Source organism: Mycobacterium sp. IDUB_9 (assembly GCF_055419505.1).
On the sequence record NZ_JBVAXU010000005.1, the window covers coordinates 282,349 to 340,019 of the forward strand.

Annotated in this window: 48 protein-coding genes, 1 tRNA gene and 1 pseudogene (2 of these 50 only partly in view); 31 read left to right on the forward strand and 19 right to left on the reverse strand. The window is 66.7% G+C overall.

Annotated features, from left to right (window positions below):
* A protein-coding gene (cobG, locus tag ACZY08_RS22560; RefSeq protein WP_463746839.1) for a precorrin-3B synthase crosses the window boundary here: on the reverse strand, positions 1-666 show its 5' portion. 453 nt of this gene lie to the left of the window's left edge; only the first 666 of its 1,119 coding nucleotides appear in the window; it begins with the start codon at positions 664-666; its stop codon lies off the left edge, out of view.
* Positions 667-1,019: 353 nt separating this feature from the next.
* Here cobG and cobN point away from each other — a divergent pair, with 353 nt between their 5' ends.
* The 5 genes and pseudogenes from cobN to lnt form a co-directional block, all read left to right on the forward strand.
* Positions 1,020-4,682, forward strand: coding sequence for a cobaltochelatase subunit CobN (cobN, locus tag ACZY08_RS22565; protein WP_463746840.1), 3,663 nt, complete (start codon positions 1,020-1,022; stop codon positions 4,680-4,682).
* A gap of 37 nt (positions 4,683-4,719) precedes the next feature.
* Positions 4,720-5,103: a PPOX class F420-dependent oxidoreductase gene (locus ACZY08_RS22570; protein WP_463746841.1), complete on the forward strand. Its 384-nt coding sequence runs from the start codon at positions 4,720-4,722 to the stop codon at positions 5,101-5,103.
* Positions 5,104-5,151: 48 nt separating this feature from the next.
* Positions 5,152-5,658, forward strand: a complete 507-nt coding sequence (locus ACZY08_RS22575; protein WP_463746842.1) for an FxsA family protein — start codon at positions 5,152-5,154, stop codon at positions 5,656-5,658.
* 16 nt (positions 5,659-5,674) lie between these two features.
* Positions 5,675-7,270, forward strand: coding sequence for an amidohydrolase (locus tag ACZY08_RS22580; protein WP_463746843.1), 1,596 nt, complete (start codon positions 5,675-5,677; stop codon positions 7,268-7,270).
* Positions 7,271-7,628: 358 nt separating this feature from the next.
* Positions 7,629-9,983, forward strand: a pseudogene (gene lnt, locus ACZY08_RS22585) (apolipoprotein N-acyltransferase); the annotation flags it as partial.
* An 80-nt stretch (positions 9,984-10,063) separates the two neighbouring features.
* Here the strand turns inward: lnt and ACZY08_RS22590 are convergent.
* Positions 10,064-10,402, reverse strand: a complete 339-nt coding sequence (locus ACZY08_RS22590) for an RNA polymerase-binding protein RbpA (protein ID WP_454790612.1) — start codon at positions 10,400-10,402, stop codon at positions 10,064-10,066.
* A 123-nt stretch (positions 10,403-10,525) separates the two neighbouring features.
* Between ACZY08_RS22590 and ACZY08_RS22595 the strand changes: the two genes are divergently transcribed.
* A complete protein-coding gene (locus ACZY08_RS22595) occupies positions 10,526-10,867 on the forward strand; it encodes a hypothetical protein (protein ID WP_454790611.1) in 342 nt (113 codons plus the stop codon).
* Here ACZY08_RS22595 and ACZY08_RS22600 read toward each other — a convergent pair.
* Positions 10,864-11,580, reverse strand: coding sequence for a hypothetical protein (locus ACZY08_RS22600; RefSeq protein WP_463746844.1), 717 nt, complete (start codon positions 11,578-11,580; stop codon positions 10,864-10,866). The genes ACZY08_RS22595 and ACZY08_RS22600 overlap by 4 nt on opposite strands.
* Before the next feature lie 76 nt (positions 11,581-11,656).
* Between ACZY08_RS22600 and ACZY08_RS22605 the strand changes: the two genes are divergently transcribed.
* The 3 genes from ACZY08_RS22605 (at position 11,657) to ACZY08_RS22615 (ending at position 17,236) form a co-directional block, all read left to right on the forward strand.
* Positions 11,657-13,168 carry a carboxylesterase/lipase family protein gene (locus ACZY08_RS22605; protein ID WP_463746845.1) on the forward strand — a complete coding sequence of 504 codons (1,512 nt, stop codon included), beginning with the start codon at positions 11,657-11,659 and terminating at the stop codon, positions 13,166-13,168.
* A gap of 65 nt (positions 13,169-13,233) precedes the next feature.
* Entirely contained in the window at positions 13,234-15,183 is a 1,950-nt protein-coding gene (locus ACZY08_RS22610; protein WP_463746846.1) for a primary-amine oxidase, read from the forward strand.
* Positions 15,184-15,235: 52 nt separating this feature from the next.
* Positions 15,236-17,236, forward strand: a complete 2,001-nt coding sequence (locus ACZY08_RS22615) for a DUF7064 domain-containing protein (RefSeq protein WP_463746847.1) — start codon at positions 15,236-15,238, stop codon at positions 17,234-17,236.
* A gap of 82 nt (positions 17,237-17,318) precedes the next feature.
* On the opposite strand, the gene ACZY08_RS22620 is transcribed toward ACZY08_RS22615, so the two are convergent.
* The 3 genes from ACZY08_RS22620 to ACZY08_RS22630 form a co-directional block, all read right to left on the reverse strand.
* Positions 17,319-17,546, reverse strand: coding sequence for a DUF167 domain-containing protein (locus ACZY08_RS22620; RefSeq protein WP_463746848.1), 228 nt, complete (start codon positions 17,544-17,546; stop codon positions 17,319-17,321).
* Positions 17,547-17,631: 85 nt separating this feature from the next.
* On the reverse strand, positions 17,632-18,834 hold the full coding sequence (locus tag ACZY08_RS22625; protein WP_463746849.1) for a lipid-transfer protein: 1,203 nt from the start codon (positions 18,832-18,834) through the stop codon (positions 17,632-17,634).
* Positions 18,834-19,271 (reverse strand): Zn-ribbon domain-containing OB-fold protein, encoded by a 438-nt coding sequence (locus ACZY08_RS22630; RefSeq protein ID WP_454790604.1) that lies wholly within the window; start codon positions 19,269-19,271, stop codon positions 18,834-18,836. Before ACZY08_RS22630 ends, ACZY08_RS22625 begins: the two co-directional genes overlap by 1 nt.
* A 109-nt stretch (positions 19,272-19,380) precedes the next feature.
* Here ACZY08_RS22630 and ACZY08_RS22635 point away from each other — a divergent pair, with 109 nt between their 5' ends.
* Both ACZY08_RS22635 and ACZY08_RS22640 read left to right on the forward strand, forming a co-directional pair.
* Positions 19,381-19,950, forward strand: a complete 570-nt coding sequence (locus tag ACZY08_RS22635) for a TetR/AcrR family transcriptional regulator (protein ID WP_463746850.1) — start codon at positions 19,381-19,383, stop codon at positions 19,948-19,950.
* Complete coding sequence (locus ACZY08_RS22640) at positions 19,947-21,365, forward strand: FAD-dependent monooxygenase (RefSeq protein WP_463746851.1); 1,419 nt, start codon at positions 19,947-19,949, stop codon at positions 21,363-21,365. Before ACZY08_RS22635 ends, ACZY08_RS22640 begins: the two co-directional genes overlap by 4 nt.
* Before the next feature lie 6 nt (positions 21,366-21,371).
* On the opposite strand, the gene ACZY08_RS22645 is transcribed toward ACZY08_RS22640, so the two are convergent.
* Entirely contained in the window at positions 21,372-22,502 is a 1,131-nt protein-coding gene (locus tag ACZY08_RS22645; RefSeq protein ID WP_463746852.1) for an FAD-dependent monooxygenase, read from the reverse strand.
* Positions 22,503-22,572: 70 nt separating this feature from the next.
* Here ACZY08_RS22645 and ACZY08_RS22650 point away from each other — a divergent pair, with 70 nt between their 5' ends.
* Positions 22,573-23,517 carry a LysR substrate-binding domain-containing protein gene (locus tag ACZY08_RS22650; RefSeq protein ID WP_463746853.1) on the forward strand — a complete coding sequence of 315 codons (945 nt, stop codon included), beginning with the start codon at positions 22,573-22,575 and terminating at the stop codon, positions 23,515-23,517.
* Here ACZY08_RS22650 and ACZY08_RS22655 read toward each other — a convergent pair.
* Positions 23,438-24,904: an ArnT family glycosyltransferase gene (locus ACZY08_RS22655; RefSeq protein WP_463746854.1), complete on the reverse strand. Its 1,467-nt coding sequence runs from the start codon at positions 24,902-24,904 to the stop codon at positions 23,438-23,440. The genes ACZY08_RS22650 and ACZY08_RS22655 overlap by 80 nt on opposite strands.
* Before the next feature lie 131 nt (positions 24,905-25,035).
* Between ACZY08_RS22655 and polA the strand changes: the two genes are divergently transcribed.
* Entirely contained in the window at positions 25,036-27,696 is a 2,661-nt protein-coding gene (polA, locus tag ACZY08_RS22660; protein WP_463746924.1) for a DNA polymerase I, read from the forward strand.
* Between the two features lie 25 nt (positions 27,697-27,721).
* On the opposite strand, the gene ACZY08_RS22665 is transcribed toward polA, so the two are convergent.
* Positions 27,722-28,663, reverse strand: a complete 942-nt coding sequence (locus tag ACZY08_RS22665) for an MBL fold metallo-hydrolase (RefSeq protein WP_463746855.1) — start codon at positions 28,661-28,663, stop codon at positions 27,722-27,724.
* A gap of 53 nt (positions 28,664-28,716) precedes the next feature.
* On the opposite strand from ACZY08_RS22665, the gene ACZY08_RS22670 reads away from it, so the two are divergent.
* Positions 28,717-29,100, forward strand: coding sequence for a helix-turn-helix domain-containing protein (locus ACZY08_RS22670; RefSeq protein ID WP_463746856.1), 384 nt, complete (start codon positions 28,717-28,719; stop codon positions 29,098-29,100).
* Here the strand turns inward: ACZY08_RS22670 and ACZY08_RS22675 are convergent.
* Positions 29,097-30,278: a PrsW family intramembrane metalloprotease gene (locus tag ACZY08_RS22675; protein ID WP_463746857.1), complete on the reverse strand. Its 1,182-nt coding sequence runs from the start codon at positions 30,276-30,278 to the stop codon at positions 29,097-29,099. The two genes, ACZY08_RS22670 and ACZY08_RS22675, sit on opposite strands and share 4 nt — an antisense overlap.
* A gap of 226 nt (positions 30,279-30,504) precedes the next feature.
* On the opposite strand from ACZY08_RS22675, the gene rpsA reads away from it, so the two are divergent.
* The 3 genes from rpsA (at position 30,505) to ACZY08_RS22690 (ending at position 34,025) form a co-directional block, all read left to right on the forward strand.
* Entirely contained in the window at positions 30,505-31,944 is a 1,440-nt protein-coding gene (gene rpsA / locus ACZY08_RS22680; RefSeq protein WP_029108909.1) for a 30S ribosomal protein S1, read from the forward strand.
* Between the two features lie 75 nt (positions 31,945-32,019).
* Positions 32,020-33,183 (forward strand): dephospho-CoA kinase, encoded by a 1,164-nt coding sequence (gene coaE / locus ACZY08_RS22685; RefSeq protein ID WP_463746858.1) that lies wholly within the window; start codon positions 32,020-32,022, stop codon positions 33,181-33,183.
* Between the two features lie 107 nt (positions 33,184-33,290).
* Positions 33,291-34,025, forward strand: coding sequence for a FadR/GntR family transcriptional regulator (locus tag ACZY08_RS22690; protein WP_463746859.1), 735 nt, complete (start codon positions 33,291-33,293; stop codon positions 34,023-34,025).
* A 3-nt stretch (positions 34,026-34,028) separates the two neighbouring features.
* On the opposite strand, the gene ACZY08_RS22695 is transcribed toward ACZY08_RS22690, so the two are convergent.
* Together ACZY08_RS22695 and ACZY08_RS22700 are read right to left on the reverse strand one after the other, a co-directional pair.
* Complete coding sequence (locus ACZY08_RS22695; protein WP_463746860.1) at positions 34,029-34,601, reverse strand: hypothetical protein; 573 nt, start codon at positions 34,599-34,601, stop codon at positions 34,029-34,031.
* A gap of 11 nt (positions 34,602-34,612) precedes the next feature.
* Positions 34,613-35,119 (reverse strand): ribonuclease FAU-1 family protein, encoded by a 507-nt coding sequence (locus ACZY08_RS22700; protein ID WP_463746925.1) that lies wholly within the window; start codon positions 35,117-35,119, stop codon positions 34,613-34,615.
* Positions 35,120-35,200: 81 nt separating this feature from the next.
* Between ACZY08_RS22700 and uvrB the strand changes: the two genes are divergently transcribed.
* The 7 genes from uvrB (at position 35,201) to ACZY08_RS22735 (ending at position 42,661) form a co-directional block, all read left to right on the forward strand.
* On the forward strand, positions 35,201-37,381 hold the full coding sequence (uvrB, locus tag ACZY08_RS22705) for an excinuclease ABC subunit UvrB (RefSeq protein WP_463746861.1): 2,181 nt from the start codon (positions 35,201-35,203) through the stop codon (positions 37,379-37,381).
* Between the two features lie 44 nt (positions 37,382-37,425).
* Positions 37,426-38,817, forward strand: a complete 1,392-nt coding sequence (locus tag ACZY08_RS22710) for an MFS transporter (RefSeq protein WP_463746862.1) — start codon at positions 37,426-37,428, stop codon at positions 38,815-38,817.
* Between the two features lie 77 nt (positions 38,818-38,894).
* On the forward strand, positions 38,895-39,662 hold the full coding sequence (locus tag ACZY08_RS22715) for a DUF899 domain-containing protein (protein WP_463746863.1): 768 nt from the start codon (positions 38,895-38,897) through the stop codon (positions 39,660-39,662).
* A gap of 61 nt (positions 39,663-39,723) precedes the next feature.
* Positions 39,724-39,794, forward strand: a tRNA-Cys gene (locus ACZY08_RS22720).
* Positions 39,795-40,341: 547 nt separating this feature from the next.
* Positions 40,342-40,905, forward strand: a complete 564-nt coding sequence (locus ACZY08_RS22725; protein ID WP_463746926.1) for a TIGR02391 family protein — start codon at positions 40,342-40,344, stop codon at positions 40,903-40,905.
* Positions 40,906-41,226: 321 nt separating this feature from the next.
* A complete protein-coding gene (locus ACZY08_RS22730) occupies positions 41,227-41,841 on the forward strand; it encodes a DUF2510 domain-containing protein (RefSeq protein WP_463746864.1) in 615 nt (204 codons plus the stop codon).
* Positions 41,842-42,082: 241 nt separating this feature from the next.
* Positions 42,083-42,661: a hypothetical protein gene (locus ACZY08_RS22735; protein ID WP_463746865.1), complete on the forward strand. Its 579-nt coding sequence runs from the start codon at positions 42,083-42,085 to the stop codon at positions 42,659-42,661.
* 171 nt (positions 42,662-42,832) lie between these two features.
* Here the strand turns inward: ACZY08_RS22735 and ACZY08_RS22740 are convergent, their stop codons facing one another.
* A complete protein-coding gene (locus ACZY08_RS22740) occupies positions 42,833-43,675 on the reverse strand; it encodes a hypothetical protein (RefSeq protein WP_463746866.1) in 843 nt (280 codons plus the stop codon).
* A 445-nt stretch (positions 43,676-44,120) separates the two neighbouring features.
* Here ACZY08_RS22740 and ACZY08_RS22745 point away from each other — a divergent pair, with 445 nt between their 5' ends.
* A complete protein-coding gene (locus tag ACZY08_RS22745) occupies positions 44,121-44,969 on the forward strand; it encodes an acyl-CoA thioesterase (RefSeq protein WP_463746927.1) in 849 nt (282 codons plus the stop codon).
* A gap of 1 nt (position 44,970) precedes the next feature.
* Here the strand turns inward: ACZY08_RS22745 and ACZY08_RS22750 are convergent, their stop codons facing one another.
* The gene (locus tag ACZY08_RS22750) at positions 44,971-46,509 is read right to left on the reverse strand and encodes a glycosyltransferase family 39 protein (protein WP_463746867.1); all 1,539 of its coding nucleotides are present in this window, start codon (positions 46,507-46,509) and stop codon (positions 44,971-44,973) included.
* 357 nt (positions 46,510-46,866) lie between these two features.
* On the opposite strand from ACZY08_RS22750, the gene ACZY08_RS22755 reads away from it, so the two are divergent.
* A complete protein-coding gene (locus ACZY08_RS22755; RefSeq protein ID WP_463746868.1) occupies positions 46,867-47,310 on the forward strand; it encodes a universal stress protein in 444 nt (147 codons plus the stop codon).
* A gap of 17 nt (positions 47,311-47,327) precedes the next feature.
* Here ACZY08_RS22755 and ACZY08_RS22760 read toward each other — a convergent pair whose 3' ends face one another.
* The gene (locus ACZY08_RS22760; RefSeq protein WP_463746869.1) at positions 47,328-48,011 is read right to left on the reverse strand and encodes an MBL fold metallo-hydrolase; all 684 of its coding nucleotides are present in this window, start codon (positions 48,009-48,011) and stop codon (positions 47,328-47,330) included.
* A 73-nt stretch (positions 48,012-48,084) separates the two neighbouring features.
* On the opposite strand from ACZY08_RS22760, the gene uvrA reads away from it, so the two are divergent.
* Positions 48,085-50,979 carry an excinuclease ABC subunit UvrA gene (gene uvrA, locus ACZY08_RS22765; RefSeq protein WP_463746870.1) on the forward strand — a complete coding sequence of 965 codons (2,895 nt, stop codon included), beginning with the start codon at positions 48,085-48,087 and terminating at the stop codon, positions 50,977-50,979.
* A 3-nt stretch (positions 50,980-50,982) separates the two neighbouring features.
* Here uvrA and ACZY08_RS22770 read toward each other — a convergent pair whose 3' ends face one another.
* Genes ACZY08_RS22770 through ACZY08_RS22780 form a run of 3 tightly spaced genes read right to left on the reverse strand, consistent with a single transcriptional unit; the run spans position 50,983 to position 53,018 of the window.
* Positions 50,983-51,552, reverse strand: a complete 570-nt coding sequence (locus ACZY08_RS22770; protein ID WP_463746871.1) for a hypothetical protein — start codon at positions 51,550-51,552, stop codon at positions 50,983-50,985.
* Positions 51,549-52,721, reverse strand: a complete 1,173-nt coding sequence (locus ACZY08_RS22775) for a winged helix DNA-binding domain-containing protein (RefSeq protein ID WP_463746872.1) — start codon at positions 52,719-52,721, stop codon at positions 51,549-51,551. The genes ACZY08_RS22770 and ACZY08_RS22775 overlap by 4 nt, the downstream gene beginning before the upstream one ends.
* A gap of 3 nt (positions 52,722-52,724) precedes the next feature.
* On the reverse strand, positions 52,725-53,018 hold the full coding sequence (locus ACZY08_RS22780; protein WP_463746928.1) for a hypothetical protein: 294 nt from the start codon (positions 53,016-53,018) through the stop codon (positions 52,725-52,727).
* A gap of 186 nt (positions 53,019-53,204) precedes the next feature.
* On the opposite strand from ACZY08_RS22780, the gene ACZY08_RS22785 reads away from it, so the two are divergent.
* The 3 genes from ACZY08_RS22785 to ACZY08_RS22795 all read left to right on the forward strand — a co-directional run bounded on the left by ACZY08_RS22785 (position 53,205) and on the right by ACZY08_RS22795 (position 56,715).
* Entirely contained in the window at positions 53,205-53,699 is a 495-nt protein-coding gene (locus ACZY08_RS22785; RefSeq protein WP_463746929.1) for a lipoprotein LpqH, read from the forward strand.
* A 71-nt stretch (positions 53,700-53,770) separates the two neighbouring features.
* Entirely contained in the window at positions 53,771-55,519 is a 1,749-nt protein-coding gene (locus tag ACZY08_RS22790; protein WP_463746873.1) for an ATP-binding protein, read from the forward strand.
* The gene (locus tag ACZY08_RS22795; protein WP_463746874.1) at positions 55,501-56,715 is read left to right on the forward strand and encodes a CHAT domain-containing protein; all 1,215 of its coding nucleotides are present in this window, start codon (positions 55,501-55,503) and stop codon (positions 56,713-56,715) included. Before ACZY08_RS22790 ends, ACZY08_RS22795 begins: the two co-directional genes overlap by 19 nt.
* Position 56,716: 1 nt before the next feature.
* Here ACZY08_RS22795 and ACZY08_RS22800 read toward each other — a convergent pair whose 3' ends face one another.
* Positions 56,717-57,160: a hypothetical protein gene (locus ACZY08_RS22800; protein WP_463746875.1), complete on the reverse strand. Its 444-nt coding sequence runs from the start codon at positions 57,158-57,160 to the stop codon at positions 56,717-56,719.
* A 65-nt stretch (positions 57,161-57,225) separates the two neighbouring features.
* Here ACZY08_RS22800 and ACZY08_RS22805 point away from each other — a divergent pair, with 65 nt between their 5' ends.
* On the forward strand, positions 57,226-57,671 hold the 5' end (the start) of the coding sequence (locus ACZY08_RS22805) for a hypothetical protein (RefSeq protein ID WP_463746876.1). It continues 895 nt past the right edge of the window; 446 of the gene's 1,341 nt are visible here — the first part of the coding sequence; its start codon is at positions 57,226-57,228; its stop codon lies off the right edge, out of view.

Sequence of the window (57,671 nt, forward strand, 5' to 3'; positions counted from 1 at the left end):
GGTGGCTCCGGCCTCGGCATCGGCGGTCAAGCCGTCCAACAGCGCCGACAAGTCATCGAGTTCGGTTATCCGCCAGGCATTTCCGCGGATCTCGACAAATCGTCTGGCCACTGTGATCAACGTGGCGACCGCGTCACCGGTGTCCAGTCGGACCCCGGTGTCGCGCCCGGCCAGCAGCAGTGCGTACCGGCCGTCGTCCCGCGCGTGCACACCGGCGTCGGCGTCGATCCCGGACACGTCGCCCCGCCCGTCGTCCAGGCTGAACCAGAACCTGCCGGGCAGCCCGGCCAGGGACGGGTCGGCCTGGATGGCCTCGTCGAGCTCGGTGACCAGGGAGCGGATGTCGATGACGCCGCCGGAACGCCCGGACAACGGCGAGGCCACGATGTTGCGGGCCCGCTCATGTGTCGGTGACGGCAGCAGACCGGCGCCGGCCAGTGCCGTCGCGGCTGCGTCGGTATCGGTCACTGCCCGGATCTGGATGTTGCCGCGAGAGGTCAGTTCCATTGCGGGAGAGCCGAACTGCTCAGCCACTTCGGCCAGCGCCGTCAATTGGGCGGCGGTGACCATCCCGCCCGGGAGTCGAATCCGCACCAGGGCGCCGTCGGCGGCCTGGTGCACCGTCAGTGCGCCGGGGCAGGCGTCCTGATCGCGGGTCCTGGTCATATCGACCGCCATCTTACTTTCACTGTCGTCTGTGACATCGGTCACAGGCTCGGAAACCTGTTCGGTCGCTTACAGATCGGCGATTTTCGGCGCCGTCGGTCGTACCGTTTAGGAGCATTCCCGGGACCACCGGTACCGGGAAGTTTTAAAGCTTGACCATAGGCTCTGATGAAAGGAGCAATCGATGCTCGCATTCGGTGCGTTCACTGCATTCGTCCTGGTGCTGGTTGCGACGGCGGGCTCGCCGTACCGGCAGTCATGGCACAACCGGTTCGGCGAAACCCAGCCCTGACCCGGCCTGTCCGTACACACCGGCTACCCCGATCGGGTAGCCGGTGCGGTACGAATGGGGGGTGTTTGCTCCCACTGTCCTGCTGCTGTCGACTTCGGACACCGATCTGATCACTGCCCGCGCCAGCGGGGCCCGCTATCGCTGGGCCAACCCGTCACGGCTGGTCAGCGGTGAGCTCGAGGAGCTTCTCGACGGTGCTGACATCGCGGTGATCCGCATCCTCGGCGGTTACCGGGCCTGGCAGGACGGCATCGACACCGTGGTGGCCAGTGGCCTGCCGACGGTCGTGGTCAGTGGTGAGCAGTCGCCCGACGCTGAACTGATGGGACATTCGACCGCCCCGCAGGGTGCGGCCCTGCAAACCCACATCTACCTCGCGCAGGGTGGTCTGGAGAACCTGGCGAATCTCCACTCGTTCGTTTCCGACACCCTGCTGATGACCGGATTCGGCTTCGCGGCCCCGGTGGCCACCCCGAGTTGGGGTGTCCTGGAGCGCCCCGCCGTCGCCGCTTCCGCTGGACCGACGGTGGCCGTCCTCTACTACCGCGCCCAGCAACTGGCCGGGAACACCGCTTACGTCGAGGCGCTATGCGATGCCGTCGAGCAGGCGGGCGGCCGCGCGTTGCCCGTGTTCTGCGCGTCTCTGCGCACTGCCGAACCCGAACTCCTCGAGCTGCTCGGCACCGCCGACGCGCTCGTCACCACCGTGCTCGCCGCCGGAGGCGCCACCCCGGCAGCGGTCGGCGCCGGCGGCAACGACGATTCATGGAACGTCGCTCACCTTGCCGCACTGGACATTCCGATCCTGCAGGGACTGTGCCTGACCAGTTCCCGGGACCAGTGGTCGGACAATGACGACGGGATGTCGCCGCTGGACGTCGCCACGCAGGTCGCCGTTCCCGAGTTCGACGGCCGGATCATCACGGTGCCGTTCTCCTTCAAGGAGATCGACTCCGAAGGGCTGATCTCGTATGTGGCAGACCCCGAGCGCTGCGCCCGAGTCGCCGGCCTGGCGGTGCGTCACGCCCGGCTGCGATCCGTTCCCGCTGCGGAAAAGCGCGTGGCCGTGGTGTTTTCGGCCTATCCGACCAAGCATGCCCGCATCGGCAATGCCGTCGGCCTGGACACCCCGGCCAGCGCGGTCGCGCTGCTGCGCGCCATGCGCGATGCCGGTTACGACATCGGTGAGGCCGCCGCGCCGGGTGACCTCGCCAAGATCGGCGGATCCGGCGACCTCGCCAAGATCGGCGGATCCGGCGACCTCGCCACAATTGTCGCCTCCGGCGACGGTGACGCACTGATCCACTCCCTGATCGAACGCGGCGGGCAGGATCCGGACTGGCTCACCGACGAGGCGCTGGCAGCCAATCCGATTCGGGTCCCCGCCAAGGACTATCGAGCCTGGTTCGCCACCCTGCCGGCCGAACTCGCCGACGCCGTTGTGAAGCACTGGGGCCCACCGCCGGGTGAGCTCTTCGTCGACCGCAGCCGTGATCCCCAGGGGGAGATCGTCATCGCGGCCATCCAGGCCGGCAACGTGGTGCTGATCGTGCAGCCGCCCCGCGGCTTCGGGGAGAACCCGGTGGCCATCTACCACGATCCCGACCTACCGCCCAGCCACCACTATCTGGCTGCCTACCGCTGGCTGGACTCCTCGTTCCCCGATTCGTTCGGTGCGCACGCGGTGGTGCATCTCGGCAAGCACGGCAACCTGGAATGGCTGCCCGGCAAGACGCTCGGCATGAGCGCGGCATGCGGCACCGACGCGGCGCTCGGCGACCTACCGCTGATCTATCCGTTCCTGGTCAACGATCCAGGGGAGGGCACCCAGGCCAAGCGCCGAGCGCACGCGACCCTCGTCGATCACCTCATCCCGCCTATGGCGCGCGCCGAAACCTACGGTGACATCGCGAAACTCGAGCAGCTGCTCGACGAACACGCCAACGTCTCGGCCCTCGATCCCGGCAAGCTGCCGGCCATCCGCCAACAGATCTGGACGCTGATGCGGGCCGCCAAGATGGACCACGACCTGGGCCTGGAGGATCGCCCGGACGAGGACTCGTTCGACGACATGCTGCTGCACGTCGACGGGTGGCTGTGTGAGATCAAGGATGTCCAGATCCGCGACGGCCTGCATGTGTTGGGGCAGAAGCCCTCCGGTTCAGGCGAACTGGACCTGGTGCTGGCCATCCTGCGCGCCCGGCAGCTGTTCGGCGGTGAGCAGACCGTGCCGGGCCTGCGTCAGGCACTGGGGCTGATCGAGGATGGCAGTGACGAGCGTACGGCCGTTGACGCCGCCGAGGCCGGCGCGCGTGAATTGGTGGCGGCGCTGCAGGAGTCCGGTTGGGACGCTTCTGCGGTGGAGAAGATCACCGACAACCCGGAGGTGGCCCGGATCCTGCGGTTCGCCGCCACCGAGGTGGTGCCCCGGCTGGCCGGTACCGCGAGCGAGATCGACCAGGTGCTGCGCGCCCTGGCCGGCGGCTTCATCGAATCCGGGCCGTCGGGATCGCCGTTGCGCGGCCTGGTCAACGTGCTGCCCACCGGGCGCAACTTCTACTCGGTGGATCCCAAGGCGGTCCCGTCGCGGCTGGCCTGGGAAACCGGTGTGGCGATGGCGGATTCACTGTTGGAGCGTTACCGCACCGATTACGGCCGCTGGCCGCAGTCGGTGGGCCTGTCCGTGTGGGGGACCTCGGCCATGCGCACTGCCGGCGACGACATCGCCGAGGTACTCGCCCTCTTGGGTGTGCGCCCGGTATGGGACGACGCCTCGCGCCGGGTGGTGAACCTGGAGCCCATCGACCTCGCCGAACTCGGCCGGCCGCGCATCGATGTCACGGTGCGCATCTCCGGGTTCTTCCGTGACGCCTTCCCGCACGTGGTCACCATGCTCGACGATGCGGTGGCGCTGGTGGCCGGCCTCGACGAGTCGGCCGAGGACAACTACGTGCGCGCTCACTCGCAGGCCGACCTGGCCGAACACGGCGATCAAAGGCGGTCCACCACAAGGATTTTCGGGTCCAAGCCGGGAACGTACGGCGCGGGTCTGCTGCAGCTGATCGACAGCCGCAACTGGCGCGACGACGCCGACCTGGCCGAGGTCTACACGGCATGGGGCGGATTCGCCTACGGCCGCGGACTTGACGGCGCACCCGCTGCCGATGACATGAACCGGGCGTACCGGCGAATCGCGGTGGCAGCCAAGAACACCGACACCCGCGAACACGACATCGCCGACTCCGACGACTACTTCCAGTACCACGGCGGCATGGTGGCCACCGTGCGGGCGTTGACCGGGCAGGCCCCGGCCGCCTACATCGGTGACAACACCCGCCCCGACGCGGTCCGCACCCGCACGCTGTCCGAGGAGACCAACCGCGTCTTCCGCGCCAGGGTGGTCAACCCGCGCTGGATCAACGCGATGCGCAGGCACGGCTACAAGGGCGCCTTCGAGATGGCGGCCACCGTCGATTATCTCTTCGGATACGACGCCACCGCACACGTGATGGCCGACTGGATGTACGAACGGCTCTCGGCTGAGTACGTACTCGACGACGAGAATCGCAAGTTCATGTCCGAATCCAACCCGTGGGCATTGCACGGTATGGCAGAGCGACTGCTTGAGGCCGCCGGCCGCGGTATGTGGGCCCAGCCCGAGCAGGCCACCCTCGACGGGCTCCGGCAGGTGCTGCTGGAAACCGAAGGTGAGCTGGAAGGCTAGGGGGCGGTAGATGTCCGGCGGGCAGTAGATTCAGCGCATGGCTCTCACCTTCGCCGATGTCGCCAAGGCCAACTACGTTCTGCTGACCACGTTCACCAAGGACGGCAGGCCCAAACCGACCGCGATCTGGGCCGCGCCGTCAGCCGACGGGCTGGTGGTGATCACCCAGGAGTCGTCTTGGAAGGTCAAACGGATCGGCAACACGCCGCGGGTGACGGTCGCGGCGTGTGACGTGCGCGGCAATCCCAAGAGCGAAGCGGTCGAGGCCGTCGCGGAGATCCTGCCCAAATCGGCCAACGGCGCCACCTACGACGCGATCGGCAAGCGTTACGGTCTGCTGGGCAAGACGTTCAACGTCTTCTCCAAACTGCGCGGCGGCATGCAGAACAACGTTTCGCTCCTGCTGAAGCCAGTGAACTGAGATCGAACCTGTCAGGAACCGAACCGCCCGCCCAACCGTTGACCGAGCATGGCAAAGCGGCTGTTTCTGATCTATCTCCTGGTCGAGATGGCGGTGATGGTCGCCCTGGTGACGACCATCGGGTTCGGCTACACCGTGCTGTTGCTGTCGGCGTCGTTCGTGATCGGGCTGGCATTGGCGGGTTCACAGCTCAACCGGCACATCCGCCGGCTGCGCACGGGCCTCTCAGGTGGCCTGTCCGATGCTCATGGAGCCGTGTCCGACAGCGTGCTGGTAGCCCTGGGCACCGTGTTGGTGGTGATTCCCGGACTGGCCAGCTCGGCCGTCGGCGCACTGTTGCTGCTGCCGCCCACGCGGGCGGCCGCGCGGCCGGTACTCACGGGTCTGGTCGCCCGACGGATGCCGCTCATAGTCGCGGCGCCCGCCGGTTTCGGCGCAGCGACCGGTGCCGCCGGTTATCCACGGGGGACAGGCGACTACATTGACGGCGAAGTAATCGACGTTTCCGACGATGTTCACGACGTCGATCCGTTCCGCCTGCCTCCCAAGGCCTAACCGCCAGCCGAACAGTTTGACCACACTTCTGATCAACGGGCGCATCCACAGCCCCAGCTATCCCGACGCGACGGCACTCGCCGTGCGCGGCGGGGTTGTGGCGTGGCTGGGTACCGACGAAGTCGGCCGGTCACAGTTTCCCGACGCGGAGATCGTCGACCTCGACGGCGGGTTCGTCGCCCCGGCATTCGTCGACAGCCACGTGCATCTGACCGCCACCGGGCTGAATCTGCACGGCCTGGACCTGCGCGGGGCCACCTCGCTGCCAGACTGCCTGCGGCTGCTGGACGAATACGCCCGTCGGCATCCGGACGGGCCGGTGTGGGGGCACGGATGGGACGAGTCGGGCTGGCCGGAGCGCACCGGACCGAGCACCGGGGATCTCGATGGGGTGCTGGGGAACCGGCCCGCCTATCTGGCCCGGGTGGACGTGCATTCGGCCGCCGCCAGCACCGCACTGCGCCGCTTGGCGCCTGCGCTGGCCGAGGCGGCCGGGTTCGATCCGCAACGCCCGCTGAGCGCCGAGGCGCATCATTTGGTGCGCGCGGCCGCGCGTGAGCAGCTGACCCGGCAACAACGGCATGACGCCCGCGTTGCGGCACTCGATCACGCGGCCGCGATGGGGATCGCCGCGGTCCACGAGTGCGCGGGGCCGCAGATCGGCGGCCTCCTTGACTGGCAGGAACTGCAGGCTCTGCAGCACGGTGTCGAGGTCGTCGGTTACTGGGGCGAACCGGCCCACGACGCCGAGCACGCCCGCCACCTGCTCGCCGAGACCGGGGCGCGCGGTCTGGCCGGAGACCTGTTCGTCGACGGTGCCCTCGGCTCACACACCGCATGGCTGCACGAGCCCTACCACGACGCTCCGGATACGTGCGGCAACCGCTACCTCGACGCCGACGCCGTCACCACGCATGTCCAGGCCTGCACGGAGGCCGGGATCCCGGCCGGATTCCACGTGATCGGTGATGCCGCTGTCGCCACGGTCGTAGACGGTTTCCAGGCCGTGGTGGAGCGGCTCGGGGGTCCGGCAGTGGCGCGCTGCGGTCACCGCCTGGAGCATCTGGAGATGGTCGACGCCGAGCAGGCCGCTCGATTGGGCGCCTGGGGCGTGATGGCGAGCATGCAACCCAACTTCGATGCCCTGTGGGGCGGAGAAGACGGCATGTACGCCCAGCGTCTCGGGCTTGACCGAGTTCACCGGCTCAACCCGTTTGCGCTGTTAGCATCCGAAGGCGTGCCCCTCGCTTTCGGCTCAGACACCCCGGTTACCAGCATGAATCCCTGGCAGACCGTGCGTGCCGCGGTGTCGCACCGTAGCGCGGGCAGTGCCATTTCGGCTCGTGCAGCGTTCGCTGCGGCCACCCGCGGAGGCTGGCGGGCCGGCGGGGTGCGCGATGGCGTCACCGGGACACTCACCCCTGGTGCCCCGGCCAGTTACGCAGTCTGGGAGGCCGACGACCTGGAGGTCAGCGCGCCGGCCAACGCCGTCCAGCGGTGGTCCACCGATCCGCGATCACGGGTTCCCGCACTGCCGCGGTTGGCGCCCGATGCCGCGCTGCCGCGCTGTCGTCAGACTGTTCACCGGGGTGTCGTCATCCATGGGCAATGACCGTCCCAGAGACAAATCGGGCCGCCCGCGACCGGTGAGCCCAGGCCGCTCGCGGCACGATGGCCCAGGCCGCTCACGGCCGAAACCCACCGAGATCACCGACGTGATCCCAGCCATCGAGGACGACGAGCTCGCCGAACTCGACGCGCTCGACGACGAGTCATTCGACGAACTGGACGAGGGAGTCACCGGAGATCCGGTGGCCGACATCGATCCCGACGAGGAGCCCGAGGAGCTCGAGTACCGCCTGACCGCTGCGGGCACACCTGACCGTTGGTCCGTGGTGACCGTCTGGGCGTCGCGATTCGGACGCGCCGCGGCGCGGCGTTGGGCGCAGTTGAGCGCTGCGGCCGGCGGAGGACTCGCGTTGTGCCTGAGCTACCCGCCGACCGGATGGTGGTGGGCGGCCTTCGTCGGAGTGGCGTTGATCGGCTGGGTGCTGACCCTCGAATCCACCACCCGGGCCGGCGGCTTCGGCTACGGATTCCTCTTCGGCCTGACGTTCTACATCCCGCTGCTGCCGTGGATCAGCGGTCTCGTCGGCGCGGTGCCGTGGCTGGCACTGTCGGCCATGGAGGCGCTGTTCTGCGGATTCTTCGGCCTGGCGGCGGTCATCGTCAGACGATTGCCGGGCTGGCCGTTGTGGTTCGCCGCGTTGTGGGGCACCCAGGAATGGCTGAAATCCACCGTGCCGTTCGGCGGATTCCCTTGGGGAGTACTCGGATTCGGCCAGACCAACGGGCCGCTGCTGGCCCTCGCGCGCTGGGGCGGCGCGCCGTTGCTGTCGTTCGCGGTGGTACTCGTCGGCTTCAGTCTGACGCTGCTGGCGCTCGAGATCGTGCAGTGGTGGCATCACGGCCACAAGCCGGGCTTCCCGGCGCCCGCGGTCATGCTGCCGGGTCTGAGCATCACTGTGGTGCTGCTGGCCACTGCACTGCTGTGGCCGCAGGTTCGTCATTCCGGAACCGGCGCGGGCGATGAGCAGACTGTCACCGTCGCCGCCGTGCAGGGCAATGTGCCGCGGCTCGGGCTGGAGTTCAACGCCCAGCGCCGTGCAGTGCTCGACAACCACGTGAAAGAGACGCAGCGCCTGGCCGACGACGTGCGCGCGGGCCGGGCACCGCAGCCGATGTTCGTGGTCTGGCCCGAGAACGCCTCCGACATCGATCCCTTGGCCAATGCCGACGCCGCGGCCCAGATCACCGCGGCGGCCGACACCATCGGCGCACCGATTCTCGTGGGAGCCGTCACCAAGGCCGACGGCTACACCGCGGACAACCCGGTGGCCACCAACACCGTGATCGTCTGGGATCCCGAACACGGGCCCGGCGAGCGTCACGACAAGAAGATCGTGCAGCCCTTCGGTGAGTACCTGCCGTGGCGCAGTTTCTTCCGGCACCTGTCGTCGTATGCGGACCGGGCCGGCTACTTCGTGCCGGGTCAGGGCAACGGCGTCGTACACGCGGCCGGCGTGCCGATCGGGGTGACCACCTGCTGGGAGGTGATCTTCGACCGGGCCGCCCGAGAATCGGTCCTGAGCGGTGCCCAGGTGCTGACGGTGCCCACCAACAATGCGACGTTCGACGAGAACATGAGCGCTCAGCAGTTGGCATTCGGCAAACTGCGGGCCGTCGAGCACGATCGCTACGTCGTGGTCGCCGGGACCACCGGGATCAGTGCGGTCATCGCGCCGGACGGACGTGAGTTGGCTCGCACCGAGTTCTTCCAGCCTGCCTATCTGGACAGCCAGATCAGGCTGAAATCAGAGCTGACGCCCGCCACCGAGTGGGGACCCACCTTGCAGGTGGTGCTGGTCACGATTGGATTTGGGGCGTTGCTGGCCGCAATACTGCACAATGGAGGGTTCGTGCAAAGAATGTTGAGGCGTCGCACCGGCGAAGGCCCGCGACGATGAAGGAGCCACATGACAGTCTCTGGTGAGGGAGCGCAGCGGCCGGGGGAATCCAGCCCTCGCCGGGACGGTGAACGCCCGAGTCAGCGCACCCTGGTGATCATCCCCACCTACAACGAGCGGGAGAATCTGCCGCTGATCGTCGGGCGTGTGCACCACGCCAGCCCCGAGGTGCACATCCTGGTGGTCGACGACGGCAGCCCCGACGGCACCGGCAAGCTGGCAGATGAGCTGGCCCTGGCCGACCCGGATCGCGTACACGTGATGCACCGGACCAGCAAAGCGGGCCTGGGCGCGGCCTACCTGGCCGGTTTTGCCTGGGGTCTGGGTCGCGGGTACTCGGTCCTGGTCGAGATGGACGCCGACGGCAGTCACGCGCCCGAGGAGTTGAACCGGCTGCTGGACGCGGTTGATGCCGGCGCGGATCTGGCGATCGGTTCGCGCTATGTCTCCGGCGGCACCGTGCGCAACTGGCCGGTCCGACGGTTGGTGCTGTCGAAGACCGCCAACACCTATTCGCGGCTCCTGCTGGGTGTCGGTATCCACGACATCACCGCCGGGTACCGCGCGTACCGGCGCGAGGTGCTGGAGAAGATCGACCTGTCCGCGGTGGATTCCAAGGGCTACTGCTTCCAGATCGACCTGACCTGGCGCGCGATCAACAACGGGTTCAAGGTCGTCGAGGTGCCCATCACGTTCACCGAACGTGAGCTCGGGGTCTCCAAGATGAGTGGTTCCAATATCCGCGAGGCGATGTTCAAGGTCGCGGAGTGGGGGATCCGTGGGCGCCTGGACCGCGCCCGAGGCGTGGTGCGCTAGCTGAAGACGCAAAAACCGCGATATGCCCACGAAGGGCATATCGCGGTTTTTCTATGCGAGGCTCAGCTGCCGCGACGCTTGGTCTTGATCAGGTCGAGGCGCTCCTTGAGGAGCTCCTCGAGCTCTTCGACGGAGCGACGCTCCAGCAGCATGTCCCAGTGGGTACGCGGCGGCTTGACCTTCTTGGGCTCCGGCACGTCGCCGTCGATCAGCGTGCCCTCCATGCCGTTCTTGCAGGGCCAGGTGCCGGGAATCTCGGCGTCGTCGGCGAACGGAACGTCGAACACCTCGCCGTTGTCCGTGCGGTAGCGCGCGACCTGACGCGGTGCAAGGTCGTGGTTGCGGTCGGTCTCGTAGCTCACGGCTCCGAGGCGACTGCCTCTCAGGACGCGATCAGCCATCGTCAACACTCCTTGTTCGGCGTTTTGTCCGGATATATCAACGCTGCACGGCGTTGCCAAGTTCCCGACTCGACCATTGATGATACGCGGGTCAGGGCACGCGGCCGTCTACAGTCGTGACCCATGGCGATCGGGAACCGCAGACGCGACCGTCCACAGCCGTGTCGGTGGTGCGGGCGTGAGGTCGCCGATGCGCAGATGGGCCGCCGTCGCCAGTACTGCAGACAATCCTGCCGGCAGCGGGCCTATGAACAACGCGCCATGGTGAAGGGCACCTCGCTGGCGCCGGATTCGGTGGTGCTCACCGCCGACGAGGCCGCCCAACTGTCCGACCGGGTGTATCAGGTCAGGTGTGCGGCCGAGGATGTCGCGATCGCGGTCGACGAGGGCGCCGGGTCTGACGAGTTGCGGCAGTTGTGTGACGCGCTCTTGCAGGCTGCAAAGGCCGCCGACGGCTGGCGTTAGTCGGGCGGGCAGCTGAGCTGTCGTCCGACGCCCACCGGCGGAGGCACCGGCTTGAGGCAGCCCAGTGGTTCGACGCCCGACGAGTTCAGCAGCACCGCGGACTGGTGCGCGTAGTTGACACACACCAACGTGGTGTCATCGGCCCGGCACCGGTAGTCGCCGAAGGCCAGCGACTTGCCCGCGGCCAGTTGCGCGCCGTCGCCGTAGTTGAATCGCCCCGGGTCGCCGTGCAGTGAGCCGATATCCACCGTCTCCCCGGCGAAATCCACCCAGCCGGGAATCCACTGGCCCTCGACGTCCGACGGCTTCGAGGGGAGACCGTCGGCCTTGATCAGGCAAGCCAGTTGGCCTTCGACGTTCTTGTCGGTGGCACAGCGCGCGGTGCCCGAGGGCACGACGAACGCCACATCGTCACCGAGATTGGTGGACTGGCCCTCGCGGGTTGCAGTGTGGAAGCCGGATGGATCGGCCGGGGTGCCCGCCTCGACCCACTTGATCACCCGGGTCATCGGGGTGCCGGGGGCCGGTGCGGTGGTGGGCAGTGGCGAGGTCGTCGTCGGGGTCGACGTGGGGGTCTTGATGTGCGGGGCGCCGGCCGGCATCGACATCCGGGGCTGCGAGCTCGGCTGCGTCTCGTGCCCCCCTCCCGGTGAGCAGGCCGCCACGAGCGCCGCCAAAAGCGCAGCAGCCCCAACAGTCACAGCGATTCGCATACCCGCAAGGCTAGCGGTCGCATGCCACGCCCACCGCCTGTCGGCCCCCCGTGGTGTTGTTCGATACGGTCGTCCTATGCACGAGCGGACTGTCCGGGCAAAGATCAGTACCGGCATCGTCGAGGGGTTCACGCGCGACGGCGTACACCGTTGGCGTTCCATCCCTTACGCCAAACCGCCGGTCGGACGGCTGCGTCTACGGGCACCCGAGCCCGCCGAGTCATGGCCGGGTGTGCGCTACTGCCACGGGTTCGGTTACTGCGCGCCCCAGCAACGTCGCTACACGCTCGTCGGGGTGGGCAAACACCAGCCGATGAGCGAGGACTGCCTGACCCTCAACGTGGTGGCGCCGGAAAAACCGGACTCCGACGGTCCACTGCCGGTGATGTTCTTCGTGCACGGCGGTGGCTACATCATGGGCAGCTCCGCCACGCCGGTCTATGACGGCGCCGCGCTGGCCCGTCGCGGTTGTGTGTTCGTCTCGGTCAACTACCGGCTCGGCATGCTCGGGTGTGTCGAGTTGTCGTCCCTGTCGACGCCGGAACATCCGATCGAGGACAACCTGTTCCTGCGCGATCTGGTGCTGGCATTGCGCTGGGTACGGGACAACGCGGCAGTGTTCGGCGGGGATCCGGACAACGTCACGATCTTCGGGGAGAGTGCGGGTGCCCATGCGGTCGCGACGTTGCTCGCGGTGCCCGAGGCCGAAGGACTGTTCGCCCGCGTGATCTCGGAGAGTCCGGCCAGCGGGATGGTCAGCTCCGCGGACGCCGCGGCCAAGCTCGCAGATCAGCTCGCCGAATTGATCAGTCCCGGTGAGGGATCGGCGGCCACAGCGCTGATGACCGCCCGTCCGGCCGATCTGGGTCGGGCGCTGGAAGCACTGATCGTGCGCGGGCAGACCGATATGCCCGGCGCATTTCCGGTCGGCCCGACCTTCGGCACCGAGTACCTGCCCGCCGATCCGGTGACGGCGATGGCCGAGGGCAGCGCACACCGGGTGCCGTTGATCGTCGGCAACAATGCCGACGAGGGGCGCCTGTTCACCCGCTTCATGCAGTTGCTGCCGACCAATGAGCAGATGATCGAAAAGCTTTTTGCCCGTAGCGATCCCGAGGAGCGCCGACGGATCGTCGCGGCCTACCCGGACTATCCGAGCAGCGCGGCCTGCGTGCGGCTCGGTGGTGATTTCGCGTTCGCCTCGGCCACCTGGCAGATCGCCGAGGCCCACAGTCGGCACGCGCCCACCTACGTGTACCGCTACGACTACGCGCCGCGCACCTTGCACTGGGCGGGGCTCGGGGCGACGCATGCGATGGAGCTGCTGGCGGTGTTCGACACGTACCACACGAGTTACGGCGCACTGCTGACCGCCGTGGGTGACCGCACTTCGGCCCGGCGGGTCAGCCGTGACGTGCAGCGCCGTTGGCGTGAATTCAGCCGGACCGGTGAGCCGGGCCCGGGCTGGCCCGCCTATGACCGCAACGACCGCGCGGTGTTCGTTTTCGACCGCCGGCCGCGCGTCGAATACGACCCCCGGGCGGTGCGGCGGCAGGCCTGGGAAGGGTTCACCCTCGCCGAGCGCTGAGTTCGCCGGCTCCACTCTGAGCGATTTGCTGCAGGGAATCGCTCGGATGTGGTTGCGTATTTGACGTGGACTACCCCCTGGATCCGCTGTCCGCCGACGAGTTTCGCGCGGTGGCAGCAATATTGCGGCGTGAGCACGGGGTCGGGGAGGGCTGGCGGGTTGCCTCGGTGGAACTCGTCGAGCCGTCCAAGGCCGAACTGGCCCTCTTCGACGGCGGCGGCGCGACACCGCCCAGGCGGGCCGCCGTGATCTGTCTGGAGCGGGCAGCGAATGCCACCTATAAGGGCGTGGTGTCGCTGACCGATGACCGGGTCGAGAAGTTCGACCACGTTCCGGGCGTGCAGGCCAACTTCACCGTCGACGAGTTCGTCGAATGCGACGAGGTCCTGCGTCGGCACCCCGACGTGATCGCGGCACTGGCCAGACGCGGGATCACCGACCTGGACAACGTCTTCATGGACACCTGGACCTACGGTGACGCGGTCGCACCCCCCGAGTACCGCGACCGGCGGATCGGCTGGTCGGACACCTGGTACAAGCAGGCCGCCGGGGCCAATCCGTACGCCCACCCGGTCAGCGGTCTGCATTGCGTGATCGACATCAACAGCATGGAGGTGCTGCGCGTCGAAGATGACTGCAGGGACGATACGCCTCCCGAAATGCCCTCTGTGATGGGCGAATACGTACCGCATCACATTCCGGAACGGATCCGGGCGGCGTCGCGCCGGGAGCCGCTCAAGCCGCTGGACATCACTCAGCCCGAGGGGCCGTCCTTCACCTTGGACGGCAACCTGCTGCAGTGGCAGAACTGGTCGCTGCGGGTGGGGTTCAACCACCGCGAGGGGATGACGCTGCACACCGTGCGCTACCGCGACGGCGACGTGAATCGCTCGGTGGCCCACCGGATGTCGTTCGCCGAGATGGTGGTGCCCTATCGGGACTCGTCGGTCGATCATTACCGGCGCACCGCCTTCGACATCGGCGAGTGGGGACTGGGATTCATGACCACTTCGCTGGAGCTCGGCTGCGATTGTCTCGGTGAGATCCGTTATCTGGACGCGGTTCTGCACGACAGCAGCGGCGAGCCGTACACGATCACCAACGCGATCTGTATCCACGAGGAGGACAACGCCGTCCTGTGGAAGCACGTCGACCACGACGCGGGGGCCGAGGTGCGCCGAATGCGCAGGCTCACACTGTCATTCCATGTCACCGTCGCCAACTACGAGTATCTGGTGTACTGGCGGCTCTACCAGGACGGCAACATCGAGTGCGAGGTCCGCGCCACCGGGATCATGGTCACCACGCCGTTCCCGGCCGGGGCGACGCCCAAGAACGGCACGCTCGTCGACGAGCGCACCTATGCGCCGTTCCATCAGCATTTCCTGATCGCCCGGTTGGACCTGGACGTCGACGGCACCGACAACACGGTCTACATGACCGAGTCATACGCGGAACCGATCAGTCCGGACAATCCGTACGGCCTGTCCCTGGTGGTGCGCAACCAGGCGCTGCGCACCGAGAAGGAGGGCAAACAGGACGTCAACTTCGCCACCCAGCGGGCCTGGAAGGTGGTCAACACCAACGTCGTCAACGGCCTGGGGACGCACCCGTCCTACAAGCTGGTGCCCACCGGGGCGATCCCGGCGATGTTCGACCCGTCCTCGCCGGTACTGCAACGCGCCAATGTCATCGCCCACACCCTGTGGGTGACCCCGAACCGGCCGGACGAACGCTGGCCGGCGGGGGAGTTCGTCAACCAGTCGGTGGCCGACACCGGGTTGGGCGAGTGGACGAAGGCCGACCGGCCGATCGACAACACCGACGTGGTGCTGTGGTACGTGTTCGGCATCCACCACATCACCCGACCGGAGGACTGGCCGGTGATGCCGGTGGATGTGGTGTCGTTCTGGCTCAAGCCTTTCGGGTTCTTCGACCGCAACCCGGCACTGGACGTGGCGGCCACCCCGCCGGACTCCTGTGCACACGGTCATGCCAAAGCAGCACACCACTAGGTATTAGTTGACACCTGTCATGTGTGATGCGGAACACTGCTAGGTTGCCTGTGTGCAACCGACTCAGACCGCTGTCCTGGACCGCCCCGAAGACCTGACGTGTGACTGGCTGACCGCCGCCCTGGGTGCCGGTCCGGTCAGCGGATTCAGTTTCGAGCGGATCGGCACCGGGCAGATGAGCGAGTGCTACCGGGTCGCGCTGAACTATGCCGGTGAGGCGGACGGGCCGGCCTCGGTCGTGCTCAAGGTGGCCGCCACCGATCCCAACAGCCGCCAGACCGGGCTGGCGCTGGGACTCTACGAGCGTGAGGTGCGGTTCTACACCGACATCGCGCCCGCCCTGGCTCCCGGGCCGGTGGCGCCGTGCTACCACGCGGCGATCGACACCGAGACCGGTGCCTTCGACCTGCTGCTCGGCGACGCCACCCCGGCTGTCGTCGGTGACGAGATCCGTGGCGCGACAGCAGAACAGGCTGCGGTGGCGCTCACCGAGCTGGGACACGTACACGGATCGGTGGCCGGCGTCGAGGCCTTGAACCGGGCCGAATGGCTCAACCGTGAGGCGCCGGTCAACCAGGCTCTGATCGCCGGCCTGTATGCGGCATTCGTCGAGCGCTACACAGGCCTGATCACGCCGGAGCAGCGCCAGGTGTGTGACCGGCTCGTCGAGAGTTTCGATGCGTACCTGGCCGACGAGGGCGCGTCCGAGCGGCCCCAGGGTCTGGTGCACGGTGACTACCGGCTCGACAACATGCTGTTCGGCGACGCGGGTGCCGACCGGGCCCTGACCGTGGTCGACTGGCAGACCGTCACGAAGGGGCCGGCGCTCACCGACGTGGCCTACTTCATCGGCTGCGCCCTACCCGTCGATCAGCGCCGCGCACACTACGACGAGCTGTTGACGGCGTATCACCAGGCGCTCGGCACAGCCTCGGCGCTGACGCTCGACCAGGTGCGCGACGGCGTGCGTCGGCAGAGTTTCTTCGGGGTGATGATGGCGATCATCTCCTCGATGCTGGTGGAGCGCACCGAACGCGGTGACCAGATGTTCATGACGATGCTCGACCGGCACTGCAGCCACGTTCTGGACACGGGCGCACTGGATATCCTTGCGCCACCGGCAATTCCGCAACCGCTGGCACCTGCCGCCGAGGACGACTATCCGCACGCCCCTACCGGTGAAGAACTGTGGAACGAGAGCTGGTACTTCGACTTCACCGACGCCGCTGCGGGTTTCGGCGGCTGGGTCCGCCTGGGTCTGATCCCCAACCTGGACACCGCATGGGTCAACGTGCTGTTCTGTGGTCCGGGCATGCCGACCGTTGCGCTCAACGACTTTCATGCCACACCGGCTGAACCCGCATCGATCACGGGTGAGGGCGTCGAGTTGAGCCTGCAACCGCTCGAACCGCTCAAGACCTACCGTGTCACCGCATCGGGTACCGGGCAGGGCCACGACGATCCGGCGGCGCTGCTGCGCGGCGCGACGGGCCGGCCGGTTGCGGTGACCATGGACCTGACTTGGACCACGGTGGGAACTTCCTACCAGTACCGGATCACGCCCCGCTACGAGATTCCGTGCACGGTCTCGGGCACGGTAACCATCGGCGAGCAGACCTTCGACATCAACGGTGTGGCTGGCCAACGCGACCACTCGTGGGGCGTGCGGGACTGGTGGGCGATGAACTGGGTGTGGAGTGCGTTCCATCTCGACGACGGCACCCATCTGCACGGCGTGGACATCCGGATACCAGGCATGCCGCCGATCGGCATCGGGTATTCGCAGCGCGCGGGTGAGCCGCTGGTCGAATTACAGGCGGTGACTGCGGATTACACGCTCGGTGCCGATGATCTGCCGGTGTCGACGACGCTGACGCTGCAACCCGGCGACGTCGAAGTGACGGTCGACATCGCCGGCCATGCGCCCGTATTGCTGGTGGCTCCAGGAGACGACGGCAGGGTCAGTCAGTTCCCCCGGGCCTGGGCGAAGGTCCGTACCAACGACGGGCGCAGCGGTATCGGCTGGCTGGAGTGGAACCGCAACCTGGCGTAGATGGCCCTTGGCACCGCGAGCGTGCGTGTTTGTTGCCCGACACGCCGTATCGTCTCAGCGCTCTGCGCACGCTCGCCGGCGCTCAGGTGATGCGAAATCGCTTGAGCCGCGCAGTCGCGCCGGCGATCAACTCCACGCGGCTGCGCGGCACGCCCAGATGTTGGGCAAGCAGTTTGGTGACGGCGTCATTGGCCTTGCCGTCGACGGCGCGTTCCTGCACATAGATGGTGAGCGCGCCGTCGTCGCCGGTCTCGACCAGCGGGCCCTTGCGGCTGCCGGGTTTGACCCGGACGACAACGGTTTCGCTCACGTCCTCATCGTTACGCGAACGTGCGCAAAATGCTGACGCGCGGCGGCGTGTCGCGGAGCAGACACGCACGCTCGCGGAGCAGACGTCAGCGCGCGACGATCACCGATGAGCCGTGGCCGAACAGGCCCTGGTTCGCGGTGACGCCGACCTTCGCACCCTCGACCTGACGGCCGGTGGCCTGGCCCTTGAGCTGCCAGGTGAGCTCGCACACCTGCGCGATGGCCTGTGCCGGGATGGCTTCGCCGAAGCACGCCAAACCGCCCGAGGCGTTGACCGGGACGCGCCCACCGATGGTGGTGGCACCGGAACGCAGCAGCTGCTCGCCCTCGCCCTTGGCACACAGGCCCAGGTGCTCGTACCAGTCGAGCTCGAGTGCGGTGGACAGGTCGTACACCTCGGCCAGGCTGACGTCCTCGGGGCCGATTCCGGCCTCGGCGTAGGCGGCGTCGAGAATCTGGTCCTTGAACACCCGCTCCGGGGCGGCCACCACGGCGGTGGAATCCGTTGCGATGTCCGGCAATTCGGGCAGGTGCTGGGGGTAGCGCGGGGTCACCGTCGAGACCGCGCGTACCGAAGGAACGCCCTCCAGCGAGCCCAGATGCTTGCGGGCGAAATCCGCGCTCGCGACGATCAGCGCGGCGGCGCCGTCGGAGGTCGCGCAGATGTCGAGCTGGCGCAGTGGGTCGGACACCACCGGGCTGGCCAGCACGTCCTCGACCGAGGATTCCTTGTGGTAGCGGGCATTCGGGTTCTGCAGGCCGTGCCGGGAGTTCTTCACCTTCACCTGGGCGAAGTCCTCGGCGGTGGCGCCATAGAGATCCATCCGGCGCCGGGCCAGCAGGGCGAAGTACACCGGGTTCATGGCGCCGAGCAGGTGGAAGCGCTGCCAGTCGGGATCGTTCTTGCGCTCGCCGCCGACGGGTGCAAAGGCCCCCTTGGGCGTGGTGTCGGCGCCGATCACCAGGGCCACATCGCAGAACCCGGCCAGGATCTGGGCGCGGGCGCTCTGCAGCGCCTGCGAACCGCTGGCGCACGCCGCGTATGAGGATGACACCGGCACGCCGTTCCAACCCAGTTTCTGGGCGAACGTCGACCCGGCGATGAAGCCGGGGTAGCCGTTGCGGATCGTGTCGGCTCCGGCGACCAGCTGGATCTGGCGCCAGTCCAGGCCGGCCTCGGCCAGGGCCGCGCGGGCGGCGACGACGCCGTACTCGGTGAAGTCGCGTCCCCACTTGCCCCACGGGTGCATGCCCGCGCCCAAGATGTACAGCGGTTCGGGTGCGCTCATCAGGCGATCCTCCAGGCGTGGGTGGTGCGCTCGACGCCCTCGTCGTCGGTGTAGAGCGTCATGGTGGTCAGCTCCATCTCCATGCCGACCTTGAGATCGGCGGCGAGGGTGCCGGTGACGACCTTGCCGAGCACGATCAGGCCCTCGTCGGCCAATTCGACCGCGGCGATCGCGAAGGGCTCGAACGGGTCGGTCTTGGGATACGGCGTGGGCGGGAGATACCGGTTCTCGGTGTAGCTCCACACCTTCCCGCGGCGGGACAGCGGCACCAGATCAAGGGTGTCGCTGTCGCAGGCCGGGTTGGGGCAGTTGTTCTCGCGCGGCGGGAAGACGTAGGTGGCGCACTGGGTGCACTTTCCGCCGATCAGGTGAGTGGCACCGGCGTCGTCGGTGGCGAACCACCCGTCGATCGCGGGTTGCGAAGATGCTGCTGGCACGCGGCCAGCCTAAACGATCGAGACCGCCGAACTGAAACGTGTTGCAGTTTTGTCCCGAGGGTCAGGATATTCGCTTGAAGAGTACGAAACTGTTTCGTACTCTTCGGGCATGGTGCGAGGTGTGGAGCGTGAACGGGCGGTCTTGGCCGCCACGACCGAACTGCTGGCAGAACGGGGCTATCAAGCGCTGACGATCGATGCGGTCGCCGCGCGGGCGGGCGCCAGCAAGGCCACCATCTATCGCCGGTGGCCGAACAAGGCCCAGCTGGTCCGCGCCACCCTGGACGCTGCTGATGCCGCCCGCAATGCCTCCGTGCCCGATACCGGTGACCTGCGCGGTGACCTGCTGGCGGTGATGGACGTGCTGGCCGCGGAGGTCTCCGAGCCGCTGACCCGGGTGACCGCCGAGCTGGCCACGCTCATGCGGCACGACCAGCAGCTGGCCGAGGCCCTGCGCGAACATCTCGACAAAGAAGAGCTCTCGCCCTTCCGTGACGCGCTGCAACGGGCCATCGCCCGCGGAGACATCGCGATGGACACCGATGTGGAGTTGATCCACGACGTGGCTGAGGCGATGATCCTGCGGCAGCTCCACCTCGACCTACCCGTCGACGCGAAATTCAGTGCACGGCTGGTCGACGACGCGCTGCTGGTCCTGCTCGGGGGTGCCCACGGATGACCGTCGTGATCGCCGGCGCCGGGCCGACCGGACTGACCCTGGCCATCGAGCTGGCCCGCCGCGGTGTGCCGTGCCGGGTGCTCGAGAAGGCCGCGACGTTGTTTCCCGGCTCTCGCGGCAAAGGGCTGCAGCCGCGCACGCTCGAGGTCTTCGATGATCTCGGGGTGATCGGTGCCGTGCTGGCCGCCGGGGAGCCCTTTCCGCCCATGCGGCTCTACAGCGGCGCGGACGTGGTGTGGGAGAAACCGATCTACGAGCTGCTGGGACTGCCGGAGCTGGTTTCCTCGCCGGCGGTGCCGTACCTGTACACGTGGCTGCTCCCGCAATGGCGCACCGACCAGATCCTGGCGGCGCGCTTCGCCGAACTCGGCGGAACCATCGAGTTCGACACCGAGGTAACGGGTTTCACGCAAGATGCCGACGGTGTCACGGTGCACACGAATCGCGGGACGATCGGTGCCGACTACCTCATCGGCGCCGACGGCGGTCGCAGCACGGTCCGCAAGCTATCCGGGGTCGACTTCCTCGGTGGTGCACTCACCGAGGAACGGATCATCGTGGGTGACGTGCGGGCCAGTGGGCTCACCGGTCGGTGCTGTCACCTGCTGACCCGCGCCGGAGACCGGGCCACCCGGTTCTCGCTGTGGAACCTGCCGGGCAGCGAGCACTACCAACTTGTCGTGACGATGGCACCGGGCGACGAGATTCCCGCGTTGACCCTCGAGGCCATGCAGGCAGTCCTGCAGCACAGGTCGGGACGCCGGGACGTGACGCTCTCGGATCTGAGGTGGATCTCGCTGTATCGGGTCAATCTGCTTTTGGCGCAACGCTTCCGGATGGGCCGGGTGTTCCTGGCTGGGGATGCCGCCCACGTGCATTCGCCCGCCGGGGGACAGGGCGTCAACACCGGCGTGCAGGATGCCTACAACCTCGGCTGGAAACTGGCCGCAGTGCTGGCCGGAGCGCCTGACAGCCTGCTGGACAGCTACGAGGCGGAGCGCTTGCCCGTCGCCGCCGACGTGCTGCACCTCAGTGGCCTGTTGCACCGCCAGGGGTTCGGCGCGACGGGGCCCGCGCCGGCGGCCATCCACCAGTTGGACATCCACTACCGGGGCGGCCCGCTGGCCGTCGACACGGATCCGACCGGTGCGCTGCGCGCCGGTGACCGGGCGCCCGACGGCCTGCTGCCGGACGGTCGCAGACTGTTCGACGTGTTCCGCGGCCCGCACTGGACGGTGCTGCAATTCGGTTGTGAACCAGTCGATTTCGGAATCCCGCGGGTGCGTCTCGAGCCCAGCGCCGACTACGACGTACCCGTCGGCTCCTACGTCCTGGTCCGGCCCGACGGATACATCGGCGCGATCAGCACCCGGCCCGAGGTCATCCGCGATCAACTCCGCCGAGCAGGGGAGTGACGTCTGTCATCGGGGGCTCCTGTCTGCGCGGGTGTTTCGCCGATAGTCGGCGGTGACGCGGGCCAGATCTCGGGGATCGCCGGCATGCATCTCGCGATTGGCGTGCACCACTGCGGTGGTCTCCGGGATGCGGCGAGCCTCGTAGCCGGCCAGGCCCCGTCCGGCGGCCATTTCGTCGGCGAGGGCGCGGGCGTCGAGAATGGCTTGTGAACCGCCGTTGGCGCCGACGGGATACATCGGGTGCGCGGCATCGCCGAGCAGCGTGATGTGGCGAGTGCCCCAGCGGGACAACGGCTCCCGGTCGACCATCGGGTACTCGAACACGGCCGGGGACCGGGCCACGAGTTCGGCGGGGTTCAACCAGTCCAGCCGCCAGCCGGACATGTGGGCGGCCACCGTCATGGGATCGGCCGGGGCATTCCAGTTGGCCTCGCCGGGGAGTGGGCCGGGATCGGCGCACGGGACCTGCAGTACCCAGTTCATCAGATCGCCGCCGATCGGGTAGGTCACCAGCTCGACCCCGTTGTCGCCCTTGACGATCGCCATGGTGCGGCCGTCGAGAAACGGCCAGATCCGGCTCGCGCCGCGAAACATTCGGACTCCCGACCACATCAGCGGATCGGGCCCCGGGTGCAACCGCCGGCGCACCATCGAGTGGACTCCGTCGGCGCCGACGAATATCTCGGCGGTGAACTCCGCGGCGCGGGTCGCCACGCGGACCTGCCGGTCGGTTTCCTGGAATCCCGTGACGGCGACGTCGGTACGCACCGCGTCGGGCCCCAGACGGGCCCGGACCGCGTCGAGCAACAGCATCTGAAGCCGGCCGCGGTGCACCGAGCACTGCGGGTAGCCATAGCCGCCTTCGATTCCGCGGGGCTCGCGGAACAGCAACGTGCCGTCGTCGCGGTAGAAATCGATGACGGCCGGGGTGGACGAGATGGCCAGCAGGTCCTCGCCGAGGCCGAGGTCGGTCAGGTCACGCACGGCGTGCGGCAGCAGGTTGATGCCCACGCCGAGGGCTCGCAGCTCGCGGGCGCCTTCCAGCACGATGACGGGAAAACCCTTCGCGTGCAAGGTGAGTGCGGCCGTGAGACCGCCTATCCCGGCGCCGGCGATGATGATCGGTTTACTGGACATGACTCCAGCGTCGGCCCCACTGAACGATAAGTCCAATACATAGTTGGTCCACAAACTATTGTGAATACTTATGGAATTGCGGCAGCTCGAATACTTCGTCGCGGTGGCCGAAGAAGCCAACTTCACCCGCGCCGCCGAGCGGGTACACGTCGCGCAACCAGCGGTGAGCGCTCAGATCCGCCACCTGGAGCGCGAACTCGGCCAGCAGTTGTTCGATCGCAGCCGCCGTACGGTCCGGCTGACGGCCGCGGGCGAAGCCGTGCTGCCGCACGCGCGGACGGCCCTGGCCGCCGCGGCCGGGGTCCGCACCGCGGTCGAGGAACTCGGCGAGCTGCTGCGCGGTTCTGTGGTCGTGGGCACCGTGACGGCCCACGACTTCGACATGGCGGGCCTGCTCGCACAGTTCCACGCGGCACACCCACTGATCGACATCACGTTGGCCGCCGACGAGTCCGACGCATTGGCCGAGGGCCTGCGCTCGGGACGGCTCGATGCGGCCATCGTGTCGGTGGGCGCCGAACTGCCTGTCGGGTTGGCTGCCGAGGTGGTGACAGATCAGCGGATCGTCGCCGCGGTGGCGGACGATCATCCGTGGCGGCGACGGCGCACCGTCGCGCTGCGCGATTTCACCGAACATCCGGTCATCGCCCTGCCGGCCGGTGCCGGTATCCGCCACCAGTTCGACCGGGCCTGCCGAGGGGCCGGAGTGGCTGCGCGGGTCGCATTCGAGGCGAGTACCCCGCGCGCGTTGGCCGAGCTCGCCGAGCGCGGGCTCGGAGTCGCGGTGTTGCCGGAGTCGGTGGCCGTCGCGCGGACTGCGCTGCACCCGTTGCCCATCACGCCGGAGCTGCGTGGCCGGTTGGTGTTCGCGTGGCGGGCGCAGGGCCCGATGAGTCCGGCCGCCAGGGTGTTGATCGAGATGGCTCGCCGAATGATCAGCCCACCGACAGCGTCCGGATCTTGGGCCACAACGAATCCCATGGCTCGGTCCGGCCGGTCAGCAACCACGCGCTGAGGTCGTCGGTGATGCCGCCCACGTCGCGGGCATGGGCGAAGAACGGGCGTAGGCGCACCGGCTCCTCGCCGATGAACAGCACGGTGTCGACGTCTGGCGCCGGTGCGGGGAAGTAGCCGTAACTGCGGGTCGGGCTGAATGCCGGGGGCAGCTGGTATTTGTCGGAGTAGCCGTCGAGGAAGGCGGCCACGATGTAGGACTCGCCGACGATGGCGGTGTGTTCCCGCTGGCCGGCGGGCAACTTTGCATAAGCCGCAGCGGTGCGCTGCGCGATCTGCTCGTCGGTGCCGTCGCGGCCGATCGTGATGCTGAGCGCGATGGCCGCCGCCGCCACTGCGGCACTGAGAACACAGGCCGGCCACACTGCCCATCGCCACCGGGAGTGGCCTGCCTCGCGGCGGCGCTGCAGGCTCAGCGCACCGACTGCGACGAGCGGCGGGAACAGGCCGCACAGGTAATAGGGCCGGGCGGCGGTGGCCACGAACAGAACATAGAGGACCACGAAAGTGACGCCGAGGAAGCGGTAATCGGCCAAGGTGCGGTCCCTGACCAGACGGACGAGGCCGTAGAGGGCCAGTGCCGCACCGATCACGCCGGCGAACACGATCAGCTGCACCGCGATACCTCCGCGGCCGCCGTACAGGGGTCCCGATTCGGCCGCCACCACCTCGGCCATCTTCAACTGCGGCCAACCGTGCCGCGCCTGCCACCACAGTGTCGGTGCGGTGATCGCGGCACCGACGCCGGCGCCGGCCCACAGCAGCGGGCGGTGCAGCAGCGCGCGCGGCCCGACCGCGAGTGCGGCCAACAGCATCACCGCGCACAGCAGCAGCACCTGGAACTTCGTCATCGCCGCGAGCCCGGCGACCGCCCCCAGGGCGAGGAGCAGTCGATCGTCGCGCAGCCGGATCCAGCGCACCACCAACCAGATCAGGAGCAGCCACCCGAGCGGCTCGAGTGTGTACGGCGTGAGCCAGTGCCCGGCGAACGACACCCACGCCCCGGTCGCCTGGGCGAAGGCCACCAACGCCTGGGCGCGGCTGTCGCAACCCATCTCGCGGGCGATCAGGGCGGCCACCACGATGGCGCCCATCGTCGCCAGGATCGCCGGGATACGGAGCGCGACAACGGAATCAGGAGCAATGAGATCGCTGAGTGCGGCGAGTGCGGGTGCCAGTGGCGGTTGATCGGCCGAGCCCCAGTCGAGATGGCGGCGGCCGATGGCCAGCATGTACACCTCGTCGAACCAGTAGCCCCGGCCCGCGATGGCGGCCGCAAGCTGGACGGCTCCGGTGACGACGGCGATGGCGGTGACGGCGCGGACGGCCGGCGGCGGGATGTCGACCGGCGGGTTGACGGATACGGTGTCCGTCGTTGTTTCAGCCACTGCGGTCCACGATAGTGGTGTCGGTGGTCGACGGGATGTCACCGCCGGTGCCTAGAGTGAGGGCCGTGAGCCCCGCCAAGACCGAGACCAAGAACGCGCTGAATCCCACCGCCGACGAGAAGCCCACACTGATGCTGCTCGACGGAAATTCGCTGGCTTTCCGGGCGTTCTACGCGTTGCCCGCCGAGAATTTCAAGACCCAGGGCGGGTTGACCACCAACGCGGTCTACGGGTTCACCTCGATGTTGATCAACCTGCTGCGTGACGAGCAGCCCAGCCACGTGGGTGCGGCGTTCGACGTCTCGCGTCAGACGTTCCGCAAGGAGAAGTACCCGGAATACAAGGAGGGCCGGTCCGCTACCCCCGACGAATTCCGCGGTCAGATCGACATCACCAAAGAGGTGCTCGGCGCGCTGGGCATCACCGCGCTGGCCGAACCTGGTTTCGAGGCCGACGACATCATCGCCACGCTGGCCACCCAGGCCGAGCGGGAGGGCTACCGGGTGCTTGTGGTCACCGGCGACCGGGACGCGCTGCAGTTGGTCACCGACAACATCACGGTGCTGTACCCGCGCAAGGGCGTCAGTGAGCTGACCCGGTTCACCCCGGATGCGGTAGTGGAGAAGTACGGGCTGAGCCCGACCCAGTACCCGGACTTCGCAGCGCTGCGCGGAGACCCGAGTGACAACCTGCCGGGCATTCCCGGGGTCGGTGAGAAGACTGCGACCAAGTGGATCGTCGAATACGGCTCCCTGCAGGCACTGGTCGACAACGTCGACGCAGTCAAGGGCAAGGTGGGTGATTCGCTGCGGGCGAATCTGTCCAGCGTCGTCCTGAACCGTGAGCTCACCGACCTGGTCCGCGATGTGCCGCTGCCGCAGACACCGGACACCCTGCGGATGCAACCCTGGAACCGCGACCAGATCCACCGGCTGTTCGACGACCTGGAGTTTCGCGTTCTGCGTGACCGGCTGTTCGAGACTCTGGTCGCCTCTGAGCCCGAGGTCGAGCATGGGTTCGATGTGCGTGGCCGAGCGCTCGAGCCCGGTGAGCTCGCGGCGTGGCTTGCCGAGCACAGCTTGGGCAACAGGTTCGGGCTTGCGGTGGTCGGCACGCACCTGGCCTATGACGCCGACGCCACCGCTTTGGCCATCGTGGCGGCCGATGGCGACGGGCGCTACATCGACACCGCCACGCTGACGCCGGAGGACGAGGAGGCGTTGGCGCGCTGGCTGGGCGATCCCGGTCCGCCGAAGGCGCTGCACGAGGCCAAACTGGCGATTCACGATCTGGCCGGGCGCGGCTGGGCCCTGCGTGGGGTCACCTCCGACACCGCGCTGGCCGCGTACCTGGTGCGGCCGGGCCAGCGCAGCTTCGCGCTCGACGATCTTGCGGTGCGCTACCTGCGTCGCGAGCTGCGCGCTGAAACTCCTGAACAGCAACAACTTTCGTTGCTGGATGATTCTGACGGGGTCGACGAGCAGGCAGTGCAGACGCTGATCCTGCGGGCCTGTGCGGTGTTGGACCTGGCCGAAGCGCTGGATGAGGAACTGGCTCGGATCGACTCGTCCTCGCTGTTGGGCCGGATGGAGCTGCCGGTGCAGCGCGCGCTGGCCGAGATGGAGTCCATCGGCATCGCCGTCGATCTGGACAACCTGCAGGAGCTGCAGAGCGAGTTCGCCGACCAGATTCGTGATGCCGCCGAGGCCGCCTACGCCGTGATCGGCAAGCAGATCAACCTCGGCTCGCCCAAGCAGCTGCAGGTCGTGCTGTTCGACGAGCTGGAGATGCCGAAGACCAAGAAGACCAAGACCGGCTACACCACCGACGCCGATGCGCTGCAGTCACTGTTCGACAAGACGGGGCATCCGTTCCTGCAGCATCTGCTGGCCCACCGCGACGCCACCCGGCTCAAGGTCACCGTCGACGGCCTGCTGAACGCGGTCGCCGGTGACGGCCGGATCCACACCACGTTCAATCAGACGATCGCGGCCACCGGCCGGCTGTCCTCCACGGAGCCCAACCTGCAGAACATTCCGATCCGCACCGAGGCGGGCCGGCGGATCCGTGACGCGTTCGTGGTCGGCAAGGGCTACTCGGAGCTGATGACCGCGGACTACAGCCAGATCGAGATGCGGATCATGGCGCACCTCTCCAGGGACGAAGGGCTCATCGAAGCATTCAATACCGGTGAGGACCTGCACTCGTTCGTGGCGTCGCGGGCGTTCTCGGTACCGATCGACGAGGTGACCCCAGAGCTGCGCCGGCGAGTCAAGGCCATGTCGTACGGCCTGGCCTACGGATTGAGCGCCTATGGGCTGGCGAGCCAGCTCAAGATCTCCACCGAAGAGGCGAAGGTACAGATGGAGCAGTACTTCGACCGGTTCGGCGGGGTGCGTGACTATCTGCGTGACGTGGTCGACCAGGCCCGCAAGGACGGATTCACCTCGACGGTGCTGGGCCGTCGCCGTTACCTGCCGGAACTCGACAGCAGCAACCGCAACGTGCGCGAGGCAGCTGAGCGGGCCGCGCTCAACGCGCCGATCCAGGGCAGTGCTGCCGACATCATCAAGGTGGCGATGATCAATGTCGACGCCGCCATCAAGGAAGCCGGGCTGAAGTCACGGATGCTGCTGCAGGTTCACGACGAGCTGTTGTTCGAGGTGGCCGACGGGGAGCACGACACCCTTGAGTCGCTGGTCCGCGAGCACATGGGCAACGCCTATCCGTTGGACGTGCCGCTGGAGGTGTCGGTCGGCTACGGCCGCAGTTGGGATGCCGCGGCGCACTAGGCGTCAGTAGCGGCTGGACCGCTCACTAACCGCGCAAGGACGTCGCAGCGGCGTGGTCGTGCGTCGGGACAATCCGGACCTGGTCTCTCACCGCGTGCAACCGGTGCAGGGTGCGGAAGCACTGGTCGCGATCCTCGTCGGCGAAAGCTCCTGGGTAACTGGGCTTCTGCCGGATGTGTTCCACGGCGAGGTCATGCCAGGCGGCGTCGCCGGCCAGCAGTACCCTTCCACCGGCGGTGTTGAGCAAGAGCCCGATGCTGCCGGGAGTGTGGCCGGCGAGGTCGACCAGTTGCACCGCGCCGTCACCGAAAAGGTCGTGGCTGCGTTCGAACGTCAGCACCGGCGGGCCGTCGAGTGTGAATGTGGTGATGGTTCGGTTCTGGAGCGAGTCCCGCACGCCGCCGATCGGTGCGACCGGATCGCGGGTGGCCCACTCAAGCTCGGGGTGATGAACGTGCACAGGCATGGTGGGCAGGTCGAGAAGCCCGCAGATGTGGTCCCAGTGCAGGTGGGTCGGCAGCGCGAAGTCGACGTGATCCTGGCCGAGTTCCTCGGCCAGCGCCGCTGCGGTGGTGACCGCGTCCGGCGGAGGAACGACGGCTGGACGCAGCACGGCGGGTAACTGGCTGAGCACTCGGACGCCTACATCGGCGCACATGCCTGGATCCACCACGAAGCGGGCGCGCGGATGCTCCACGATGAACGCGGTCATGGCGATGGGAATGCGCCGCGGTGCGCGGGTTCCCTCGACGATGGCCGCAGTGGGGACCCATTTCGGCACTTGACGCAGCGTGCGGAAGGTGACGGTCTCGTCTGTGGACGGCAGGCCCGCATTCTTCAACTGGTTGAGCAGGCTTCGGTCCGGACGACGGGGGCGGATGAGCCCGGCCGGCGCATGGGCGAACGCCGAGCAGCAGGCCCACAGGCTCGGCTGTCGAACCGGAGTTTTGACGGCAGTGGTAGTCACGTATGCGAAGCTAGAACTTCAGGTCGACCTGAAGTCAAGGGGCGTGGACCGACATGGGTGAGAAATATCCGGTGGGGGTGGCCGCAGCGGCGGTCGGTGTCGAATCCCACGTGCTGCGGCACTGGGAAGACGTTGGAGTGCTCGTCCCGTTGCGGAGCGCCGCGGGGCACCGGCGATATGACGACGAACTGATCACCAGGGCGCGGCTGGTGCGGTTGTGCCAGCAGGCCGGGTTGGCTCTGGCGGAGATCCGCGATCTGCGCCTCGCCGATCGCGATGTCCGAATCGACATGATCACCACCACGCTGCGGCGGATCAGGGCGGACATCTCCCGGCTGCAGCGCGCCGAGCAGTTTCTTTCCCACGTCGTCACCTGCGTGCATCCGATGGTCTCGGAGTGCCCCGACTGTGCGGCGTTGGCGCAATCGGCGCGCTAGCCGATCGGCGCCTGGTAGTTGGCGAGCCACTGCAGGATCGGTGCGGCCGAGCGGGCAGCGGTCACCGAGTACACCTCTTCCTGCTGTAGCGCGTACACCTGCGCGTCGCCGAAACCACGGTCGATGCGGTCCCGGACGAAAGCCAGTTCGACGACGGCGGCGGAGAACGCCGCGACGGCCTTGCCCGCGGGGCGGCCGCCGGCCATCGTCGCCTGCTGGATGGCGCCGTGGCGGGTCTTCAACGCTCCGAGCCAGGTGGCCTCGTTGGGGGTGATGAGCCCGGCGGCGACCATTCCCGGCAACTTCTCGGCCACCACGCGCTGTTCGCGGCGACGGCTGGTGACGGCGACCACGATCATGATGATGAAGATCGGCACCATCCAGACGATGTAGACGATGAAGTAGGTTCCGGCGCCGAGCAGCGACGACCCGTTCCACAACCCGTGCATGAGCACCGCACCGAGGTAGCCGGCCAGGATGCACAGCGCCTTGGCGATGCCGCTGCGCCGCTGCAGTGCGAAGTACACCCCGATCGCGGTCATCGTGGTGAACAGTGAGTGGGCGAACGGCGCCATGATCAGTCGCATCGCCGCGGTGAGCAGGGATCCTCCCAGCGAATCCGCGCTGGAGATGTACATGATGTCTTCCAGCCAGGCGAACCCGAGACCGACGAGGCCGGCGTAGACCAGGCAATCGGTGAGCGAGTTGAGCTCGTTGCGGCGCTTGCCGGTCATCATGACCAGCAGGAACAGGCCCTTGGCGGCCTCTTCGATGAACGGCGCCCGGATCGCCACGGAGGCGAAGCTGTGGGACGAGTCGACACCGGGTGTCGCCAGTAGCGCATCGGCGAACAGGCCCAGGATCAGGGAGAGCACGACGGCGACCGCGGCGCCCCAACCGAACGCCAACAGCAACAACCGGGGCGGTTCGGGCTCCCAGCGATCCAGCCACAGGTAGGCGAACACCGCCCCGGTCATCACGATGCTGGACAGCGTGAAGCCGATGATCGCGCCGGCCGGGTTGAGTGCGGTGAAGAGCAGTACCAGCGCACCGATGACGACGCCGCAGGCGATGATCGCGGCCAGCGGGGCCCCGACCTTCCGGACCGGCCTGGGCATGGGTGCGGTGATCGGAAACCACGGCCGATGGACGGGGCCGGGGGTCGGGGAGTACGCCACCTGCGAAGCGTAGCGGTGGGCAGGTTGCGTTCCCGGCACAAGTTCGGGCGAGGGTCCTACAGGCCCCGTGAGCCGCCGTCAGGGTAGGCGGTTTGTCCTGCGTGTGCCTGGTCTAGTACCCTCGTTACGTATCTGTGCACGCAGCTAGACCGTCACGGATCGGCACGAACGCAATACCGCAACATTACTGTCCCTACGAGTAAACCTGTCCGGAGCAACCCACCACATGCCAAGTCCCTCCATCACCTCGCCGCAAGTAGCCATCAACGACATTGGCTCGGCCGAGGACTTTCTCGCCGCGATCGACAAGACCATCAAGTACTTCAACGATGGCGACATCGTCGAGGGGACCATCGTCAAGGTTGACCGTGACGAGGTTCTGCTCGACATCGGTTACAAGACCGAAGGTGTCATTCCTTCCCGTGAACTCTCCATCAAGCACGACGTCGACCCCAACGAGGTCGTTTCCGTGGGCGATGAGGTCGAGGCCCTCGTTCTCACCAAGGAGGACAAGGAAGGCCGTTTGATCCTGTCCAAGAAGCGTGCTCAGTACGAGCGCGCCTGGGGCACGATCGAGGAGCTCAAGGAGAAGGACGAGGCCGTCAAGGGCACCGTCATCGAGGTCGTCAAGGGCGGCCTGATCCTCGACATCGGCCTGCGCGGCTTCCTGCCCGCATCGCTGGTCGAGATGCGTCGTGTCCGCGATCTGCAGCCGTACATCGGCAAGGAGATCGAGGCCAAGATCATCGAGCTGGACAAGAACCGCAACAACGTGGTGCTGAGCCGCCGCGCCTGGCTGGAGCAGACCCAGTCCGAGGTGCGCAGCGAGTTCCTCAACCAGCTCCAGAAGGGCGCCATCCGCAAGGGTGTCGTCTCCTCGATCGTCAACTTCGGCGCGTTCGTCGATCTCGGCGGTGTCGACGGTCTGGTGCACGTCTCCGAGCTGTCCTGGAAGCACATCGATCACCCGTCCGAGGTGGTTCAGGTGGGCGACGAGGTCACCGTCGAGGTGCTCGACGTCGACATGGATCGCGAGCGGGTTTCGCTGTCGCTCAAGGCGACTCAGGAAGATCCGTGGCGCCACTTCGCCCGCACCCACGCGATCGGCCAGATCGTGCCGGGCAAGGTCACCAAGCTGGTGCCGTTCGGTGCGTTCGTCCGCGTCGAAGAGGGCATCGAGGGTCTGGTGCACATCTCGGAGCTGTCCGAGCGCCACGTGGAGGTCCCGGACCAGGTTGTCACCGTCGGCGACGACGCGATGGTCAAGGTCATCGACATCGACCTGGAGCGTCGCCGGATCTCGCTGAGCCTCAAGCAGGCCAACGAGGACTACACCGAGGAGTTCGACCCGTCGAAGTACGGCATGGCCGACAGCTACGACGAGCAGGGCAACTACATCTTCCCCGAGGGCTTCGACGCCGAGACCAACGAATGGCTCGAAGGCTTCGACAAGCAGCGGGAGGAGTGGGAGGCCCGCTACGCCGAGGCCGAGCGCCGGCACAAGATGCACACCACGCAGATGGAGAAGTTCGCCGCGGCCGAGGCCGAGGAAGCTGCCCGTCCGGTGTCCAACGGTTCCTCGCGGTCGGAGGAGTCCACCGGTGGCACGCTGGCCAGCGATGCACAGCTGGCTGCTCTGCGTGAGAAGCTCGCAGGCAACGCCTAAGAAGTAACACAACGAACGCCCCGGCCCATTGGGTCGGGGCGTTCGTCGTTTCTGGTGCCTGCCAGACTGTTGGGCGTGCTTCGCATCGGGTTAACCGGCGGTATCGGCGCCGGAAAGTCAACAGTGTCGGCCACATTCAGCGATCTCGGCGGCATCATCGTCGACGGCGATGTCATCGCCCGGGAGGTGGTGGAGCCCGGCACCGAGGGGCTGGCCAAGTTGGTCGACGCGTTCGGGCGGGGGATCCTGCTGCCCGAGGGTGCGCTGAACCGTCCCGCGCTGGCCGCGATCGCCTTCAGTGACGACGAGAAGCGCACCACCTTGAACGGCATCGTGCATCCGCTGGTGGCGCACCGCCGGTCGGAGCTCATCTCGGCGGCGCACGAAGATGCCGTGATCGTCGAAGACATCCCGCTGCTGGTGGAATCCCAGATGGCGCCGATGTTCCCGTTGGTCATCATCGTCAACGCCGACCCGGAATTGCGCGTCAAGCGACTCATCGAATACCGCGGCTTCACCGAGGCGGACGCCCGGGCCCGCATCGCCGCACAGGCCACCGAGGAGCAGCGTCGCGCCGTAGCCGATGTCTGGCTGGACAACTCGGGTAGCCCCGGCGCCGTCGTCGAACAGGCCCGCGCACTGTGGCACGAGCGGATCCTGCCGTTCGCGCACAACCTCAACATCCGGCAGCCGGCGCGCCGTGACCCTGTCGTGGTGCCCTACGACCCGACCTGGCCGGACCAGGCCCGGCGGATCGTGGCCCGGCTGAACACAGCATGCGGACACCGCGCCGTGCGCATCGACCACATCGGTTCGACCGCTGTGCCGGGGATGGATGCCAAGGATGTCATCGATGTGCAGGTGACGGTGGAGTCATTGGCCGTCGCCGACGAGCTCGCCGAGGCACTGTTGACGGCCGGCTATCCCGTGGTGCCGGACATCACGGCCGATACCCCGCACGATGACGATCCCACGGTGTGGCGCAAGCGTTTCCACGCGTCGGCGGATCCGGGTCGGCCCACCAACGTGCACATCCGCGTGAACGGTTGGCCCAACCAGCGTTTCGCTCTGATGTTCGTCGACTGGCTGCGGGCCAACCCGGGAGTGCGCGCCGATTACCTGGCGGCCAAGCGTGCCGCACTGGCCACGCCCGACTACGCGGTGGCCAAAGAACCATGGTTCCTGGACGCCTACCGGCGTGCCCGGGAATGGGCGGAATCGACGGGCTGGCAGCCTTAAATCATTGGGCCGCAGCAGTTTCGCGATCAAGAGCACAACAGTCAAGTGTCCGGACAGCTGGTTTCGGCTGTGCGGTAGCGTTTGGGGCGTCCAAAGGGGGGACGAACATGTCAACGTTGAAGCCGGCCTTGGTTCCGGTCCGCCAGATCGCCGCCCATGAGCTGGTCGTCGACCAGATGCGGCGAGCCCTGGAGCTCGGCCAGTTCCGACCAGGTGACCGGCTGCCCACCGAACGCGAGCTCTCCGACATGCTCGACGTCTCTCGCACCACGGTGCGTGCCGCGGTGGCCGTCCTCGAAAAGCAGGGGCTGATCACCGTGCGGCGCGGCCGCGGTGGCGGGTTCACCGTCCAGGCGCCACGGTACGACCCGGCTCAGATGCGCCGGGAGTTGCGCCACAACAAGCGCGCGATCCGCGATGCCTTCGACTACCGCGTCATCGTCGAGACGGGGGCCACCCGGCTGGCGGCCGAGCGACGCCGGGTCAGCGATGTGAGAGAACTGCGCAAGCTGCTCAAAGGTATGGAAGCCGCGCTGCAGACCGGGATGAACGACCAGTCAGCTCAGCACACCACGGATTTCCAGACCCTCGACTCCGCATTTCACCTCGGCATCGCCCAGGCTACGCAGAACGATCGGTTGCTGGAGTCAGTGGCCGACGCCCGCCGGAGGATGTGGCTACCGGTCGGTGCGATCTTCGGACGCCTGGAGCCCAACGCCAACGACTACCACGAGTCGATCCTCGAAGCGATCGCGAACCGTGATCCGGAGCTGGCTGCCGCGCTGATGGCGGCCCACATCAACGACACGCGGCACACGGTCGAGTCCTGGCTGAAGCGCTGAAGGCTACGCGGCCGGTGGCTCAGGTTCGACGGGCGGTGCTGAGGGGTCGACCGGTGGCGGGAGCGCGGTATCGGTGCCCACCGGCGTGGTGTCGACGGCGGTGCCCGGCATCGGGGTGCTCAGCGGGGCGCCACAGGGCAGGCTGCCGTAGCTCGGGTCATCCTTGGGTCGGGTCAATCGCGGGCCGACGAAGGTGTCGGCCTGGGCGATGACCTGGTCGTCCACGAGGATCTCGCAGTGCAGATTCGCCGAGTACGGCCAGTCGATGCGGACGGCCATTCCTGCGGTCTCCGGATTGGTCACCACACCGGTCGCTTCGAAGATCCGACCCGGCAGCATCGACGGGTCGGCGGTGTTGACGTTGTCGTCGTCGATCTTGTAGGCGATGGTCGCGTTGCGTGACACGCCGTCGATCCGGGCGCGGTAAGTGACGTTGTGCAGCTGCTGGTCGGGCAGCGGTTCCACCTGAGGCGGCGCCTCCGGATCGGCCTGTGCCACAGCGGGAATCAACAGCGCGCCGGTGAGCAGTCCGGCCAGCGCGGGGAGGGCTCCCCAGGCGTACTTAGCTGAGCTCATGAATCCCGACCTTACGCTTCCCGCCACGTGAGGGCCATTCCGTTGCCGGACAGCCACTGATCCAGGTGGTATCCGCAGCTCGCCAGGCCCTCGATCGCGGTGGCCGCGGTTTGCACCGCCTGCTCGCCGACCTCCGGACTCAGCAGCCCGTGGCGGACCGCGGTGAGCAGCTCGTCGACGTCGCACAATTCGACGCCGCGGCCGGTGCGGATCACCAGGTCCAGGTAGTGGTCCTCGGCATACCAGGCCGTCGGGCCGGCGGTATAGCTGCCGATGTCGAGGTAGAAGTCCTGGTCACGTTCGTGTCCGGGGCTGAAATGGAACACGCTGGCCCGCAGTCCGAGCGCAGGCAGCAACCACGATTCCAGGTAATGGAACTGGGCCCGGCCGGGTGTCGGTCGCGCCATGTACAGCCCCCAGGGCTCGACGGTGTAGACGTCGACGGCCCGCACGATGCCCTTTGGATCGGTGTTCGTGCGGGCCACCAGGTCAAATGTCTCGTGCTTGGGTGCGTGGATGGGCTCAGCCTAACGCGGGGATGGGGCCGCGGAAACAGCACCGATCGGAAGTTGTCGGTGCACCGTTCTACGCTGGTGAGCATGGCCTTCGCGACCGAACATCCTGTGCTTGCGCATTCGGAGTACCGATCTGCCGTCGATGCCGTAGAAGGCCTCGTCCGGGCCGGCGCCAAGTTCGAGGTGGTCAGCGAGTATGAGCCCGCCGGTGATCAGCCGGCCGCCATCGAGGAGCTCGAACGTCGGATCAAGGCCGGCGAACGTGATGTCGTGCTGCTCGGCGCGACCGGTACCGGAAAGTCGGCCACCACGGCGTGGCTGATCGAGCGGTTGCAGCGGCCCACCCTGGTGATGGCGCCGAACAAGACGCTGGCCGCCCAGCTCGCCAATGAGCTGCGGGAGATGTTGCCGCACAACGCCGTCGAGTACTTCGTCTCGTATTACGACTATTACCAGCCCGAGGCCTACATCGCGCAGACCGATACGTACATCGAGAAGGACAGCTCGATCAATGACGATGTCGAGCGGTTGCGGCATTCGGCGACCTCTAGTCTGCTGTCCCGGCGCGATGTGGTGGTGGTGGCGTCGGTCTCCTGCATCTACGGTCTGGGCACGCCGCAGTCCTATCTGGACCGCTCGGTCGAGCTGGAGGTCGGCCAGGAGGTGCCGCGTGACGGGCTGCTGCGGTTGCTGGTCGACGTCCAGTACAACCGCAACGACATGGCGTTCACCCGCGGTTCGTTCCGGGTGCGCGGCGACACGGTGGAGATCATCCCGTCCTATGAAGAGCTGGCCATTCGCATCGAGTTCTTCGGCGACGAGGTGGAGGCGCTGTACTACTTGCATCCGTTGACCGGTGACGTGGTGCGCCAGGTCGACTCGGTGCGGATCTTCCCGGCCACCCATTATGTGGCCGGTCCCGAGCGCATGGCGCACGCCATCTCGAGCATCGAAACCGAACTCGAGGCGCGGCTTGCCGAGCTGGAGGGCCAGGGCAAGCTGCTGGAGGCGCAGCGATTGCGGATGCGGACCAATTACGACGTCGAGATGATGAAGCAGGTCGGGTTCTGCTCGGGCATCGAGAACTACTCGCGCCACATCGACGGCCGCGGTCCCGGTACCGCGCCCGCGACACTGATCGACTACTTCCCGGAAGATTTCCTTCTGGTGATCGACGAATCCCACGTCACCGTGCCGCAGATCGGCGGCATGTATGAGGGCGACATGTCGCGCAAGCGCAACCTGGTCGATTTCGGCTTCCGGCTGCCCTCTGCGGTCGACAACCGGCCGCTGACCTGGGAGGAATTCGCCGACCGGATCGGGCAGACGGTGTACCTGTCGGCGACGCCGGGTGCCTATGAGATCAGTCAGGCCGGCGGCGAGTTCGTCGAGCAGGTGATCCGCCCGACCGGGCTGGTCGATCCGCAGGTGGTGGTGAAGCCGACGAAGGGGCAGATCGACGATCTGATCGGAGAGATCCGCACGCGCACCGAGCGCGACGAGCGGGTGCTGGTCACCACGCTGACGAAGAAGATGGCCGAGGATCTCACCGACTATCTGCTGGAGCTCGGCATCAAGGTCCGGTATCTGCACTCGGAGGTCGACACGTTGCGGCGCGTCGAGCTGCTGCGCCAGCTTCGGCTGGGGGAGTACGACGTGCTGGTGGGCATCAACCTGTTGCGCGAGGGTCTGGACCTTCCCGAGGTGTCGCTGGTCGCGATCCTGGACGCCGACAAGGAGGGCTTCCTGCGCTCTACCCGCAGCCTGATCCAGACCATCGGCCGCGCGGCGCGCAATGTGTCCGGCGAAGTGCACATGTACGCGGACAAGATCACCGATTCGATGCGCGACGCGATCGACGAGACCGAGCGCCGTCGTGCCAAGCAGGTCGCCTACAACGAGGCCAACGGGATCGACCCGCAGCCACTGCGCAAGAAGATCGCCGACATCCTCGACCAGGTGTACCGCGAGGCTGACGATACTGAAGCCGCCGAGTCCGTCCCGATTGGCGGTTCGGGGCGCAATGCCTCGCGTGGCCGGCGCGCGCAGGGCGAGCCGGGACGTTCGGTCAGCGCCGGGATCGTGGAAGGCCGCGACACCACCAACATGCCGCGTGCCGAATTGGCCGATCTGATCAAGGATCTGACCGAGCAGATGATGACGGCTGCCCGCGATCTGCAATTCGAGTTGGCGGCGCGCATCCGGGACGAGATCCAGGACCTGAAGAAGGAGCTGCGTGGAATGGACGCGGCCGGCCTGAAATAACCGGAGTTGACCTCAACGGCGGTTCAGCTTCTAGCGTCATCGGTGTGACCGATACCGTGACGCCCGACACCGGGAACTGGCGGCAATTGTTGGGCACCCGGTATCTGGGGGCGTCCACCGTGTTGGCCGGCGGCGTGCTGCTGTACGCCACCAACGAGTTCCTGACGATCAGCCTGCTGCCCAGTGCGGTGGCCGAGATCGGTGGGCAGCGGTTCTACGCCTGGGTGACGACGGTGTACCTGGTCGCCTCGGTGATCGCGGCCACCACCGTCCACTCGCTGCTGATGCGGCTCGGTCCACGGCAGGCATATCTGTTGGGGCTCACGGTGTTCGGTGCCGGAAGCCTGGGTTGCGCGCTGGCCCCGAGCATGGAGGTGCTGCTCGTCGGGCGCACGGTGCAGGGGTTCGCCGGCGGATTACTGGCCGGCCTGGGTTATGCGGTCATCAATACCGCACTCCCGAACACGTTGTGGACCAAGGCATCTGCACTGGTGTCGGCGATGTGGGGTGTCGGCACGCTGATCGGACCGGCGGCGGGCGGGCTGTTCGCTCAGTTCGGGCACTGGCGGTGGGCTTTCGGGGTGTTGGTGATCCTGGCGGTTGCGATGGCGGCACTCGTGCCCGTCGCGCTGCCGGCCCGTGTCGCGGCCGCGGCCCCGGCGCCGGGAATTCCGGTGCGGTCGCTGGCACTGCTGGGCGCTGCGGCCATGGCGGTCAGTGTGGCGGGGGTTCCACACGATTGGCGGGCCACGGCAGCTCTGCTGGTTCTCGGGCTGGCACTCGTGGCCGGGTTCCTGTTCGTGGATCGCCGCGCACGGGCATCGGTGTTGCCGCCCAGCACATTCGGGCCGGGCCCACTCAAGTGGATCTACCTGAGTCTCGGGGTGCTGATGGCGGCGACAATGGTCGACATGTACGTGCCGCTGTTCGGCCAACGGTTGGGACACCTGACGCCCGTGGTGGCGGGGTTCTTCGGCGCGGTGCTGTCGGTCGGCTGGACCGCGGGGGAGATCGTCAGTGCATCGCTGCAGAACCGGCGGACGATCACACGCACCGTGGCGTTCGCGCCCATCGTGATGGCGGTCGGATTGGCGGGCGGTGCGTTGTTGATCCGGGACGGGATGTCGCCGTGGTTGGTGGTGGTGTGGGCAGTCGCGCTCGTGGTCACCGGTGCCGGTATCGGTATCGCCTGGCCCCACCTGTCCGCATGGGCGATGGGCAGCGTCGACGATCCGGTCGAAGGCCCCGCCGCGGCGGCGGCGATCAACACCGTGCAGCTCATCTGCGGCGCGTTCGGTGCTGGGCTGGCCGGAGTCGTCGTCAACCTCAGCGATACGGCGGACGCGGCCGCAGCGCGGTGGCTGTTCGCCGGGTTCGCGGTGCTGGCCGTGCTCGGGGCTTTCGCCTCGGTCCGGTCCGGTCGGCGGGTCAAATAGGCCGCGGGTACGTAGGCGATGAGTTTCTCCGGTGTCACGAGTCTCACTCGTATACGACCGATACGAGGAGTGATTCGATGCCGCTGACACTCAATGCCTACCCAGATGTCGTCACCCGGGACGAGTGGCGCCAGGCGCGCAAGAAACTGCTGGCCGCCGAGCGCGAGGTGACGCACCTGCGCGACGCGGTCAACGCTCAACGACGCCGGCTACCGATGGTCAAGGTGGAGAAGGACTACGCGTTCGAGGGGCCGGACGGTGCCGTGCGCCTCGTCGACATGTTCGAGGGGCGCAGCCAGCTCTACATCCACCACTTCATGTGGATCGACGCGATCGATGCGGGGTGTCCCAGTTGCACCGCCGCGGCTGATCTCACCTTCACCGCACAGGACCGAGAACTGTTGCACGGCAAGGATGTCACGTTCGCCTGTGTTTCCCGGGCACCGTATGCCAGCATCGCGGCGTACCGGGACGCGCACGGCTGGACGTTCCCGTGGTACTCGTCGCGCGATGGCGACTTCACCTACGACTTCCACGTGACGCTCGACCCGGCCCGGGCGCCGATCGAATACAACTACATGTCTGTCGACGAGCTCCATGATGCCGGCTTCGCCGACGAAGATCTCCGGGGCGACTGGCCGGGCGCCAGCATCTTCCTGCGCCGCGGTGACGAGGTCTTCCACACCTACTCCGCCTTCGCCCGCGGACTGGACCACACCGCGGTGGGATACCCCTTCCTCGACCTCACCCCGTACGGACGGCAGGAGCCATGGGAGGACTCGCCGACCGGCTGGCCCCAGGGCGGGGCCGTGGTCGGCAGGCCGGTGGGGGACGCCGACAGTTAGGGATCATTGAGATCGAAACTATGGGCGGCTACCTGCGCGGCTGGCACAGTAACCAATCGACGCGGGTGTGTCTGAGTGGCTAGGAACCGGCCTGCAAAGCCGTTTACACGGGTTCGAATCCCGTCACTCGCTCAAATTGCCGTTCTTGGCGATTGTTGGTAACTGCCGACTATCGACGATCCGTAGGGTGATAGTGCCAGTTCAGGCAGCATTTTTGATGCCTATTGTTGATGACTGTTGGCGAAGGCATTCGAAGGTCGCGAATTGGTTGGTGCGTACCCTGTTCATGCCGAACGGATAGTCAGCAAATATCCCTGCTCGAGAGGTTTATGTGGCTCGTGTAGCGGTCGCCGGCGTACTGTCCGCGCGATGCACACAAATTGGGCTTGGGTACTGATCACGGAAGACGATCAGGGTCCGCAGGCGGCTTACGCGGAGGTTGGCGCCGACATCGAGCGGGACATCCTCATGGGCGACCTCCCGTACTTGCTGGAGATCGTTCGCCCTAGATAGATACTGATCGCCGTGACCGGACTCGACAAGACATGGGCAATCCAGCAGATAGACAGGTTTCTGTACGCTAGCGACCGTCGCTCTGCGGGCGCGGGGATGTTCCAAATCGAGCCAGACAAGGTAGTTGCGCAACACGGCTCACGTTGTTGAGCAGATCCTCGACCGCGTGACCCCAGGTTGGAAGCAACACTTGATTGAACCACCGAGAAACCAGCGGTGGGCACCGCTTCGTGATGCGGTTGCGCGGGCGCGCGCGGCTCTCGAACGTGAGGATGAGATTCGCGGGCACCTCGGTGATGGTGCACCACAACTAGATGCGGGTCGGCTACACGCTTGGGCATGGGAAAGCGGTGCGGCGTACTGGCGCACCGGACATTTTCACCAAGCTGTCATGCAAGCCGCGATCCGAATCAACACCGAGACTCAAGCCAAGCTTGGTCGGCGCGGCATTTCTGAGACTGAGCTCTTCAACCAGGCGTTCTCGCTGGACCCGCCCAAGGCGAATATGCCTCGACTCCGATTGAGCGAAGACGATGGGGGCAGGACTTACCAGAACCTGCACCGGGGAGCGCGGGCGCTAGCGGAGGGACTGTACGCGGCCATCAGGAACCCCGGAATGCACGACGGAGAGGGGGGCACCTCGCAACAAGAGGCATTGGAACAGCTCGCGGCTTACAGCATCTTGGCGCGGTGGGTTGATTCCGCGACGGTCGCCACAGTCGCGGCATAAGCGGGGCGTTAAGTGCCCGGACCAGCACGGAAGCCCCTCAGGAGGGGTTATCGGCGGCTGCGGGCGAAGCTTGGACCACGGTCGTCAACGCCACCGAAGCGGCCAACCTGTCCGATCTTGACGACCGTGCTTAGCGGGCTAAGGGTTTGAGGCCCCAACGCCCTAGGCCCGTCTGCACAGACAGGCAGGGCACTATCGAGTTCGGCATACCGCCATCGAAATTTCTTCCAGGCTCTTAGCATTGGCAGCGGCTCGCTTCAATCCAAACGCAGGGGAGGCGTTGTGAGGCCCTACCAAGATCCGCCGTCGTTGCCTCCGCCTATGTGGTGCCCGGACCCCGAAGGCGCCAGTCGGCTCCGCTGGTGGGATGGTTCGAACTGGACCGATCATTACGCGGAAATTCCCGCGCCAGAGCCTGTGGTGTCGGCGGTGGCCGCTGTTTCTGTCTCGCACAATTCCGCACTGGTTGCTGCGTACAGTTCGATGCGGCAGCCCACTAAGAGGGCGAAGGGTTCAACTACATCTCCGCTTGCCGCAATCGTCGAGGCTGCGACGCTTGAGGAGCCCCGCTATCCGCTCGATGAGCAGATCGAGGTTGTTGGGGAGACTTATCGTGCCAAAGATATTCGCCGGGTTTTCGAAGAAGCCGGTATGCCGATCACCGAACGTGGTGTGACACTAAATTCGGTCCGCTGCATCCTCGTCCCCGAGCCGTGGAATGAGCACGACCCGAATGCGGTCGCTGTGATGGTCGGGCGACATCACGTCGGCTATCTCGCCGCGGAGCTCGCTGTGTCGTACACGTATGGTCTTCAGCGCATTGCACAACGGGGCACTATGGCAACTGGCGAGGCCAGGATTTGGGCCAAAAGCGACGACGGAATGATTCGAGCTCGGGTGACAATCCTGATTCCGGAGATCTCGCAATTTGATTAGGTGGTAGCGCACTTCCCTGGCCGGACACGGGCTGTCCGCACCTAGTGCAAGGTCTGGGGGTGACGACGGCATGGCGGTTTCCCGTGTTAGCGGACTCTGGGGGGCATCACCGCCCGAGCTGGCCTTACAGGGTTTTGCCTGGCTGGACTGGAGGGGACTGCGGCATGGCTGGTTCTCCCTTCGGGGCTGTTGCTTAGGTCTGGTGAAAGCGCCCTGTATTCCCAGTGGAAAGGGGGGAGGCATGGGACCCAAGAAGACTGGATTATCTGCCCGAGACGTTGCGGTTATCGCAGCGATAGGCGCGGTAGTAGTCCTGCTCTCAAACTTCTTTGGGTCATCGGAACCCACGACGGCAACATCTAAAATGACGCCGAGTTCTACCTCGGTGGCGTTCCCGGTGATGAAACACGCTGAACCGGATCGATTCGTCATGCCGGATGTCGTTGGAATGACGGGTTTCGAGGCTGAGAAGGCGGTCAAGATTGCGGGACAGTATCGGGTGTCGCCGACATTCGATGATGCCGTACCCGTTGAATGCACCACATCGTCTCCAATTCTGGCGAAAATTGTGCGTACCGACCCTCTGGCGGGGACTGAGTTGCCTGCATCTGATCAGGCGAAAGTGGTTTTGTACGTTGATCGATCAGCCGGTGCGACGACGTGTGCGTCGGCGCCGCCTCCGGTCGCGCCGCCGCCCGCCGCGGTAGACACACCCAACGTGCCTGATGTGAACTTGCCCGACCCGCACCTTGGCTGCACGTACGTCAACGGCTACACCAAACGGAACGGCACTCACGTCAGCGGCTATTGGCGCTGCTGAGGACCTGGAACCAGCTGAACCGTGCCGTCGCGAATCCGGAAAGGCCTTGAGCGCCATAATGTCTGGCTTCTGGATGCCCAAGGTGGCGACGAAGCCTTCTGCATAGCCGACAAGACGTTGGTCGTCGCACACAAATCCTGTCTCAAGGTGGTAGCTCGACGCAGATATCAATCAGCGTTTCTCCACGACCCACGCCTCGCGATGCCACTGCACTATTGTCGCGGCCTGCGTTACGGCGGCGCGAGCCTCTTCGAGGGATGGTGTCCGCTTCGGTTTCTGCCCGCCTCCGTGCCTGTCGTGGTTCGGCCACAGAAGCCGCAACATCGCGACGAGCGGTGCGACGTCGTGAGACTGATCGTTCCCCGGCAAGATCATCTTCCAGCTGGCGGCGCTTTGGGGACTGCCGAGTTGGCCCAGGACATCGCCTAGGGTCGCCTTTGTCTTGTTCGGCACCACGACTGGAATCAGCACCGCCTCGACGGCCTTGATCGCGTGATCCCATGCGTCCGATGGATCGCCGTTGCGGCCGAAGGCGTTAGTCCATGCCTCACGAAGTTCGGTCGTGGTCTCATCGACCGTTGACGTGGCGGCATCGAAGGTGGCCGTGGCTTCGTCGCTCACTACACGGGCTAGTGACTTGCCATCTTGGGCAACAGCCCAGACGGAACCGCTCACACGTAGTAGTTGTGCCAGGGCGTCCACGGTCTGGCTTCCTACGCGGTAGATGTCGAGCGTTCCGTCAATCATGTCCAGAAAGAGCTCTTGGTCGCGTGTGGCTGCGGTGATCAACCCGTCGCCGGTCTGCGAGGCGTTCCACGTGGGATTTATGTTGGCGCGCAGGTGAGCTATCAGCGTGCGAAGCGGTCGCTCATTGCCGAAGTAGCCTGCGGTCCCAGCTGTGGCAATCTTCTTCCACCAATGAACGAGCCCCGGCTGAAGATGAAGTGGAACCCCCTCGTAGGGTCCATCGGGCGCGGTGCCCGCAATTCGTCGAGAGAGTCGTTGTCGCACCACCCGCCGAGTCTCCCAGCGGTACCCGCCACCTTCGGGTCGGCGCGCCGAGCGCATTAACGGTCGCGTTGTCAGCGCGTCAACCGCCGCGGTGCGTGGCTGCGATGCGGCGCTCGTTGGCGATGGCAGCTGCTAGAGCCGGCGGGGGCTTCGGTGGCGGCGTAGGCCAGCAGCGCGGCCACCGGAGCACCATCCATGCCGGTGCACGCACCACGGCACACCCTCACCGCTGGCGATCCGCAGCAGCACGTTGAACTCCGCGACGCGGAGCTCCGCCGCGAGCTCTCTGAAGTCTTGGGGCCGGCGGCGGGTGCGGGTACGGATATTGCGGTTGCCTCCTTTGCCGGGCGTGGATGCGCGGACTGCGAGGCGGTGTTCCCGTCACTCGCTCGGGTGAGAGCCCCCGCCACTCAGCGGAAAGAGGTCCACGAATAATGTTGCGGTGCCCATGCTGCCCCTTGCCGATGTCCTGTCCACGCTCGACCTGGTCGAGTCGGGTGACGGCATGTTCGTCGCCGAACAGCGGGACAACCCCTCCCATCACATCGTGGGTGGGCATATCGCCGCCCAGGCGCTCATGGCAGCCAGTCGGACGGTTCCGGGCCGATTGCCGCACAGCCTGCACGTGTATCTGCTGCGGGCCGGGGATGCCCGGCATCCGGTGCAGATGGAGGTGAACAACCTGCGCGACGGCGGATCGCTGTCCACCCGCCGGGTCATCGGGCGCCAAGGCGATGAGGTGTTGCTGGAAGCGCTCGTCTCGTTCAGCGTGGACATGGACGCCGCGGACTACCAGCAATCCGCGCCGGAGGTGCCAGATCCCGAGACCCTGCCCCCGGTGGAGGAGCAGTTGCAGGCGTTCGCCGATGAGGCCGGCGGGTACTGGGTGCGTCCGCAGTGGATCGAGCGGCGTTACATCGACGCGCCGCCGCGGCTGGCGATCGATCTGCCGGAACCACCGGAGCGCACCCGGATGTGGTGGCGTCCTGCCGCACCGGTCACCGATGATCCGATCGTCAACAGCTGTCTGCTGACGTACTTTTCGGGTACGGCGTTGCTTGATGCCACGGTGACGATGCGGCGTGCGACTCAGGTGACGGTCTTCTCGGCGCTGATCGACCTGGCCATCTGGTTCCACCGTCCGGCCGATCTGACGGATTGGGTACTGGCCGACCAGGTTTCACCCAGCGGCATCAACGGGCGCGGGCTGGGCAGCGCCACGCTGTACAACCGGGCGGGGCAACTGGTGTGTTCGACAACGCAGGAGATGTACTTCGGCCGGGCCAGACGCGATTGACTCACCGGATGGATTTGACCACCTGGGCGAAGTTGAACTGCCAGCGTTCGACGATGTGGAAACCCATGCTTTCGGGCACCTGATAGGCCGGAGCGCGGTCCAACCGCGCCCCCGGTTGAAGCTTCGGTCCGCTCTGTCGGATGGGCACCGAAGGGTCGCGTTCGGACACGGTCCACAAGACCGTGCACCGGCGCACCTCGTTTGCGACGCCCCAGATCCCGAGGTGCGCATCCCACAACCGATTTCGTTTCCAGGCCGGGGTACCGCGACCGGGGTCGACGAGGTCGGCGTACGCGGCCGGCCGGGCGGCGGTGAGGGGGCGGATGGGGCCCGGCTTCCATGAGGTCGTGTTGTCCAAGATCAGGCAGTCGCCGGGGGATGAGTGTGCCGAGATGACGTCTGCGACCTGGCTGAAATCCATGCCTTCCTTGGCGTAAGGGCCGCGTTGCACCGTGATGTAGTTCGGTGTCGCGGTCAGGGCGAACACCGCCAATACGGCAGTGATCCATTCCCGGCTGCGGGCCACCGCGACCACACAGATTGCCAGCAGCAGTGCCATTGCCGGTGCGGTGAAGCAGAGGTAACGCGGGTAGTAAAGCGGTTGGGAAACAGCCGAATACACCAGAAGCACCGCTGTCGGTGCGAGCACCCACATCGCGGCGACAAGCACGAGCTGCCGGGCGCCGGCATCGGTGGGCCGTAGCCGTCTCACCAACAAGGGTGCACTGAGCACGGCCGCCGCCAGTAGCGCGAAGGCCAGGCTGTGGTCGAAGTACTGCTCCATGAGGACTTCGCCGACCGTATGTAGGCCCAATGGTGAGATCCAGCCGACCTGGAAGCTCTGCGAACGGCACCACGAGATGAAGGGAACCACCATCAGGACGGCGGCCGCGGTGGCCACAGCCCAGCCGGCTCTGTTGCGACGGCGGTCGCAGAGCATCATGACGGCCACGGCATGTGGGATCACCATCAGAACCACGAAGATGTTCAGCACGGCCGAAATCGCCAGTAGCGCACCGTATGACACCCACAACGCGGTACGATCGCGCCGGAGCGCGAAGATGAGCAGAACCGTCAGCCACACCGCCGCCAGCGTCGACCACGAATAGGACCGAGCCTCGATGCCGGCCCACGTGACTCTGGGCAATATCGCGAAAATAACTCCCGCACAGACCGATACCGTCCGACTGCCGAGCTGCCGGCCTAGAACGACCACTCCGCCCGCCGCGCCGCCGACGGCGAGACAGCTGGAGAACCGGGACCAGAACTCTGTTGCCGGGAAAACGGTGAACCAGCCGTGCATGCCGAGGTAGTACAGGCCGTGCACGGCGTCGATGTGGCCGATCAGGTCCCAGAGCTGGGAAACCGATCGGGTTGCCGCCGATATGGTGGCGGCCTCGTCGAACCACAGTGAGGGCCGGGCAGCCCCTGCTGCGCTCAGCACAATGGCGAACGCGGCCACCGCCAGAGCGTCGAATCGGATGTCTCGATCGACGCGCCTGCCCGCGCCGTCGGCACGCTCATTCAGCGATAGATCCACGTCAGCGACCGTGTCACCCCCTCAACCGATGCCAAAGATTAGCCTGGGGCACCCGACTCGCTCTCTCCGACAGTGCTATTGCCCACCGTGTCGAGCGGCGCACCGATAGATGAGCTGGATCACTACGGTGGTGAATCGTCCTGGCGGCAACCCCGATTCGATCCGCGTCGACTACGTCACGGTCGGCACCGAAATTGTGGTTCCGAGGGTTAACATCAGGGCCGATTCGCCGTTCCGGGACCGAAATATGGGTTCAGTTGTCGGCTGTCCGTGTGGGTGTCGTGATTCGCCCCCCTGGTCAGCGGACGACGGGTTACTGTCTCGGGTGGCGTTGCAACTGACAGTGGGAGGGTATTGATGAGCGCGTATCGAACCGTGGTGGTCGGCACGGACGGATCTGATTCGTCATTGCGTGCAGTCGACCGCGCCGGTCAGATTGCCGCCGGCTCGAATGCCAAGCTGATCGTGGCGACCGCCTACTTCCCCCAGAGCGAAGATCAGCGTGCCGCTGATGTGCTCAAGGACGAGGGCTACAAGATGGCGGGCAATGCACCGATCTACGCCATCCTCCGCGAGGCGACCGATCGTGCGAAATCCGCCGGCGCCACCGACATCGAGGAGCGGCCGGTTGTCGGCGCTCCGGTCGATGCGCTCGTCGAGCTCGCCGAGGACGTCCAGGCGGATCTGCTGGTGGTCGGCAACGTCGGCTTGAGCACGATCGCCGGCCGTCTGCTGGGCTCGGTGCCGGCGAACGTGGCACGCCGGTCCAAGACCGACGTGCTCATCGTCCACACCAGCTGAGCCGCACCGGCAGACGACTACCAACCGCGCTCGCGCCACTCCCCGAGATGGGGACGTTCGGCGCCGAGCGTGGTGTCGTCTCCGTGGCCGGGGTACACCAGTGTGCGGTCGTCGTAGACGTCGAACACCTTGGCGCTCACATCACCCAGTAGCCGCTCGAAGTCACCGGGTTGCCAGGTCTTACCGACCCCGCCCGGAAACAGGCAGTCGCCGGTGAACAGGTGGGTCAGGCCGTCCGGTGACTTGAGGGCCAGCGCAACCGACCCCTCGGTGTGACCCTGTAGATGGATCACGTCGAACGTGAGGTCGCCGATCGTGATGGTGTCGCCGTCGGCCAGGATCCGGTCGGGCGTCACCGGCAGTGGCTCGGCGTCCAGGGAGTGTGCGGCCGTCGGCGCTCCGGTGACCTCTGCCACAGCTTCCAGCGCCTGCCAGTGGTCGAAATGCTGGTGGCTGGTGACGATCAGGGACAGCTTGGGTGTCTGCTGTTTGATCACGTCCAGCAGCACCTCGGCGTCGTTTGCGGCGTCGATCAGCAGTGTTTCACCGGTGGAATTGCAGGTCACGAGGTAGGCGTTGTTGTCCATCGGGCCCACCGACACCTTGATGATCGAGGCGTTCGGCAGGGCGCGCCGGGCGGCGGTGCCGGGCTCCTGGTGTCCGGTGTAGGTGTCGTCAACCGCGATGTGAGGGCTGGTCATAGCGCCACCGTATCCGGCTTGTCGGTGGGCGCACATAGCATGGGCGTGAAGTCTGTCGTGGGAAAGGAAACGCGTGGCTGACCGCCTTATTGTCAAGGGTGCCCGCGAGCACAATCTGCGAGGAGTCGACCTCGATCTGCCGCGCGATGCGCTGATCGTGTTCACCGGCCTGTCCGGGTCCGGCAAGTCCTCGCTGGCCTTCGACACCATCTTCGCCGAGGGGCAGCGCCGCTACGTCGAGTCCCTGTCGGCATACGCCCGGCAGTTCCTCGGACAGATGGACAAGCCGGATGTCGACTTCATCGAGGGCCTGTCGCCTGCGGTGTCGATCGATCAGAAGTCGACCAACCGCAACCCTCGCTCGACCGTGGGCACCATCACCGAGGTCTACGACTATCTGCGTCTGCTGTACGCCCGCGCGGGCACCCCGCACTGCCCGGTGTGTGGTGAGCGCATCGCCCGTCAGACCCCACAGCAGATCGTGGATCAGGTGCTGGCCATGGACGAGGGCCTGCGGTTCCAGGTGCTGGCCCCGGTGGTACGCACCCGCAAGGGTGAGTTCGTCGACCTGTTCGAGAAGCTCAACACTCAGGGTTACAGCCGGGTGCGGGTGGACGGCGTGGTGCATCCGCTGACCGATCCGCCCAAGCTCAAGAAGCAGGAAAAGCACGACATCGAGGTGGTCATCGACCGGTTGACGGTCAAGGCCAGCTCCAAGCAGCGGCTCACCGATTCGGTGGAGACCGCGCTGAACCTGGCCGACGGCATCGTGGTGCTCGAGTTCGTCGACCGTGAGGACGACCATCCGCATCGCGAACAACGGTTCTCCGAGAAACTGGCGTGCCCCAACGGCCACCCGCTGGCCGTCGACGATCTGGAACCCCGGTCGTTCTCGTTCAACTCTCCCTACGGCGCCTGCCCGGAATGCACGGGCCTGGGAATCCGCAAAGAGGTCGACCCCGAACTGGTCGTCCCCGATCCGGACCTGACGCTGGCCGGCGGCGCCATCGCGCCGTGGGCCGTGGGGCAGAGTGCCGAGTACTTCACCCGGATGCTGTCCGGATTGGGCGATCAACTCGGGTTCGACGTCGACACCCCGTGGAAGAAGCTTCCCGCCAAGGCGCGCAAGGCCATTCTCGAAGGCTCTGATCACCAGGTCCACGTCCGGTACAAGAACCGCTACGGCCGCACCCGGTCCTACTATGCGGACTTCGAAGGCGTGATGGCCTTCCTGGCGCGGCGCATGGAGCAGACCGACTCGGAGCAGATGAAGGAACGCTACGAGGGCTTCATGCGTGACATCCCGTGCCCGGAGTGCAACGGCACGCGGCTCAAGCCTGAGATTCTCGCGGTGACGATGGCCGCGGGGGAGTTCGGCGCGAAGTCCATCGCCGAGGTGGCCGAGCTGTCGATCGCGGACTGCGCCGAATTCCTCAACGCACTGACGCTCGGGCATCGCGAGCAGGCCATCGCCGGGCAGGTGCTGAAGGAGATCCAGTCGCGGCTCGGGTTCCTGCTCGACGTCGGCCTGGACTACCTGTCGCTGTCGCGGGCTGCCGCCACTCTGTCCGGTGGTGAGGCGCAACGTATCCGGCTGGCCACCCAGATCGGCTCCGGGCTGGTCGGGGTGCTCTACGTGCTCGACGAGCCGTCCATCGGCCTGCACCAGCGTGACAATCGCAGGCTGATCGACACCCTGGTCCGGTTGCGTGAGCTGGGCAATACCCTCATCGTCGTCGAACACGATCTGGACACCATCGCGCACGCCGACTGGGTGGTCGACATCGGCCCGGCCGCGGGTGAGCACGGTGGCCGGATCGTGCACAGCGGAACGTATGCGGACCTGTTGACCAACCCCGAATCCCTTACCGGCGCTTATCTTTCCGGCAAAGAGAGCATCGAGGTCCCGGCCATCCGCCGGCCCACCGACAAGCGTCGTCAGGTCACGGTCGTCGGGGCCCGGGAGAACAATCTCAGGGAGATCGACGTCGCCTTCCCGCTCGGCGTGCTCACGTCGGTCACCGGAGTCTCCGGCTCGGGCAAGTCGACCCTGGTCAACGACATCCTGGCCTCGGTGATGGCCAACAAGCTCAACGGTGCCCGGCAGGTGCCCGGCAGGCACACCAGAGTCAACGGCCTTGATCAACTCGACAAGCTGGTCCGCGTCGACCAGTCACCTATCGGCCGCACGCCGCGGTCCAATGCGGCCACTTACACCGGGGTGTTCGACAAGATCCGGTCGCTGTTCGCCGCCACCACCGAGGCCAAGGTCCGCGGCTATCAGCCCGGGCGGTTCTCGTTCAACGTCAAGGGCGGCCGCTGTGAGGCCTGCTCGGGTGACGGCACCATCAAGATCGAGATGAACTTCCTGCCCGATGTGTATGTGCCATGCGAAGTATGTCAGGGCGCCCGGTACAACCGGGAAACCCTCGAGGTGCATTACAAGGGCAAGACCATCGCCGAGGTGCTGGACATGTCGATCGAGGATGCCACCGAGTTCTTCGAGCCGATCAGTTCGATCCACCGCTACCTCAAGACCCTCGTCGACGTCGGCCTGGGTTACGTGCGCCTGGGGCAACCGGCACCGACGTTGTCCGGCGGCGAGGCGCAACGCGTCAAGCTCGCGGCGGAATTGCAGAAGCGGTCCACCGGGCGCACCGTCTATATCCTCGACGAGCCGACCACCGGTCTGCACTTCGAGGACATCCGCAAGCTGCTCAAGGTGATCAACGGCCTTGTCGACAAGGGCAATACGGTGATCGTCATCGAGCACAACCTCGACGTGATCAAGACCTCGGACTGGATCGTGGACATGGGGCCCGAAGGCGGGGCCGGCGGCGGCACGGTTGTCGCGCAGGGTACGCCCGAGGCCGTGGCGGCCAACCCCGACAGCTATACCGGGCAGTTCCTTGCCGAGTTGATCGATGTACCCGCGCCGAAAACCAAGCGGCGCAAGGTCAGCGCCTGACGGTCAGTGCACGGTGTGGTAGCTCTGGAACGCGAACCAGTGCGGGCCAAGGCGTTTCGCCCAGCCGATGACGTAATCGCCGGCTGACTTGTGTTGGGTCTGCGGTGCGCTGCCGTCGGCGCTGTAAGCGAAGCCGTTCCAGCCGTTCTGGCCGTCGCGATAGGTGAAGTCGACGAAGTTGTCGGCCGGGCGCGCGATGTACTCGATGGGGTAGCCGGCGATATGGCCGGGATGTTTGCCGAAGTTGGCGTCCGCATCGAAGGCCAGTAGAGCGCGATCGAATGACGGCTGCGCCATTCGCCAATGCAGTTGCAGTGGGACGTTTGTGCAGACCAGCACGATGCCTGCGATTACCAACGCCGGACTCGCCAGTATCAGCGCCCGGTCGCACCGTCCGGTCTTGCGTCGCAGTGCGATGCCCAAGGCGCACGAGATGACGAACAGCGGAACCAGAGTCAATGCCGCGAAATAGAAGATGTCCGATGGTTCGCCGGGAAAACTCGACCCGTAGACAAGGCTGATGACGGCGCATCCGGTCATGGCCACCAGCCCCCAACCCGCGAATCGCATCATGAGCGCTTGGTCAGTGGTGAGGGGAACCGGGGATTGGCGCGGGCGCCGGCCAGCCATTCGGTCAGCGCATCGGCGCGCTGTTGCAATGCGCGAGTGCCGTCGCGCCCGATCTCTTCCAGAAGATGGACTTGGACGCGGCCGTCAGCGTCCTGACTCCAGCCGCCGACGATTCGGCCGTTCCACCAGGCCGTGGGCCCGCCGTTGCCGTTGGTGTCGAAGACCTGGCTGCGGTGAGCGCCGAGGTACCAGTCGCGGTCAAACCACCCCATCGTGGTGACGTCCAGTCCCGGGAGCAGGGCCGCCCAGGGCTCGGCATCCGGCTCGATGTCGAGGTCGTCGGGCAGTACATAACCCACGGCGCCGGGAGCGCCTTCTAAGTCCACTTCGACGGCGCCGGTATCCCGCAAGGCGTGGCGGGCCCAGGTCAGGGTGTTGCCGAACCACCATTTGATGTCGGCGACGGTGGCCGGGCCGAACGTCCGTAGCCAGGTCCGCACGAGCTCGGTGCGCGCATGGTCCGGGTCGGCGGTCGGCACCGGTGCCCCGAGCCAGTCGGAGGTGACCGTCCAGCGCGGCCGTGAGTTGTTCCAGCCACTGTCGTTGGGGCCGCGCACTATGTCACCCCGCACGCCGAGCACTGTCAAAACCCTTGGAGAAAGCGGTGTTTCGCCACCCCAGCGCTTTCCGGGCGCCGGGTCGTGACTCCCGGCGAGTTCGGGCAGAGCGCTGCGCAATTGGGCCGCGGGCGTTGGTCCATGTTCGCGCAGGTGGGCCAGGACCGCCTGGCATGCCGTGTCCAGCCATTGGGCGCCGTCGGCGGACACACCGGCCTTCTCCACATCGCCGACGAGTTTGCGGTGCTCGTTGCCGGCCACCCGGTCGCTGGCCCCGGCCTGGACCAGTGGCAGGTCCTCGGCGCGCACGATCCACAGTGTGCGCCGCATCGCGAGGTGTTTGAGCACGGTGCGCCGCTGGTACAGCTCCTTGTCCAGATCGTCGATGGTGAAGCCGGGCAGCCGGGCGAACAGGGACAGGTAGGGGGTCGAGGGGTCAGTCGCGTGCAGGCCGACGAAGGCGCGCGTGGTGTCGTCGATGGAGGACCCCGGTCGGCACAAGAAATGGCGCCGGGCCAGCCGGGCCCGGCGCTCGGCGGGTGTGAACGATCGCACGGGTCAGGCGTCGTCCTGCTTATCCATGGACTCACGGATCTGCCGCAAGCGTTCGGCTGCCGCCTTCTGGCGCTTCTCGTACTGCTCCTCGATGGACCGGCCCTCAGGTGTCTCGGCGTCCAGTTCGGACGCTCCGAGCGCGGTGCCGTAGCGGGTCTCGATCTTCTCGCGGACCGCATCGAAGGTCGGCACCCCGGCTGAGGTGTAGCCCGGGTCCGCCGGCCCGAAAACCGGTCCCGGGACGGGCCGCGGCGCAGAACCCGTGGCCGGAGCCGGGGGAACCACCTCGCCCTCGATGGTGGCGGGCTCCTCGGCTGCTGCGGATTCTTCGGATCGGTCCGGCTGCGATGGGTCCGTCATGCACCCCACGTTACCTGCGGGAACCGACATTTCTTGGGATCGGTAGCACTTGGGCCCGCCAAGACTTCGGGACACGACGGAGCCATCGGGGCAACGTGAAACGAAGGAGAAGACGCAATGGCCATGAATCGAGTTATCGCCGGCGCCATGGGACTGCTCGCGACCGGTGCGGTGCTGGTGGGCTGCTCGAACGACAAGCCTGCCGACAAACCCGCGGACAAGCCGGCCGCGTCGGCGACCGACACCAAGGTCAGCTCCGGGAGCAACACCCAGGTCAAGGTCGACGGTTCGGACCTGGCGGGCCTCGACCTGAACTCGGTCACCTGTGTGAAACAGGGCGGCAAGATCAACGTGGCCAGCGCCGCCGTCGGCGGCCAGCAGGGCCTGGGCGTGGTGATGACCGACGAGGCCGCGCCGAAGGTCGAGTCGCTGGGCCTGGTCTACGACGGCAGCGCGTTGGCGGTCAGCGAGGCCATGGGCGTCAAGGTCGGTTCGGCCGAGGTCAAGGTCGACGGGGACACCTACACCATCACCGGTGAAGCGTCGGGTGCCGACATGAAGAACCCGATGGCCGGGATGATCAACAAGCCGTTCACCATCACGGTGTCCTGCAGCTGATCTCCCGACATGGCGGGCGTGCCTGGCGGACCTCCTGCCGGGTGCGCCCGCCCCTTTTATAGGGTGCAGGGGTGACCATCGCCGGCGATCTCGACCGTGCCCGTCAGCTGGCGCTGGCCGCCGACGAGGTTGCGGCCCGCGATCTCCTGGTCTCGCTGCTGCCCCTGATCGAGCAGGCTGACCGCGACGACTATGCGTTCGAGGTGTTCGCACAGCTCGGCGAGATATTCCTGGTACGCACCGCGTATGAGGGTGTGGTGGAGAGCATTTCCCGCATCCGCGATTGTCTGGCGATTTACGAATCGATCCGGTCGGGACAACGGCCCGACCTCGCCGCACAGGCCACCATGTCCGATTCCGAGATCGATCACATGATCTGCCGCTACACGCGCAGGGTGGAGTTCCTCGAAGCCGGACTGGCCGCCGCCCGCGGCGATCATGACGGCGCCGCAGCGCATCTGGCGACCCTGATCGAAATCGACGGGGACTTCGACGATTTGCGGTCCGAACATCGTAACCTGATCTGCCACACCAGGATTCTGATCGCGAGCAGCCTGTGCGACGACGACCTGTATGCCGTATCGGTGCCGGTGTGGGCCGAGGTGCTGGACGTCCTCGAGGACCGCGCTGCGCCCGACACTGAGGATGCCGAGGCCGATCACCTTTTCGTCACCGGAGCGCTCGGCTACGGTCGGTTCTGCATCGAGTCCGGCCGTCTCGACGAGGCCGAGCCATGGTTGCGCCGGGCCGGAGCGCGTGCGCAGGCCCGGGGCTGGAAGCTCGACACCGCCCGCGCTCAGCTGGAGCGGGGGGCCGCGGCCTGGTCGGCCGGTCAGTACTCCGACACCCAGGACCTGGTGACCGAGGCCTACCCGGTGATCGCCGAGCACGCCCGCGCTCATGACGTATCCCGGAGCTGGCTCTACTTCGGGTTGATCCGGGTGGGTCTGGGCAGGTTGCGGGAGGCCGACGAATGCTGGGCGCACGCCGAGCGGCACTGGCGCGAAATTGAGCGGCCCTTGCATATTCACCGAATTCTGTTGCAACGGAGCTGGATAGCTCTGTTCCGCGGCGCCTTCCACGAGGCAATCGCGATGGTGGACGAGGCCAGGGGCCTGCTGGACGCCTCGCCCCGGCGCACCTGGTTGCAGTACGCGCGGCTGGACGCGCACCTCGGCAACATCTGGCGGGCCGACGCGCTGGCGGGGATGGGCTTCGACGGTCTGGGCAAACCGGGGCAGAGCTGGGAACAGGTCGAGGCTCGGCATGCCGCGGGGTCCGGCACGTTCAACTGCCGCCCGGGTAGCCGCAGGTACCGCCGCGGGATGGTCAAGCTCGACCGCGCCGCCGACCTGAAGGTCCCCGCGGCGCTCGCCGTTGATTCGGTGCGATACACGATCACCGACGCGGGGGCCAGGGCCCGATGGGCCCACAGCGTTGCGGCTCCCTTGATGGCGGGAGCGTTCGCGGTGGCCTGGGAATCGGACAATACCGAGCTGACCTGTGAGTTGATCGAATACCACAGCGCACGAGGAACTTTCAGTACGAATCGAGCGGATGAGCCGGGCCCGGCCGCCGAATGGGCCGAGACCGCCACGGCGGCCGTACCGGTCGAGGCCGAACTCGCACCGCAACTCGCCGTCGCGGCCGCCGCGGCACCAGTCGGCGGTGAAGGCGCACTGACCCGGCTCGGCCCGCTGCCCCCGCTGCGGATCGACCCGAGCTCGGGTCCGATATTAAGCCACTACCGGGAGCTCGCGCTGCAGCGGTATGGGTGCGATGTCACCGCGTCTGGTGCGGAATGGACGACGTGGCCGTGACCGACACTCTGGTACTCCGGTTCGCCGACGTCGGCATCGCGACCTACGTCAGCCTGCGCGTGGTGGGGCAGCCGCAACGCTCGATCACGTGGGTGATCGAGGAACCGCACATGGAGGCGGTGGAGGCGGTACTCAATCCGGCGCTGCCGGACCCGATCGGTACCGAAACGCCTGCCGAGGCAGTCGAACGGGCCGTGGTCACCGGCGCATTCGCCACCCCGGAGACCGAACTCGAGCTGGCCCGCCTGCTCGGTTCGCACCTCATCGGGATCGACGGCTGGCAACTGCTGGCCGATTGCGTCGCCGACGTCCGACCGGTGCTTTTCGTGACACCGAGCCCGCGGTTGGGCCGGGTGCCCTGGGGCCAGCTCGCGATGCCGGGTGCCGAGGGCTTCCGGCTGATGGAGCTGGTGGATGTACTGATGGCGGTGCCGCCCAACATCGTTCATGCGCCGCGCCGCGCCGCGCGTTGGACGGAACGCCTCGACTGTCCACCGGTGCTGGTATTGGATCCCCGCATTCCGGGACAGCGACCGGATTCGGCCCTGGGCTCGGTGCTGGGCCGCCCGTCACCACAGACGCCGTTGTCGGAACATTTCAGTGAGCTGGTGGCCGGCCACCCCGTGCTGCCGAAGGTCGACGCGGCCGTCGAGCTGTTCCGGCGTACCGATACCGACCGGGGGTGGTTGGCCGATGCCTGCGCACAGAACCCGAGCCGGCTGCTCTACGTCGGGCACGCCAGCGCCGCTGACGGAGCCGACGGGCACGCCGACCGCGCGGCGTTGCATCTGGCCGAGAGCCGGCCTCTGACCGCGGGGGAGATGATCGCGGCGCAGTTGCCCATCCCGCCCCGAGTGGCGTTGCTGGCGTGCGCCTCCGGTGGCGACTACCGGTTCGACGAGGCGGCCGGATTGGTCGCGGCGATGATCCTGGGTGGCGCGCAACTGGTGACCGCGACCCTGTGGTCGTTGCCGACCACGGCCGGATTCCGTCAATTCAGCCGGGCCGGCGCAGAGGCCGATCCGATGACGGACACCATCGTCGGGGTGGATCTGGCACATCGCGACGATGACGCGGGCCGGGCGGTGAACCGCTGGCAGCGGGCCATGATGCGCCGGTGGCGTGACGGCGACCTGACGGCCAGCCCACTGCACTGGGCCGCGGTGGCCACGTTCAGCGTCGACGGCGCCCGCTGAGTCAGGCCGGGGTCACACAGACCGCCACGACGCGTTCATTGCCCGGCCGGTAGTACGCGTCGATCACGTTGCCCGGTGAGACTTTTGCCAGCGCCGATGCCGGGATCAATGCCCGCTGACGTACCGGGAACTGGCCGCCGCCGCGCCTACTGACCATGAGGTCGAGTTCGACCTCGCGGTAGTCCTCGCGGATGGTCCCGGTGGCCCGCATTCCGGTGATGATTCCGCGCGACCGGGTGCCGGTGCGGATCAGCTCGAGCTGAACCCGCGTCATGAGCCCCTTGCGGACCAGCATGTGGTCGAATTCGGCGACCAATTCGCCGAGAGTGACGAGACGCTCGTCGGCCTCGTCGTCCCGGCAGACGCACCGTGCCCGGCGAGTGGTGGTCAGCGCGGCGCCGGCGCAGAACAGGCACAGGACAGTGAGCAGCACGACGTCGGTCATGTCCCCAAGGGTCCGGCCGACCGACCGCTACCGAACCCAACTTCGACGCCTCTATCCTGGTGCCGGTGAGCATCGGGTCCGAAACGTCTGGGGCGCGGGCCGACCCCGATTCGGCGGTGGGCGCCGCCCAGCCGCGCCGCGCGGTGATCGATCGGGCCTGGCGCGCCCTCGGCCCCGGCGTCGAGGTGTTCAGCGGCGACGACGGCGGGCCACTGCGCCGGACCGTCAAACGGATCATCGACCCGCTGGTGCTCAGGTTGCGCAGCAACACCCACTATTCGGCACCGGTGCTGGCTCCCGAGGTGGCTGCTGACCTGCACGCGCAGATGATCCGCAGTGGGCCACACCTGCGTGCCGCCGCTGCCTGGTTCACCGAGCTCAAACAGCAGCGCCGACGGCTGCGCATCACCGCCGGCAATGCCCAGGAGCTGTATTTCCCGGTGTGTTTCGAGCTTGCCGTTACCCGGGGTGCCCCGGCCTCAGACAAGACCGACGTTGCGACGGAGGTGCT

Excerpts from the sequence above, each read along its gene's own strand:
- ACZY08_RS22570 (WP_463746841.1), top strand. The coding sequence starts at position 4,720 with ATGGCTCTCACCTTCGCCGATGTCGCCAAGGCCAACTACGTTCTGCTG.
- ACZY08_RS22575 (WP_463746842.1), top strand. The coding sequence starts at position 5,152 with ATGGCAAAGCGGCTGTTTCTGATCTATCTCCTGGTCGAGATGGCGGTG.
- ACZY08_RS22590 (WP_454790612.1), bottom strand. The coding sequence starts at position 10,402 with ATGGCTGATCGCGTCCTGAGAGGCAGTCGCCTCGGAGCCGTGAGCTAC.
- ACZY08_RS22595 (WP_454790611.1), top strand. The coding sequence starts at position 10,526 with ATGGCGATCGGGAACCGCAGACGCGACCGTCCACAGCCGTGTCGGTGG.
- ACZY08_RS22600 (WP_463746844.1), bottom strand. The coding sequence starts at position 11,580 with ATGCGAATCGCTGTGACTGTTGGGGCTGCTGCGCTTTTGGCGGCGCTC.
- ACZY08_RS22605 (WP_463746845.1), top strand. The coding sequence starts at position 11,657 with ATGCACGAGCGGACTGTCCGGGCAAAGATCAGTACCGGCATCGTCGAG.
- ACZY08_RS22625 (WP_463746849.1), bottom strand. The coding sequence starts at position 18,834 with ATGAGCGCACCCGAACCGCTGTACATCTTGGGCGCGGGCATGCACCCG.
- ACZY08_RS22635 (WP_463746850.1), top strand. The coding sequence starts at position 19,381 with ATGGTGCGAGGTGTGGAGCGTGAACGGGCGGTCTTGGCCGCCACGACC.
- ACZY08_RS22640 (WP_463746851.1), top strand. The coding sequence starts at position 19,947 with ATGACCGTCGTGATCGCCGGCGCCGGGCCGACCGGACTGACCCTGGCC.
- ACZY08_RS22645 (WP_463746852.1), bottom strand. The coding sequence starts at position 22,502 with ATGTCCAGTAAACCGATCATCATCGCCGGCGCCGGGATAGGCGGTCTC.
- ACZY08_RS22650 (WP_463746853.1), top strand. The coding sequence starts at position 22,573 with ATGGAATTGCGGCAGCTCGAATACTTCGTCGCGGTGGCCGAAGAAGCC.
- polA (WP_463746924.1), top strand. The coding sequence starts at position 25,036 with ATGCTGCTCGACGGAAATTCGCTGGCTTTCCGGGCGTTCTACGCGTTG.
- ACZY08_RS22670 (WP_463746856.1), top strand. The coding sequence starts at position 28,717 with ATGGGTGAGAAATATCCGGTGGGGGTGGCCGCAGCGGCGGTCGGTGTC.
- rpsA (WP_029108909.1), top strand. The coding sequence starts at position 30,505 with ATGCCAAGTCCCTCCATCACCTCGCCGCAAGTAGCCATCAACGACATT.
- ACZY08_RS22690 (WP_463746859.1), top strand. The coding sequence starts at position 33,291 with ATGTCAACGTTGAAGCCGGCCTTGGTTCCGGTCCGCCAGATCGCCGCC.
- ACZY08_RS22695 (WP_463746860.1), bottom strand. The coding sequence starts at position 34,601 with ATGAGCTCAGCTAAGTACGCCTGGGGAGCCCTCCCCGCGCTGGCCGGA.
- uvrB (WP_463746861.1), top strand. The coding sequence starts at position 35,201 with ATGGCCTTCGCGACCGAACATCCTGTGCTTGCGCATTCGGAGTACCGA.
- ACZY08_RS22715 (WP_463746863.1), top strand. The coding sequence starts at position 38,895 with ATGCCGCTGACACTCAATGCCTACCCAGATGTCGTCACCCGGGACGAG.
- ACZY08_RS22730 (WP_463746864.1), top strand. The coding sequence starts at position 41,227 with ATGTGGTGCCCGGACCCCGAAGGCGCCAGTCGGCTCCGCTGGTGGGAT.
- ACZY08_RS22735 (WP_463746865.1), top strand. The coding sequence starts at position 42,083 with ATGGGACCCAAGAAGACTGGATTATCTGCCCGAGACGTTGCGGTTATC.
- ACZY08_RS22745 (WP_463746927.1), top strand. The coding sequence starts at position 44,121 with ATGCTGCCCCTTGCCGATGTCCTGTCCACGCTCGACCTGGTCGAGTCG.
- ACZY08_RS22755 (WP_463746868.1), top strand. The coding sequence starts at position 46,867 with ATGAGCGCGTATCGAACCGTGGTGGTCGGCACGGACGGATCTGATTCG.
- ACZY08_RS22760 (WP_463746869.1), bottom strand. The coding sequence starts at position 48,011 with ATGACCAGCCCTCACATCGCGGTTGACGACACCTACACCGGACACCAG.
- ACZY08_RS22770 (WP_463746871.1), bottom strand. The coding sequence starts at position 51,552 with ATGATGCGATTCGCGGGTTGGGGGCTGGTGGCCATGACCGGATGCGCC.
- ACZY08_RS22785 (WP_463746929.1), top strand. The coding sequence starts at position 53,205 with ATGAATCGAGTTATCGCCGGCGCCATGGGACTGCTCGCGACCGGTGCG.
- ACZY08_RS22795 (WP_463746874.1), top strand. The coding sequence starts at position 55,501 with ATGGACGACGTGGCCGTGACCGACACTCTGGTACTCCGGTTCGCCGAC.
- ACZY08_RS22800 (WP_463746875.1), bottom strand. The coding sequence starts at position 57,160 with ATGACCGACGTCGTGCTGCTCACTGTCCTGTGCCTGTTCTGCGCCGGC.